Below are 45,402 nucleotides of genomic sequence, written 5' to 3'. Positions count from 1 at the left end.
TATTTGGTCAGGCTAATTTTTACTTAACACTTCAAAACATCACCCGAATAGGCGACCAAGATTGTGAACAGAATTTGCTAAACAACATTCGCTTTTAGCTGCGGCTTCGAAAAATGTCCATTATATAGCGCCCGAAAGATATCCAAGCTACCACTGTTTTACGGGCTATTCGGGATAATCAAACGGTTGATTGGACCTCTCTGGAATTAGTCGGTCAGGCTTATTTTGCAAGTCCAGATGAGATGGCAAGAGAATATACAACGGAATTTGAACAAGAGACAATGCGAGTGGCTGTCGAAATAGCGGAGAGGTGTCACGCGGAAGTCGCGATGAATCAACATCTTTTACCTCGCTTTCCTCTAAAAAAAGAAGAAAATGCGGCAGAGGTTTTACGAGAAGTCGCAAGGCTAGGCCTTAGCCGCCGTGGGCTTGATGGCCGTGCGGAATATGAGGAACGTCTTTTTTATGAGCTAGATACTATTGTACGGATGGGTTTTGCAGATTATTTTCTAATTGTTTGGGATGTGATGAAATATGCGCGAGAACATGACATTTTAACGGGTCCTGGCAGGGGGTCTGCGGCAGGTTCTCTCGTTTCTTATGCCTTGCAGATTACGGATGTTGATCCTATTTTATATCAACTGCTTTTCGAGCGTTTTTTAAATCCCGAACGTGTGACGATGCCGGATATTGACTTGGATTTTCCAGATAATAAGCGAGACGATGTCATTTCCTATGTTGTCCAGAAATACGGAATGAAGCATGTGGCGCAAATAGGAACTTTTGGAACTTTAGCCGCAAAAGCCGCCATCAGAGATACTGCGCGGACATTCGGTTTAAACACTGTTCAATTATCCGAATGGGCGAAATTAATCCCTAACCAATTGGGAATAACGCTCAAAAAAGCGCGAGAATTAAATGACCGACTAGACCGACATATTAAAAGCTCTAAAGAAAATGAAATGATTTGGGAAATCGCTTGTCAGCTAGAGGGACTGCCACGTCATATTTCCACGCATGCGGCAGGAGTCGTTATTTCAGATGAGCCTCTCGTTAATCAAGTTCCACTACAAACGGGAAGTAATGATGCCTTGCTAACGCAATACCCCATGAATGATTTAGAAGCAATCGGTTTGCTTAAAATGGATTTTCTCGGTTTACGAAATTTAAGTTTACTAGACCGTGTTATTCGCGCTGTCAATTATAATCGAAAACTACAACTAACCATACAAGATATTCCGTTAAATGATAAAAGAACGCTTGATTTATTTAAACGCGGGGATACAACTGGCGTATTCCAATTTGAATCTGACGGTATCAGACGTGTGTTGCGGAAATTATGTCCGACTTCCTTTGAAGATATTGTAGCCGTCGATGCGCTTTATCGCCCCGGTCCAATGGAACAAATCGATACCTTTATTGCAAGAAAGCATGGTAAACAAAGTATCCATTATCCGCATCCCGATTTAAAGCCTATTTTAGAAGTTACTTACGGCGTTATTGTTTATCAGGAACAAATTATCCAAGTCGCCAATCAAATGGCTGGCTTTTCGCTAGGAGAAGCTGACTTGTTGCGCCGAGCAGTTAGTAAGAAAAAAGCAGATGTTTTAAATGAACAACGTACAAATTTTGTGAGTGGCTCAATGAAAAAAGGCTATTCCGAATCTAGTGCTAATGATGTATATGACATGATTGTCCGCTTTGCAAATTACGGGTTTAACCGAAGTCATGCGGCTGCTTACTCTAAAATCGCCTTTCAACTTGCGTATCTAAAGGCCCATTTTCCTGCTGAATTTATGTCAGCCCTTCTTAGTTCTGTTTTTGGCAATGATGTGAAAATTAGTCAATATGTTGCGGAAGCTAAAAAATATGGCATTGAAATGCTACCGCCTAGTATTAATAAAAGTCATTATTATTTTCAAGTTGAAGGGGATGCGATTCGTTACAGTTTTCGCGTGATTCGTAAAGTGCCCAATAAATTTATTTTGTCCTTTATTGAGGAACGAAAAACGGGACTTTTCCGCGATTTTTTTGATTTCTGCGAGCGAATGCCAAGTAAAATGCTGACACGAGGTATTTTAGAAGCCCTTATTTATGCTGGCTGTTTTGATGAGTTTGGAAAAGAACGTGCCACACTTATTGCATCGATTGATGGAGCGCTTCAATTTACGAATTTACTCGGAAATGATGAACGCGGAATCAATTTGTTTTCAGATGATGACTTTGTGAAAGCTTTTAAACCACGTTACCGCGAAGTTCCAGAGCTTTCTGAACAAGAGCGCCTAGAATTTGAAAAAGAATATACTGGACAATACGTCTCTGCACATCCAATTTCACGGTACCAAGACAAAATGAAACAACTTGGTATGTTACCACTAAGCGAACTTAAAAAAGGACAAAAAGCAACAATTGGCGCATATATTCTCGAACGAAAAGTGATCCGAACGAAAAAAGGGGAGAATATGTGTTTTTTAACCATCAGTGATGATACTGAGGAAATGAGTGCGGTTTTATTTCCAGAAGCGTATCGAAACTTTACTACCCTTACAGAAAAAGGGCATTTAGTCGCTATACAAGTAAAAATGGACGAACGAAATGGTGAGCTGCAAGCGGTTGTAGAGCAAATGGAAGATTTAGAGACTTTAGATTTACCTAAACGATTATTTATAAAAGTGAAAACAAAAGAAGACGTTCAAAAGATAAAACAGCTCACAAGAGCGCATTCAGGTTCTTCTGTTGTAATTGTTCACATTACAGAGACCCGCGAGACTATCGAACTGCCGAATAAATTCCATGTTTCTTTTTCAAACAAACTGGAGCAAATATTAAAAGAGGAATTTGGAGAGCCTAATGTTGTTTTTAAATAAAGTAATACAATTCATTTCATTTTTTTCATTTCCTAAAAGCTACTAAAATGTGGTATAGTTTAGAGTGGAAAACGATGCTTACAGTCTGCTAATGCATTAGCAGGCTGTTGTTTCTTTAAAAGAAATACTTTTCCAGTTCATAACCAAACTGCTATTTTATATATTTTTTACTTGTTATGAATGACTTAAAAAGCATAGATAGGGGAGGTTTCATCTTTGTTAGGAGATTTATTTACGAAGCCAAAGAAGAAAAAATATGCGGCCATTCCTACTGAGGGAGCAAAACATGATGTTCCAGAGGGAATCATGACCAAATGTCCAAAATGCAAAAAAATCATGTACACCAAAGAACTCGAGAAAAATTTGATGGTGTGCAGTCATTGCGGTTTTCACCATCCTATCGGGGCCAGAAAAAGAATTAATATGCTGGTGGATGAAAATTCTTTCAGCGAGCTAAATCAAGAGCTAACAACAGCGAATCCATTAGGGTTTGAAAATTACATGGAAAAAATTGAGAAAGATAAAGAAAAAACTGGTTTAAATGAAGCCATTTTAACTGGTCATGCACAAATTGATGGTCATCCTCTAGTTGTCGCGGCCATGGATTCACGCTTTCGCATGGCGAGCATGGGGTCTGTTGTCGGCGAAAAAATTCTTCTTGCTGTTGAAGAGGCAGATCGTGCTAAAGTTCCATTTGTTATTTTTACAGCATCTGGAGGAGCGAGGATGCAAGAAGGCATGCTATCTCTTATGCAAATGGCGAAAACTTCTGCGGCATTTAAACGCTTTAGCAATCATCAAGGTCTTGTCATCACAGTGATGACTCACCCTACTACAGGCGGAGTTTCAGCAAGTTTTGCTTCACTTGGAGATTTTAATTTTGCTGAACCAGGTGCATTAATTGGTTTTGCTGGTCGACGCGTTATTGAACAAACGGTTCGCGAGGAATTACCAGAAGACTTTCAAACAGCTGAGTTTTTGTTAAAACATGGACAACTAGATGCTGTTATTTCGCGCCTTGACTTAAAAGATAAATTGCGCTTCTTACTAGAAATTCACCAAAAACCAGATGAGGAGGCGGGCGAATCAAATGGCGAATGAAATGGATTTTGAAAAACCGGTTCTTGAATTACGGACAAAAATTGCTGATTTAAAAGAGTATAACGAAAAATCAGATGTGGACCTTTCAAAAGAAATTGAAAAACTTGAACATCGTTTGAGAAAACTTGAAGATGATATTTATAGCAACATGTCTGCATGGGATAAGTTTCAAGTGGCAAGGCATCCGGAAAGGCCTACGACATTTGACTATATTCAGCTTTTATTTGAGGACTTTTTTGAGTTACATGGTGACCGTTATTTTGGTGACGATCCTGCTATTATTGGAGGCATTGCGACATATCACGGTATGCCGGTTACAGTTATTGGCCACCAGCGAGGTAAAGATACAAAAGATAATTTGTATCGAAACTTCGGTATGCCTCATCCCGAAGGCTTTAGAAAATCACTTCGTTTGATGAAGCAGGCGAATAAATTCGGTCGTCCGATTATCTGTTTTATCGATACTAAAGGAGCCTATCCAGGACGAGCGGCTGAGGAGCGCGGTCAAAGTGAAGCTATCGCCAGAAATTTATATGAAATGAGCGATTTTGAAGTTCCAATTATTTCAATTGTTATTGGCGAAGGTGGAAGTGGCGGTGCCCTTGCACTTGGCTTAGGGAACCAAATTTTCATGCTTGAAAATGCGGTCTTTTCTGTTATCTCTCCAGAAGGTGCTGCTGCTATTTTGTGGAAAGATGCTGGTATGGCTAAAAAAGCAGCTGAATCCATGCGCATTACAGCAAATGACCTATTTGATTTAGAGATAACAGATGGTATTATTCCCGAAGTGCTTGGCGGAGCACATCAAAATGTACAAGAACAAGCACGATTAATCGATGAAACACTAGCGAAATCCATTCGTACGTTAACTTCTTTTACAAAAGAACAACTTATTGAACAGCGCTATACGAAAATTTAAAAAAATAGGTAGTTTTGAACAAATCTAAGACACGCACTTTTTGCGTGTCTTTTTATTGTGAGATAAATAACATGATTTAGTTATCTATACCAATTTTTGTTTTTTGTTGAAAATAAAAACTTTATAACTATGACCAATATGTTTTTATTGAATGAAGAAGGTATATGGCTTGTAAAAATTCTGTACTCATGCTTTTCATTTATACTTTTTTCATGTAAAATAGGAGCGTGTGATGGAAAAATATCATTTTCTGAGGTGGTAGTAAAAGATGAAACGTATAGCAATTTTAACAAGTGGCGGGGACGCGCCAGGTATGAATGCTGCAGCCCGTGCGGTTGTTCGTAAAGCCATTTATGAAGGGTTAGAAGTTTATGGAATCAATTATGGTTTTCTTGGTTTAGTTAACGGTAATATTCATAAACTTGAACTAGGTTCTGTTGGTGATAAAGTACAACGTGGTGGTACATTTTTATATTCAGCTCGTTATCCAGAATTTGCTACTGAAGAAGGGCAATTAAAAGGAATCGAACAATTGAAAAAACATGAAATTGATGGATTAGTGGTGATTGGTGGAGACGGTTCTTATCACGGAGCAGAAGCCCTAACAAAACGTGGTTTCCCAACAATTGGAATTCCAGGAACTATTGATAACGATATTTCAGGCACTGATTTTACAATTGGTTTTGATACAGCACTGAATACGGTATTAGATGCACTCGATAAAATTCGTGATACAGCAACGAGTCATGAACGTACATTTATTATTGAAGTAATGGGTCGTGATGCTGGAGATATCGCGCTTTGGTCTGGCCTTGCTGGCGGTGCGGAAGCGATTATTGTCCCTGAAGAAAAATTCAATATGGATGATATTGTAGGTCGTTTAAACAAAGGTCGCGAACGTGGCAAGAAACATAGCATTATTGTCGTTGCAGAAGGCGTTATGTCTGGGAATGAATTTGCGAGCCGTCTTGCAGAATACGGGGATTATCATGCGCGTGTAACCGTTCTTGGACACGTACAACGTGGCGGAAGCCCAACTGCTTTTGACCGTGTTTTAGCAAGTCGTTTAGGTGCACGCGCTGTGGACTTATTACTTGAAAACCGTGGCGGGTTAGCTGTCGGAATTCGAGAAAATAAAATTGTTGAAAATAATATCACAGAGATTTTAAAAGAAAAACATCATTTGGATGATGATATGTTTAAATTAGCATCTATCCTATCGATTTAATGGAAATTCGGTCACCGGAACGAACTTTGGTGGCCTTTTTCGTGAGTGTTTATGAAAACAATGAATGAAAACACATCTGTCAGGTTGCACAAAAACAAGTTAGGGAAATTAACAACTTGCACAAAAATTCACAAACAACTTGTGTCCTATGGCTGTTACTGGTAAAATGAGTGAGATGTGTTTATAATGAAAAGTATGAATGGCAGTTTCTAGGAGGAATAGGAAAATGAAAAAAACGAAAATTGTTTGTACGATTGGACCTGCTAGTGAATCAGTAGAAACACTAGTAAAATTAATCGAGTCTGGAATGAACGTCGCACGTTTGAATTTCTCACACGGTGACTACGAAGAGCACGGAGCACGTATTGAAAACATTCGTCAAGCAGCGAAACAAACTGGCAAACCAGTTGCTTTATTACTTGATACAAAAGGTCCTGAAATCCGTACAAATGACATGGTCGGAGGAAAAGTAGAATTTACAACTGGAGATGTTGTACGCATTTCTATGACACCTGTAGAAGGTACAAAAGAAAAATTCTCTGTCACTTATGGTGAACTTTTTGATGATGTGGAAATCGGTTCAAGCATCCTTTTAGATGACGGCTTAATTGGCTTAGAAGTAACAGAAAAAGACGCTAGTAACCGCGAATTAGTTACTAAAGTTTTAAACCCAGGAGTTTTAAAAAATAAAAAAGGGGTTAACGTTCCTAACGTTTCCATCAACCTGCCTGGTATTACAGAAAAAGATGCGAACGACATCCGTTTCGGTTTAGAGCAAGGTATTGATTTTATCGCCGCTTCTTTCGTTCGTCGTGCTTCTGACGTTTTAGAAATCACTAAAATTTTAGAAGAAAATAACGCAACACATGTTCAAATCATTCCTAAAATTGAAAACCAAGAAGGTGTCGACAATATCGACGAAATCCTTCAAGTTTCTCAAGGTTTAATGGTTGCACGTGGTGACCTTGGTGTTGAAATTCCGGCTGAGGAAGTGCCAATTGTACAAAAAGAATTAATCCGTAAATGTAATAAATTAGGTAAACCAGTTGTAACAGCTACACAAATGCTTGATTCTATGCAACGTAATCCGCGCCCAACACGTGCAGAAGCATCTGACGTAGCGAATGCAATCTTTGATGGCACAGATGCTATCATGCTTTCAGGTGAAACAGCAGCTGGGGATTATCCCGTTGAAGCTGTACAAATGATGGCGAAAATTGCGCTTCGTACAGAGGAAGCTCTTGTTGCACAAGATAAATTTGCGCTTAAAATGCATGCGAATACAGACATGACAGAAGCGATTGGACAAGCTGTTGGCCATACTGCACGTAATTTAGATGTACAAACTATCGTGGCTGCAACGCAAAGTGGTCATACAGCGCGTATGATTTCGAAATATCGTCCTAAATCTCACATTTTAGCCGTTACTTTTAATGAACATGTTTGTCGTGCACTTGCTCTTTCTTGGGGTGTTTATGCACGCTTAGCTGAACCCGTTAAAAATACAGATGATATGTTTGATTTAGCAGTTAAAGAATCCGTTGCTTCTGGTCTAGCGCAACAAGGTGATTTGATTATCATTACAGCTGGTGTACCTGTAACGGAAAGTGGTACAACAAACTTAATGAAGATCCAATTAATCGGTGAAAAAGTTGTAAAAGGCCACGGAATCGGAAGAAATTCTGTAAGTGGAAAAGCGATTGTAGCGAAAACCAATGAAGAAGCTTTAGCTAAAGCTGAAGAAGGTGGAATCTTGGTTGTAAAAACAACAGATAAAGACATGATGTCTGCATTTGAAAAGAGTGCTGCGGTTATCGTTGAAGAAGGCGGATTAACTAGCCATGCTGCTGTTGTTGGTATTAACTTAGGAATTCCAGTTGTCGTTGGTGCTAAAGACGCAACAAGCTTAATCAATGATGGCGAAACCATTACAGTGGATGCACGTCAAGGAAATGTGTATAACGGTAAAACAGCTACACATTAAAATTAAATTCGTAAAAGGGGTTAGGACAAATTTGTCCTAACCCCTTTTTTGCTTTACGTTTTTGAATCACAGTAAAATGCGTTATAATAGTAGCAAGGCAGTTTAAGTTGGAGTTGATGATTTGAAAAATTTATTTATTTACTGGATACTTTATGGTTTTGTGGAGTTGCTCATTTATATATGGCTGTTTAAGGTAGTGGGCTTTTGGCCACTCCTGCTAATTCAAATTGCCTCTACAGCGCTTGGTGTGTATATGTTTAAAAAGGTAGGGCGTAATATTTTTCGGAATATTAGAGATGGCCGCACAGTAGCCCCTTATTTATTAGATACAATCTGCTTTTTTATTTCAGCTTTGTTACTCACCATACCTGGCGTTTTGACGACACTTGTTGGCTTACTTCTTTTTGTGCCGTTCATACGCAACCTTTTAAAACCAAGACTTACGAAATGGTTGGCAAATAAAACACATAAAACAGATTACTATTTTGATATGTAAGGAGGCGGGCTAAATGAGCTCGCTTCTTTTGAAAAAAAGTTTAATAGCATTTTCTTATACTATTTTTGAAATAAGATAGGTTTATTTTATGCTATTTACACATTTTATGCTATAATATTTTCTATCTTGCATGATTTGCAGGGAGAGGCAAAGGGTGTCAAACATGTTTACAGAGAGTATGTTATTTTTACTTCTATTTTTATTACTTGGGATTATCGCAAAAAATAATTCACTCATTATTGGGGTTGCCGTTGTCATTTTACTAAAGCTTTTTGCTGGGAATACGAAATTAATGGAAATTGTTCAGGCGAAGGGGATCAATTGGGGGGTTACGATTATAACGATTGCCATCTTGATTCCGATTGCCACGGGACAAATTGGCTTTAAAGACTTGATTGAATCGTTTAAGTCCCCAGCTGGTTGGATTGGTCTTTCGGCGGGTATCTTAGTTTCCATTTTATCCAGAAAAGGGGTTAGTTATATGGCGGCTGACCCGCAAATTACGGTTTCACTCGTTTTTGGGACGATTTTAGCTGTAGTTTTGTTTCGAGGTATTGCGGCCGGTCCGGTTATCGCAGCAGGTATAGCGTATATGGCTATGCAGCTCGTGACTTTTTTTACAAAATAACTTTGTAACGTGCTTATACGAGCATGAAGGAGGAGTATTATGACGGTTTCAAAGGGGTTAGAAAATGTTTATGTAGCGGAAACATCCATCAGTTCTATCATTGACGATACATTAAAATATGTGGGTTATTCCATTGATGATTTAGTGACGAATAATGTTAGTTTTGAAGAGGTTGTGTATTTGCTTTGGCATCTAAGGTTACCGAATAAACAAGAGCTTATTAAATTTAAAGATGAAATCAGCGAACATATGGCTGTTTCTGAAACGATTATTACGAGCTTGCGTATGCAAAACCATCAAAAGTTGCATCCGATGAGTGTACTTAGAACAACCGTCTCCATGTTAGGCGTGTTTGATACAGAGTCAGAACTAGATGACGGGGAATCAATTTATAAAAAAAGGCCTTCGTCTTCAAGCGAAAATGCCGACGATTGTGGCGGCCTTTTCTAGAATCAGACGTGGACTAGATCCAATTCCCCCAAAACAAGGTCTCAGTGTTGCGGCCAATTTTCTTTATATGATAACAGGAGAAGAAGCCGATCCACTTTCGGTTGAAGCTATGAATAAAGCGCTTGTTTTACATGCTGACCACGAGTTTAATGCCTCTACCTTTACAGCACGAGTCTGTGTCGCCACTCTTTCAGATGTATATTCTGGTGTTACAGCGGCAATTGGAGCTTTAAAAGGGCCACTTCACGGCGGAGCAAATGAACGCGTTTTTGATATGCTTGTTGAAATTGATGATGCTTCGAGTAATGTACGGGACTATATCCAATATAAAATTGATCAAAAACAAAAAATTATGGCTTTGGCCACCGAGTTTACCGTGGCGGCGATCCACGGGCGAAGCATTTAAAAGAAATGTCTGAACGTTTAACAAAAGAAAAAGATGAAGAAAAATGGTATACCTTATCTTGCCAAGTAGAAGAAGCTGTTTGGGATTTAAAACATTTACGTCCGAATGTTGATTTTTATTCAGCATCTGTCTACCATGCTTTAGGCATTGACGTTGATTTATTTACACTTGTCTTTTCCGTTAGTCGTGTTTCAGGATGGCTTGCGCACATTTTTGAACAATACCGTGATAATCGTCTCATTCGTCCACGCGCTATCTACGTAGGACCGGAATCACGTGAATATCAACCTATTGAAAAAAGAATTTAAGGAGGAAACATCTATGGCTGAAAAAATTACAGTAGAAAACGGTGTGCTACATACACCAAATGAACCTATTATCCCGTTTATCGAAGGAGACGGTACAGGACCAGATATTTGGCGTGCATCAAAACGCGTTTTAGATGCTGCTGTTGAAAAAGCTTACGGAGGCAGTCGTAAAATCGAATGGCTGGAAGTCCTCGCCGGTGAAAAAGCCTACAATCAAACTGGTGAGTGGCTACCAAAAGAAACACTTGAAACAATTCGTGAATATACTATCGCCATTAAAGGGCCTCTTACAACGCCGATTGGTGGCGGGATTCGCTCACTAAACGTGGCACTTCGTCAAGAACTTGATTTATATGTTTGCCTCCGTCCAGTTCGCTACTTTAATGGTGTGCCTTCGCCAGTAAAACGCCCGGAAGATACGGATATGGTTATTTTTCGTGAAAATACAGAAGATATTTATGCTGGTATTGAATTTAAAGAAGGTAGTCAAGAAGCGGAAAAACTTATTTCTTTTTTTAAAAACGGAATTTGGCGTGAATAAAATTCGTTTTCCTGAGACATCTGGTATTGGTGTAAAACCCATTTCTAAAGAGGGAACAGAACGCTTAGTACGGGCGGCGATTCAATATGCGATTAGCGAAAAACGGAAGTCTGTAACGCTTGTTCATAAAGGAAATATTATGAAATTTACTGAGGGTGCCTTTAAAACTTGGGGATATGAGCTAGCTGAGCGTGAGTTTAAAGATCAAGTATTCACATGGAATCAATATGATCGTATTAAAGAAGAACACGGTGCTTCTGAAGCTGATAAAGTACAAAAAGAAGCACTTGAAGCCGGAAAAATTCTTATCAAAGATTCGATTGCGGATATTTTCTTACAACAAATTTTAACGCGTCCTGCGGAGTTTGATGTTGTGGCTACCATGAATTTGAATGGAGACTACATTTCCGATGCGCTTGCTGCACAAGTTGGCGGAATTGGGATTGCTCCTGGAGCCAATATTAATTATGATACAGGGCATGCCATCTTTGAAGCTACACACGGAACAGCTCCTAAATATGCGAATTTAGATAAAGTAAATCCTTCTTCTGTCATTTTATCGGGTTACACTTCTTTTAGATCATATAGGCTTTGGAGAGGCTGCTAAAAAAGTGACAGAAGCTATGGAGAAAACCATTGCAAGCAAAACGGTGACATATGACTTCGCTCGTTTAATGGACGGGGCTACTGAAGTTAAATGTTCGGAATTTGCGGATGAATTGATTAAGAATATGTAAAAAAGTTAAGTTTTACTGGGTTGTAATTTAAATTCGATAGAAAAACATTCGGAAAAGCTGGGGAAGTTCTCCAGCTTTTTCTTTTAGCCCCCATTTATGGTAAAATAGGCATAAGTGAGAACTTGAAAACGAGGAGGTTTTCCTGTGAGTAAATTAGTATTAATCGACGGGAATAGTATTGCATATCGCGCTTTTTATGCGCTCCCTTTACTGACAAATGAGAAGGGTATTTTTACAAACGCTATTTATGGTTTTGCCATGATGATAAACAATGTGATTGAAAATGAAAAACCTGATCATTTATTGGTTGCATTTGATGCAGGAAAAACAACTTTTCGCCATAAAACATTTACGGAATATAAAGGCGGGCGACAAAAAACGCCTAGTGAACTTTCGGAGCAGTTTCCATTTATTCGCGAGCTTTTAAATGTGTATGACATTCCGCAATATGAACTTTCAAATTATGAAGCAGATGATATTATTGGGACGCTTGCGAAAAAAGCGGAACGTGAAGATATGGAAACCATTATTATTACTGGTGACCGAGATTTAACGCAACTAGCAAGCGATAAAATTACGGTTTATATTACGAAAAAAGGCATTACGGAGATGGAAAAAAATACACCGGATACGTTACAAGAAAAATATGGCCTTACGCCAGCACAAATTGTTGATATGAAGGGCTTAATGGGGGATTCTTCGGATAATATTCCAGGAATTCCAGGTGTGGGTGAAAAAACGGCTTTAAAATTACTTCATGAATATGGTGGTACAGTCGAAAGCGTTTTAGACCATGCGGATGAAATTTCGGGTAAAAAATTAAAAGAAAAAGTCATAGATAACAAGGAAATGGCGATTTTAAGTAAGGAACTAGCTACCATTAATACTGATTCCCCAATTGAAACTTCGCTCGCGGATACAAAATATGCGGGCTTTCAAACGGAAAAAGTAGTTCCATTTTTGAAAGAAATGGATTTTAAATCGATATTAAAAAACTTGGATACAGAAGAAAATGTCCAAGTGGAACTTGAAGAAGTTGAAATTGAGACGATTACATCCTTTACAGAGGACCATTATGCTGATAAAACGGCGATTTATATCGAATTAGAAAATGAAAACTATCATACAGCTGGATTTGTTGGTTTTGCAGTTCATTCTTCGAAAGGAACATTTTTCTTTAACGAAGAGACCGCAAAATCAAGTGAAACCTTTAAAAACTGGCTTTCTGATGAAAAATATAAAAAAAATTGTTTATGATGCCAAAAAAACAAAAGTTGCCGCAAGTCGCCTAGGCATCCTATCAGAAGGGCTTACTTTTGATATTATGTTAGCCTCTTATTTACTTAATCCATCTGAAACTATTGATGATTTTGCGAGTGTTGTAACGCGTCATGACTACACTCGTGTTCAAACGGATGAGGCGGTTTATGGGAAGGGCGCTAAACGCTCTATTCCAGATGAAGACGTGGTGGCAAAACACTTGGCATATAAAGCCGTTGCGACTTTTGAACTTGAAAACCCGTTAACGCGAGAGCTCGAAAGTAATGAACAATTGGAACTTATGAATGAGCTTGAATTGCCACTTTCGATTGTACTGGCGGATATGGAGATGCAAGGTGTTCGTGTGGATACGAATCGCTTGCTTGAAATGAAAAGTGAGCTTGCTGAACGAATTGCGACGCTTGAAAAATCGATTCACGCGCTTGCTGGTTATGAATTTAATATTAATTCACCGAAGCAGCTTGGAGTGGTTTTATTTGAAAAGCTAAATTTACCTGTCATTAAGAAAACAAAAACGGGTTATTCGACTGCTGCCGATGTGTTAGAAGCTTTATCAGGGCAACATGACATTATTAATGAAATTTTAGTGTACCGCCAACTTGGGAAAATTCAGTCCACCTATATTGAGGGGCTTCTAAAAGTGACCGATAAAGAAACCCATAAAGTGCACACACGTTTTAACCAGACTTTAGCCCAAACAGGTCGTTTAAGTTCAGTGGATCCGAATCTGCAAAATATTCCGATTAGGCTAGAGGAAGGGCGGAAAATTCGCCAGGCGTTTGTGCCAAGTGAGGAAGGGTGGAAAATATTTTCAGCCGATTATTCGCAGGTGGAATTACGTGTTTTAGCACATATTTCGCATGATGAGAATCTTATTTATGCGTTTCAACATGATTATGATATTCATACGAAAACCGCGATGGATGTTTTTCATGTAAGTGAGGGTGAAGTGGATTCGCTTATGCGTAGACAGGCGAAAGCGGTAAACTTTGGTATTGTGTATGGCATTAGTGATTATGGTTTATCTCAAAACTTAGGAATAACGCGGAAAGAAGCAAAAGATTTTATTGATCGTTACTTCGAGAGTTATCCAGAAGTGCAAGAATATATGCATTCGATTGTTCGTTTTGCGAAAGAAAAGGGCTATGTGGAAACGATTCTACACCGAAGACGTTATATCCCGGAAATTACAAGTCGTAACTTCAATGTCCGTAGCTTTGCTGAGCGGACTGCGATGAATACGCCAATTCAAGGAAGTGCGGCGGATATTATAAAAAAAGCAATGATTTTAATGCAAGAACGTTTAGAAAAAGAAAAATTAGAAGCGCGCTTACTGCTCCAAGTGCATGATGAACTCATTTTTGAAGCTCCGGAACATGAAATTGAGCGTTTGGAGAAAATCGTTCCGGATGTGATGGAAAATGCAGCAGAACTAGATGTTCCGCTTAAAGTGGATACTGCGTTTGGAAATACATGGTATGATGCGAAATAAGGAGATTTAGATGCCTGAATTGCCAGAAGTTGAAAACGTCCGACGTACACTTTCGGACCTTGTGATACAAAAAGAAATTGATCAAGTGGTTGTTTCTGTGCCGAAAATGATTGTTGGGACAGAAGTAGATGAATTTGTTCATTTGCTTATTGGGGAGAAATTTGAAGCCGTCAGACGTCGAGGGAAATTCCTGATTTTTGATTTAACAAATTGCTCTATCTTGGCCCATTTACGAATGGAAGGGAAATTTCGTTTGCATAATGATGCCGACGAAGTTTCTAAACATACGCATATCATTTTTCATTTTACTGATCAAACAGAACTGCGCTTTTTAGATGTTCGTAAGTTTGGTACACTTGAACTGATTGAAAAACACGGGGAAGATAAGACGCGTTCCATTCAAAAATTAGGTCCTGAGCCACTTTCTGAACTTTTCTTAAAAGCCCCGTTTGCAACTCTTTTAAAGAAAACCACCCGCGCGATTAAAACGGTGTTATTAGATCAAAAACTGGTTGCTGGTGTTGGAAATATTTATGCGGATGAAATTTGTTTTAGGGCAAAAGTAATGCCGAATCGGTCGGCTAACACCTTGACGAATGCTGAAATCACTCGAATTTATGAGGCGACTAAATCGATTATGACTGAAGCTGTTAAATTAGGCGGTTCAACCATTCGAACTTACGTCAATTCAGAAGGTAAACTGGGACAATACCAAGAAAAGCTTGTGGTATATGGTCATAACGGTGAGCCTTGTCCTATTTGCGGGACCGAAATTGAAAAAATGAAACTAAACGGACGCGGAACGCATTATTGTCCGAAATGCCAAAAGTAGGTGAACAAAATGGGGATGACGATTGGTCTAACGGGAAGTATTGCAACGGGAAAATCAACGGTAAGTAAAATGTTTATGGAAGCTGGTCTTCCGGTTGTAGATGCTGACATTTCTGCACGTGAAGTAGTTCTACCTGGGTCAATGGGGTTAAGCCAAATTATAACAACTTTTGGTGAATCAGTCCTTCAAGCTGATGGTACACTTGACCGTGCGAAACTAGGCGATCTCATTTTTAATAGCAAAGAAAAACGAACGCAATTAAATGCGATTGTCCACCCACTTGTGCGCGAAGATATGCTTTCTAAAAGGCGTCTTTTGTTTGAAAAAGGAGAACCATTTGTTGTGTTTGATATTCCGCTCCTTTTTGAGAGTCAGTTAACCGATTTAGTGGACGTCATTGTGGTAGTGGCGACAGAAGAAAAGACGCAGCTTGCGCGCTTAATGGCGCGAAACCACTTATCAGAAGAGGCTGCCGGTAAGCGAATTGCGAGCCAAATGCCCATTTCGGAAAAAATAAATTACGCGGATTTTGTGATTCATAATGACGGTACGCTTATGGCTACTCGGGAGCAAGTGAATGAGTTTTTACAGCAACTAAAGTCTCATGGTATAATAAATAAAAAATGAACGACACTAATAGGAGTTGAACGAATGAATGAAATGTCCTACGTGCAAATATAATGGTACGCGTGTTGTAGACTCTAGACCAGCAGATGATGGAAACTCCATTCGTAGGCGACGTGAATGTGAGAAATGCGGTTTTCGTTTTACAACCTTTGAAAAAGTGGAGGAAAGTCCTCTTGTAGTAGTAAAAAAAGACGGGGCACGGGAAGAATTTGCGCGTGAAAAAGTCATGCGTGGTTTAATACGTGCATGTGAAAAACGTCCTGTTAGTATGGAACAACTAGAAGAGATAGTAACTGAAGTGGAACGGGAGCTTCGAAATATTGGGGATAGTGAAGTGCCGAGTGATTTAATTGGCGAAAAAGTCATGAATAAATTGGCCAAATTAGATGAAGTGGCGTATGTACGATTCGCTTCCGTTTACCGCCAGTTTAAGGATATCAATGTATTTGTTGATGAATTAAAAGAATTGATGGACAAAAATAAAAAAGGATGAAATCTGTTGAGTGAATTTTGGATGGAACTACGACCTGTTGATGCCTATCGTGTTAAAATGAACGGTATCGTCACACAATTTGATCAAAAAGTAGCGACAATGCTTTATCAGCCACTTATGGGGGCGGATTGTCTTGCGGTTTACCAAACGCTTTTAACGGAGATTGAAGAAAATCGCTTGTGGAGTGCGGAACATGCTCATACACAGCTTTTAAACTTGCTTTCTTTAAGCTTAAAAGATTTTTTTCAGGCGCGAATAAAATTAGAAGGTCTTGGACTTTTAAAAACCTATTTACAGACAGAAAATGAAGAACGACGCTATATTTATGAAGTCTTGCCACCACTAAGTCCTGCGCAATTTTTTAATGATGGTTTATTAAATATTTATTTGTATAGCAAAATTGGTACAAGACAATACCACCGGCTGCGTCAGTTTTTTGCTGATGATTCATTTAGTGATACTTCCTTTTCTGAAATTACGCGTTCCTTCCAAGATGTATTTGAAGCCTTTCGATTAAGTGATGTGGAACATATATCCTCTCAAGACGAAGAGTTATTTGAAAGGAAAAAAGCCACTAAAATCGAATTAGACGCCAAAAACTTTGATTTTCAGTTATTCTACCAAACCTTATCACCTAATTTAATCCGCCGATCAGCGATTAATCACGAAGTGGAACAAACGATTTTAAACATGAATAGCATTTACGGCGTGAAGGAAAATGAGATGGTAAATTATTTATATCGTGCATTAAATTCGGATGGCTCCATTAACACTGAAATGCTTCGGAAAATTATTCGTGATAGTTATCAAATTGAGCACCGGACACTTCCAACGCTTGAAATGAAACGCGATAAGGATTTAGAAAACGCTGAACCAAAGGAAGAAATAAACGATGAAACCGCCTTACAACTTTATTTAGAACGCGTCACGCCGTTTCAGCTTCTAGTGGATATTTCTGACGGGGCAACACCGGCTGAGACCGACCTTCGCGTGGTGGAGGAAGTGATGGCGAATCAAAATTTGCCGGAGCCTGTTATGAATGTGCTCATTGAATACGTATTATTACGTCTTGACAGAAAGCTTTCTAAAAATTACATGATGACGATTGCAGCTCATTGGAAGCGAAAGAACATTAAAACGGCGAAAGAAGCTATGGATTTAGCCTTTTCGGAGCACGAAAAATATAAACGTCTTAGGGAAGAGCCGGAACCTAAAGCAAAACGAAATAACTCTTTTTCTAAAAATAACAGAAAAGAAGTACTGCCTGATTGGTTCGATAAAGAAGAAACGAAACCAGCGAGTAGCGAGCTTTCTAATAAAGAAAAAGATGCGCTTAATGAACAGGTTCGACAAATTAAAGAGCAATTGAAAAGGTAGGTGAAACAAGTGGATAAAATCGAGCGCACGCTAGGCCAGTTGTTTGAAGGGCGCGACTTTGAAAAAGAATATCAGGAAGTTAAAGAAAAAGTTTTATCATACGAACCGATTCGTCAATTTTTGACGGAAAATAAAGCGGATATTTCTGAACAAATGATAAATCAAAATATCTCCAATTTATATGAATTTATGACGCAAGACCAAAATTTTAAAGAAAAAAAGGAAACGCTCATGCCTGGTTATGCACCAAAACTTGTCTTAAACGGTGAATTTATGACGGTTACTTACTATCCGACGCCTGAAAAAATCGAGCAAGATAAGCGTCGTGCGGTAGAAAGACGCATTCGTTCGCTTTATATGCCAAAACAAGTGGTGGAAGCTTCTCTTGACCAATTTTATACAGATGAAGATGCTCGCCAATATGCCCTTATTGAAGCGTTTAACTTCTTAAAAGTATATGAAGAATCTTCTGCAACTATGGTAAAAGGCTTGTTCATTCACGGTAGTTTTGGAACTGGAAAATCTTATTTACTTGGTGCGATTGCGAGAGAACTTGCTTTGCGTGGCGTGTCGACAACTCTTGTTTATTTACCGGAATTTATGCGAGAAATTAAACAATCGATTTCAGATAACACTGTAGGCGAAAAAATTCAATTTGCGAAGGAAACAGAAATCTTAATGTTAGATGATATTGGCGCAGAAGCCATGACGGCTTGGACGCGTGATGAGGTTCTCGGAGCAATCTTACAGTTCCGTATGCAGGAACAATTACCAACATTCTTTTCATCAAATTATAATATGGCACAGCTTGAAAATCATCTCACTTTTTCACAAAATGGGACGGAGGAGCAGCTAAAAGCACGACGTATTATGGAGCGCATCCGTTTCTTGTCTAAAGAAATCGAATTGAACGGCACCAATCGTCGAAATTTAATTTTTTTAGAAAAAGGCTTGCAAAAAAAAATCTTTGTGCGTATAATGAGTAATAATAAATCACAAGTAATGATAAGGACAACCGCTTAATGGCATGTTTTAGAGAAGGAGGGGTAGCTGAGAACCTCCTAACAGTAAATTAAGTTGGACCACCTTTGAACTTCTATCTGGAACGCGTAGCTAGTAAAGATAGACGAATCGTTCTCGTTAAAGGCGACAAGAGGAAATAAGTTTTATCTTATTTCAAATCTTGGGTGGAACCACGAGTATACAACTCGTCCCTTGTTTATAGGGACGAGTTTTTTTATTGCCTTAAATTAGTCGTTGTCCAAGTTTTATCATTATTTGTAATCTAAATAAAGGAGTAGATCACATGAAAATTTCATTTCCAGATGGTGCAGTAAAAGAATTTGATAAGGGCGTCTCCACTGCTGACATCGCCGAATCCATTAGCCCAAGTTTAAAAAAGAAAGCTTTAGCAGGAAAAATCAATGGCACATTGGTTGACTTAGTGACTCCGATTGAAGAAGATGGTGCCATTGAAATCGTAACACCTGACCATGCAGATGCGCTTGGGATTTTACGCCATAGCTCGGCCCACCTTTTAGCGCAAGCTGTTAAACGTTTATACCCAGACGCCAAATTTGGAGTAGGACCAGCTATTGAAACTGGTTTCTACTATGATATTGATACAGATAACGTAATTAGTGAAGAATCATTCCCGGCTATTGAAAAAGAAATGCAATCGATTATACGCGAAAATTTACCTATTTCTCGTGAAGTTGTTTCTCGTGAAGAAGCTATTAAACGCTTCAAAGCCATCGGAGATCCTTATAAAATTGAATTAATTGATGCCATTCCAGAAGATGAGAATGTCACAATTTATACACAAGGCGAATTTTTCGATTTATGTCGTGGAATTCACGTACCATCTACTGGTAAAATTCAAGTCTTTAAGCTTTTAAGTGTTGCTGGGGCATACTGGCGCGGCGATAGTGATAATAAAATGCTTCAACGTATTTACGGAACTGCCTTTTTCGATAAAAAAGACTTGGCGGAATTTTTAAAAATGCAGGAAGAAGCTCGTGAACGCGATCATCGTAAACTTGGTAAAGAGCTTGACTTATTTGCAAATTCTGCGGAGGTTGGTCAAGGTTTACCGCTCTGGTTACCAAAAGGGGCAACAATTCGCCGCGTTATTGAACGTTATATCGTGGATAAAGAAGAGCGCCTAGGTTATAACCACGTGTATACACCTGTTATGGCCAATGTGGAGCTTTATAAAACAAGTGGTCACTGGGATCATTACCACGAGGATATGTTCCCAACTATGAAAATGGACAATGAAGAGCTTGTGCTTCGTCCAATGAACTGTCCACACCATATGATGATTTATAAAAATGACATCCACAGTTACCGTGAATTACCAATTCGTATTGCGGAACTTGGCCTAATGCATCGCTATGAAATGAGTGGCGCACTCTCGGGCTTACAACGTGTCCGCGGCATGACTTTAAATGATGCTCACGTATTTGTTCGTCCTGATCAAATTAAAGATGAGTTTAAACGCGTGTTAGAGCTTATTTTAGAAGTGTATAAAGACTTTAATATTAATGATTTTAATTTCCGTTTAAGTTATCGTGATCCTGAAAATACAGAGAAATATTTTGATGATGATGCAATGTGGGAAAAAGCACAAAGCATGTTAAAAGAAGCTATGGATGAAATGGGTATGGATTACTTTGAAGCAGAGGGCGAAGCTGCATTTTATGGGCCTAAACTTGATGTCCAAGTGAAAACAGCGATTGGGAAAGAAGAAACACTTTCCACTGTACAACTTGACTTCTTATTACCTGAACGCTTTGATTTAACTTATATTGGCGAAGATGGTGAAAAACATCGCCCAGTTGTTATTCACCGCGGTGTTGTTTCCACAATGGAACGTTTTGTTGCTTATTTGATTGAAGAATATAAAGGCGCTTTTCCAACTTGGCTTGCTCCTGTTCAAATGGAGATTATTCCAGTTAATGCGGATGCTCATCTCGCTTATGCAAAAGATGTGCAAGATAAGTTGCAACGTGCTGGTTTCCGAGTTGAAGTAGACGACCGTAATGAAAAACTAGGCTATAAGATTCGTGAAGCACAAACTCAAAAAATTCCATATGCGCTTGTTCTCGGTGATCAAGAAGCAGAAAGCGGAGAAGTGAACGTCCGTAAGTATGGTTCAAAAGACTCTAAAACAATCAAGTTAGATGAATTTATTCAAACTGTTGCACAAGAAGTAAATAAATATTAAGTGAAGACGCTTTTCCTGCTATTCTTGTTGTAGGAAAGGCGTTTTTCCGTTATACTAGAACGAGATTAGAAAAGAGAGGGCCTTTAATTATGGATGTAAATAACGTAGAACTTGTCATTAGCGCAGTTTGGCAAGAACAATATCCGGCAGACTCCTTACCCGAGTTTGCGCTAGCAGGACGTTCGAATGTTGGAAAATCATCGTTCATCAATAAAATGATTCGTAGAAAAAGCATGGCACGAATTTCGCAAAAACCAGGGAAAACGCAAACACTCAACTTTTATAAAATAGAAGAAACATTGTACTTTGTTGATGTGCCAGGTTACGGTTTCGCTAAAGTATCGAAAAGAGAGCGTGAAAAATGGGGCGAAATGATCGAAACATATATTACTTCACGGGAACAGTTGCGGGCGGTTATTCAAATTATTGATTTAAGACATAAACCAACAAATGATGATGTGATGATGTATGAATTTCTAAAGTATTATCAAATCCCTGTTATCATTGTGGCGACAAAAGCTGATAAAATTCCACGTAGTAAATGGCAAAAACATGCTAAAATTGTTCGTGAAACACTCGATTTTGACAAGGAAGATGATTTTGTTATGTTTTCTTCAGAAACTGGAATGGGTAAAGAAGAAGCATGGGAATTTATTAAGCAAAAAATGAGCTGAAGCTGATGTATTTCGGCTCTTTTTTATTTGCAATCACTATCAAATGATAATTATTTTAATTTTCACAAACGAGCTAATTGAACTTCTATGTAAGAAAGTGATAAAATATACATATCTCATTTTGTAGGGGGACTAGTAGATGTATATATTGTCCGTCGGGCTTAACCATAAAACGGCTCCGATTGAAATCCGTGAAAAACTAGCTTTTAAAGAAGCCGATGAAAAACAAGCGCTAAAAGCATTAAATAAGGAAAAAAGCATCCTTGAAAATGTGATTATTTCAACATGCAATCGTACTGAAATTATCGCGGTTGTAGATCAGTTACATACAGCGCGTTATTATATGAAACGTTTTCTCGCAAATTGGTTCCAAGTAGAGATGGACACACTCAATCATTATCTCTTTTTTTATGAAGAAAAACAGGCAGTAAAACATCTTTTTGAGGTAGCTGCAGGTTTAGATTCACTCGTTTTAGGTGAAACCCAAATTTTAGGACAGGTGAAGCATGCCTTCCTAACTGCTCAGACTGTTGATACAACTGGAACATTACTTAACCATCTATTTAAAGAAGTTATTCACTTTGCTAAAAAAATGCATCACGAGACACGTATTAATGAAAATGCCGTTTCTGTCAGTTATGCTGCTGTTGAAATTGCGAAATCAATTTATACGGATTTGGCTACTCAATCTGTTTTACTCCTTGGTGCAGGAAAAATGAGTGAACTAGCGCTCAAAAATTTAACAGGTAGCGGCGTACAAAATGTAACGATTATAAATCGCACGGAAGCGAATGCAAAGGCTTTAGCAGAACAGTTTCAAGCGACTTTTTCAAGTATCCATGATATTCCCGAAGAAATTAAAAAAGCTGATATTGTTATTGTTTCAACCGGGGCAGATTCCTTCATTGTGTCGGAGAGCATGATGGAAACTGTTATGGCCAAACGGGTAAAACCTCTTTTAATGATTGATATTGCCTTGCCAAGAAATGTTGATCCAAAATGCGCTCAACTGCCTAACCTATACTTGTACGATTTAGATGATTTAGATGGGATTGTTGTGGCCAATACCGAAGAGCGCCAGCAAATTGTTAAGATTTTAGAAGTTGAAATTGAAAAAGAAACGCTGGCCTTTTTTGAGTGGGAAAAACAATTAGGAGTTGTCCCCGTTATTCGTGAACTGAGAGAAAACGCTCTTCAAATTCAGAGTGATACAATGAAAAGCTTAGAAAATAAGCTTCCTGGGCTAACAGAGAGAGAATATGTTTTAATCGGAAAACATATGAAAAGTGTCATCAATCAACTTTTAAAACAACCTATTTCCGAAATAAAAGAAATGTCTACGGATGTGGATGCGCTTTTAAAAATTCAACTTTTTAAAGAAATTTTCGGATTAAATTTAGAAGAAGCGATTCAGCCCAGAGACACAGAAGAAATGAGGGAAATCTTATGAAACGCGAAATAATTGTCGGTTCAAGAAGAAGCAAGCTTGCTCTAACTCAAACCAATCAAGTCATTGACGCTCTAAAAGTAAAATTCCCCGATGTCACATTTAAAGTATATGAAATTGTGACAAAAGGGGACCGAATTTTAGATGTAACTTTAAGTAAAGTTGGTGGTAAAGGATTATTTGTCTCTGAAGTAGAGCAGGCATTAGTTGATAAAAAAATTGATTTTGCCGTACATAGCATGAAAGATGTTCCTTCGCTTCTTGAGGAAAAATTAGTTATTGGAGCCATTCCAAAAAGGGAGTCTCCTTTTGATTGTGTTGTCTTCGCGGAAAGAAACCATTTAGACGATTTACCACAAGGAGCCATCATTGGAACGAGTAGTCTTCGAAGGGCAGCCATGTTAAAACGCTACCGTGAAGATTTTCAAATTAAATCCATTCGTGGAAATATCGATACACGCCTAAAAAAACTTGTTGAAGATGATTTTGATGCCATTGTGCTAGCTGAGGCTGGCCTAGCTCGTATGGGATGGTTAGAAAATCCAGATTTAAAACGCCAACGCCTAAACGAACAAACATGTTTACCTGCTGTAGGTCAAGGTGCTCTTGCCATTGAGTGCCGTGAGGAGGATATAGAAGTTCGGAATATGCTACAAGAAATTCATGATGATGAAACGGCGTTTTGTGTACGAGCTGAACGTACTTTTTTAAAAGATTTAAACGGCGGATGCGAAATCCCGATTGCTGGTTATGCCACTCAATCAAGTAACGGCCTTTCTTTTACAGGTTTTGTAGGAAGTGAAGATGGCAAAATACGCTTGGAAGCCCAAACAAATGGATCTAATCCTGAAAAGGTAGGTGCAGAAGCGGCCAAAATTCTTTTGCAAAAAGGTGCCAAAAAATGGATTGATGCACTTCGACCATTATGAGAAAGGTAGTAGTACTTACACGCGAGGCCGAAAAAAATGAAATGGCACAGAAAAAACTTGAAGCTGAGTCTATTCCAACCATTTCCATTCCACTGATTGAAACAACGCCTCTTAAGGTGGATGAAAAAATTAAACTCAGTGACTATGATTGGCTATTTTTTACTAGTCAAAATGCAGTTCATTATTTCTTTTGGCAGTATAAAACTTGTCCCGCAACAGTCAAAATCGCCGTAATTGGAACAAAAACAGAAGAAGCTTTGATAGAAAAAGGATTTCATGCCGATTTTTTGCCAAGTAAATTTGAAACTGATATTTTTATTTATGAATGGCTGGAACATGTGGAGGGAAAGACGTCCATTCTTTTCCCGCAAAGCCTGAAAGGGCGGAGCGTTATTTCTGATTTACTTAGTCAAAAAGGTTTTTTTATAAAGCGGTTGTTTCTTTATGACACTGTAATGCCCCAAAATGCCCATTTAGCATTAAAAAAAATATTTGCTGAAGAAAGCTACTTTTATATCACATTCGCAAGCCCTTCTGCTTGGAAAAATTTTAAAAAAATTTGTGAAGAAACTGCGTTTAATGGTCATTATCAAATTGTTTCGATTGGTCCAGTTACTAGCGACATCATTCGCCGTGACGGATATCATGTTGCGTTTCAGCCTGAAATCTATACCATGAACGCATTACTTGATTTATTAATAAAGGAGTTTTTGAAAAATGAATTTTGAAAGACATCGCAGACTAAGATCATCGCAAGCTATGCGTGACTTAGTTCGTGAAAATACGATTACGATGAATGATTTTATTTATCCTATTTTTATTAAAGAAGAAGGCGACACAGTAACAGAAGTCTCTTCTATGCCAGGCGTTTATCAATTTCCGTTAAGCGCACTTAAAAAGGAATTAGATTCGATTGTAGCATGTGGTATACAAGCTGTGATTTTATTCGGAATTCCTTCCGAAAAAGACGCAATAGGAACAGGAGCATTTCATACACACGGGATTATTCAAGAAGCTACAAGACTTATAAAAAAAGAATATCCTGATTTACTCGTTGTTGCTGATACCTGTTTATGCGAATTTACTGATCACGGGCACTGTGGAATCGTAGAAGAAGAGAGAATTTTAAATGACGAATCACTTGAAATTCTAGTTAAAACAGCAATCAGCCAAGCAGAGGCTGGTGCAGATATTATTGCTCCATCTAATATGATGGATGGTTTCGTACAAGCAATAAGAGACGGATTAGATCAAGCTAACTTTAAAGAAATTCCGATAATGTCTTATGCGGTTAAATATGCCTCCGCCTTTTACGGACCTTTTCGAGAGGCTGCAGACGGGGCACCTCAATTTGGTGATCGTAAAACATATCAAATGGATCCTGCAAACCGCAAAGAAGCTTTTTTAGAAGCAAAAAGTGATGAGGGTGAGGGCGCAGATTTTATCATTGTAAAACCAGCTATGTCTTACCTAGATATAGTGAGAGATATTCGAAATACGACAAACTTACCTGTTGTTGCTTACAATGTTAGCGGAGAGTATGCCATGGTGAAAGCGGCCAGTCAAAATAATTGGATTGATGAAGAAAAAATTGTCATGGAAATGCTACTGAGTATGAAACGAGCAGGTGCCGATATAATTATTAGCTACTTTGCGAAAGATGTTGCGAATTATTTAAACAAAAATTAGAGGGGGGATACTTTTGGATTTTTCAAAATCAAAAAAAGCTTTTTCAGAAGCACAAAAACTAATGCCAGGGGGCGTTAACAGTCCGGTTCGAGCATTTAAATCAGTTGATGCCTCTCCGGTTTTCATGGATCATGGGAAAGGAGCGTATTTAACTGATGTTGATGGAAATCAATATATTGATTATGTGTTGTCTTGGGGGCCGCTTATTTTAGGTCATGCAAATCCGAAAGTGGTTCAAGCACTCTCTACTGCTGTCCAAAATGGAACGAGTTTCGGAACACCAACAGAAATTGAAAATGAGCTAGCTAAACTTGTTATCTCCAGGGTTCCATCCATTGATATGTTACGTATGGTCTCTTCTGGAACAGAGGCAACTATGAGTGCGATTCGACTTGCCAGAGGCTATACAAATAGAGATAAAATCTTGAAATTTGAAGGAAGTTATCACGGACATGGGGATTCGTTACTGATTAAAGCAGGATCTGGTGTGGCGACACTTGGCTTACCAGATTCTCCAGGTGTAACGAACGGTCTTGCAAAAGATACAATAACAGTTCCTTACAATGACTTAGAAAGTGCTCGCCTAGCTTTCAAACAATACGGAGAAGAGATTGCCGCTGTTATTGTTGAGCCTGTTGCTGGTAATATGGGTGTTGTTCCACCTATTGAAGGCTTTTTAGAAGGATTGCGTTCGCTCACAACACAATATGGTAGCTTACTTATTTTTGATGAAGTGATGACAGGCTTCCGAGTGGATTATTACTCCGCGCAAGGCTATTATGTTGTCACACCTGATTTAACTTGTTTAGGCAAGGTTATTGGCGGTGGTTTACCAGTTGGCGCCTATGGTGGTAAGAAAGAAATTATGGAACATGTTGCTCCTGCTGGCCCTATTTACCAAGCAGGAACCTTATCTGGCAACCCTTTGGCTATGACAGCAGGCTATGAAACCATTAATCAGTTGACCCCTCATCACTATGATGAATTCCGCAGATTAATTAAACGAATGGAAGAAGGACTAAATGGCCTTGCTACACTTTATAATGTTCCTTTATCAATAAATAAAGCGGGATCTATGTTTGGGTTCTTTTTCACGGATAAAAAAGTGACAAATTTTGAAGAAGCTAAGTCAAGTGATTTAGACTTTTTCCGCGTTTATTATCGCGAAATGTTAGCACAAGGTGTCTTTTTACCGCCTTCTCAATTTGAAGGCATCTTTATCTCTACTTCACATACAGAAAAAGAAATTGATTTGACATTAGAAGCGATGGAGAAAGCTTTTAAAGCGGTAAAAGCTAATTGACGAATTTGTTGCATTTTGATAAACTAACCTTACATATTGATAAAAGCTTTGAAAAGGAAGAGTAAATTATTTTTCGTTTTTATAGAGAGAAAGTGGTTGGTGAAAACTTTCAAACGAGATAATTGAAGGTAGCCTTGGAGTTGCTTTTCTGAAATTTGAGTAGGAAAAGCCGGTGAAGTGTCATCGTTATTTGAATGAAGTGCTCAAATTCTATGTTCATTTTGAGTAAAAAGGTGGTACCGCGAATCCAAACTCTTTTCGTCCTTTTAAATAAGGATGAGAAGAGTTTTTTTATTGGTAAAAAAATATAGGAGGTCTAAAGATGGAAAACTTGAATGAAATTGAAATGCCAACAAAATATGAACCTACTAAAGTGGAAGAAGGAAAATACAAATGGTGGCTTGAAAATGACTTTTTTAAAGCAGAAGGTGATTCAAATAAAACTCCTTATAGCGTTGTAATTCCGCCACCCAATGTAACCGGGAAACTACATTTAGGGCATGCTTGGGATACTACTTTGCAAGATATCATCACAAGAATTAAACGTATGCAAGGCTATGATACTTTATATCTTCCTGGAATGGATCATGCCGGAATCGCTACCCAAGCTAAAGTAGAGGCTAAATTAAAAGAGACAAATGTATCCCGCCATGACCTCGGCCGCGAGAAATTTCTTGAAAAATCTTGGGAATGGAAAGAAGAATATGCGACATTTATTCGGGCGCAGTGGGAGAAGCTAGGCTTAGGTTTAGATTACTCAAGAGAACGCTTCACTTTAGATGAAGGTCTATCTGATGCTGTAAAGAAAGTTTTCGTTTCTTTATATGAAAAAGGGTTAATTTATCGAGGCGAATATATTATCAACTGGGATCCTGTTGCCAAAACTGCGCTTTCTGATATTGAAGTAATTCATAAAGAAGTGGAAGGGAATTTCTACCATTTAAAATATCCTTTAGCAGATGGAACTGGTTTTTTAGAAGTGGCGACAACACGACCTGAAACCATCCCTGGAGACACAGCTGTTGCTGTTCATCCGAAAGATGAAAGATATGCGCATCTAGTTGGCAAAACTATTTTATTACCCATCTTAAATCGCGAAATTCCAATTGTTGCTGATGACTATGTTGACCGAGAATTTGGATCTGGAGCTGTTAAAATCACGCCTGCCCATGATCCTAATGATTTCGAAGTAGGTAATCGCCATGATTTACCGCGTATAATCGTCATGCATGAAGATGGCACAATGAACGAAGAGTCAGGTAAGTATGACGGGATGGATCGTTTCGAAGCGAGAAAAGCCATCATTCAAGATTTCAAAGAACTAGGCTTATTCATTAAACAAGAGCCGCACTTACATTCAGTTGGTCATTCTGAACGAACTGATGCAGTTGTAGAACCTTATTTATCCATGCAATGGTTTGTAAAAATGCAACCTCTTGCAAAAGCTGCTCTTGACATTCAAAAAGAGGAAGCTACTAAAGTAAATTTTGTTCCAAACCGATTTGAAAAAACATATTCCACTTGGATGGAAAACATCCATGACTGGTGTGTATCAAGACAATTGTGGTGGGGGCATAGAATTCCTGCTTGGTATCACAAAGAAACAGGGGAAATCTACGTTGGCGAAAAAGCACCTGCAAACCCAAGCGAATGGGAACAAGATGAGGATGTTTTAGATACATGGTTTAGCTCAGCGTTATGGCCTTTTTCAACAATGGGCTGGCCTAATATAGATAGTCCCGATTATAAACATTTCTTCCCTAACCATACACTTGTCACAGGTTACGATATCATTTATTTCTGGGTATCACGCATGATTTTCCAATCTGTTGAATTCACAGGAGAACGACCTTTCAAAGATACGCTCATTCACGGGTTAGTTCGTGATGCTGAGGGACGTAAAATGTCAAAATCTCTAGGGAATGGGGTTGACCCTATTGATGTTATTGATAAATACGGGGCAGATTCCTTACGTTATACCTTATCCACTGGAACAGCTCCTGGCCAAGATTTAAAATTTAGTTATGAAAAAGTAGAAGCATCTTGGAATTTTATTAATAAGATATGGAATGCCTCAAGATTTGCACTCATTAATATGAATGGCTTAAAAGTTCAAGACATTGATTTGTCCAATGTTACTGAAGTGAGTGATAAATGGATTTTAACCCGACTTAACGAGACCATTGAAACCGTAACTTCTCTTTCTGAAAAATATGAGTTTGGCGAAGTAGGACGGACACTTTATAATTTCATTTGGGATGAATTTTGTGATTGGTACATCGAAATCGCTAAAATTTCGCTATATGGTGAAGATGAGGGTGCTAAACACACAACTCGTTCTGTTCTTGCGTTTGTTTTAGATCAAACAATGCGCTTACTTCATCCTTTCATGCCATTTGTTACAGAAGAAATTTGGCAGAATCTGCCTCATGATGGGAAGTCTATTTCAATTGCCAAATGGCCTGTAGTAAATGATAAACAAATGGATAAGGAAGCTTCAGAAGCGATGAAAACACTAGTTGATATTATTCGTGTAGTAAGAAATATTCGCTCCGAAGTAAATACACCACTTAGTAAAAAAGTTGATATCGAGCTAAAACCAGCGGATGAAAAATATAAAGCTATTCTGGAACAAAACATGTCTTATATAGAACGTTTTTGTAATCCTGAGAAACTGACTATTTCATTTGATTTAAAACCATCCGATTCTGCAATGACAGCTGTAATTTCTGGCGTGGAAATTTATTTGCCATTAGAAGGCTTAATTAACATTGAAGAAGAAATCGTTCGTCTTGAAAAAGAACTAGACAAATGGAATAAAGAAGTTTCACGTGTTCAAGGAAAATTAGCTAATGAACGATTTATGGCCAAAGCTCCTGAAAAAGTAATTGAAGAGGAGCGCGCAAAAGAATCCGATTACTTAGCTAAAAAATCCTCTGTTGAAGAACGAATTGCAAATTTGAAAAAGAAATAAAGATTGTAGCAGCCTTGTTTTGATTAAATGAGGCTGCTTCTTCTAAAGGAGGGGATATCGTTGTTTTTTGCCACATACGAAGAAACATTAGAATGGATTCACGGGACCTTACGTTTAGGTATTAAACCTGGCCTATCTCGCATGGAAAAAATGTTAGAATTACTTGGAAATCCTGAAACAAAGACAAAATGGATACATATTGCAGGAACAAATGGAAAGGGCTCTACACTTACCCTTATGCGCTCAATTTTAGAGATAGAAGGCTACCGCATTGGCACTTTTACTTCGCCGTATATCGAGCGGTTCAATGAACGTATTGCCGTCAATAATATTCCCGTTTCCGATGAACGAATTATTGAATTAGCAAATCGAATTTTTCCAATCGTAGAAGAAGTTGCAAAAACTGATCTTGGTCCACCTTCAGAATTTGAAATCATCACAACGATGATGTTTCTAAACTTTGCAGAGTACGATGAAATAGATTTTGGCATAATTGAAGTCGGACTCGGCGGGCGCTTAGATTCCACTAATGTTTTAACACCTTTAATCTCTGTCATTACAACTATTGGCCTTGACCATATGGAATTTTTAGGAAACTCCATTGAAGAAATTGCTTTTGAAAAAGGTGGCATTATAAAAAAAGGAGTTCCTGTCGTCTCTGGCACAACCCAGCCTTCTGTTTGCAAAGTATTAAAAGAAATTGCGGATAAAAACCTCACCACCATTGATTTTTATGGTCAAACTTTTGAATCACAAAAAATTCGCTAAAAATAAATTCACTTTCCGTAACCATGATCAGAATTTCATTGACCTTCAAATTAGTTTGAACGGCGATCATCAAATTCAAAATGCTTCTGTAGCCATACAGGCCTTACTAGTTTTAAGTCAAACTAACATTCTTTCTCTTTCTAGTACATCTATATACAAAGGATTAAGTAAAGCTTTTTGGCCTGGAAGATTCGAAACTATCCAAGGTACCCCTAATTTTATCCTTGATGGCGCCCATAATCCAGAAGGTATCCAAGCGCTAGTTAATAATATTCAGAACGAAAAAAATGTGACTCTTTTAATTAGTATTTTAGGAGATAAAGATTATGAAACAATGCTTCGGTCTCTAAAAGAAATCAAAAACATCCAATTATACTTAACAACATTTGACTATCCAAGAGCCTTAACATTTGAAGAAGTTGAAGAGATAGCCAAACATTTTTCTATCCACGCTGTTCCTAATTGGAAAGAGTTTATTGAACAAAAAAAATCAGAGAAATTGCATCATACACTATATGTCACGGGTTCACTTTATTTCATTTCAGAAGTAAGACAATTTTTACTTGCATATAATTCCTCCTCAGACTGAAGATAAAGCCAAATGGGGGGAAATTCCATTTTTTTATTAGTTTGACTCCTCATAACGGGGAGTCTTTTTACTATATGCGAAATCAAAATACAGGGCAAATGATCAAAATGTTTTTTTGAAACTCCAAACTAAACTAAAAAAGGAAAGCCATATATAAAAAAAGATTTTTTCTTAAACTATTTTCTCCCCAAAAAGCTTTTTTCTAGATGTGCCATTTTTTCTTGAATCTGTTAAAGTCAAGCTGAAATGGAGGTATTTTTACTATGATTTATGTATATATTTTCGTTTATAGTTCCATAATTGGATCCTTTTTACATGTGTTTGCACAAAATTTCCCACAACAAAAACCATTCTTATTTCGTCGGTCACACTGTGATTATTGCGAAAAGTCATTATCTTATCACCAAATGATTCCTATCTTTTTCTTTTTTTTATTCAAAAGGGGAGAACAAAATGTTGCAAAAAAAAGTTAAGTCCGCTTTATATCATTCAAGAAATCAGCTTACCTTTTCTAATACTTTTGTTCTACGGATTATTTAAATTTGAATTTATGACCAGCATTCACTTTATCATTTTTCTCTTTTTTATATTTTTTTCTTCTTACAGATTTATATTTTTTGCATGTACCTAATCTTATGATTCTCTTATTTTTAATCATAGTTTGTTTTTATCGCTTTTTATATTATTCAATGATATTAATCATCATTCAATTTATCGCGAGCCTATTTGTGTATAGCCTTTTTTTATTTTTTTGTAAGGAAGGGGTTTGGCTTAGGAGATATAAAGATTTTGATTATTTTAGGAACAGCGCTCGGTTTTGTAAACAGTTATAAAATTTTCTTTATTTCACTAATACTTGCCCTGCTTGCAATTGGTTTAGCTGTCTTACTACAAAAGTTTCCTAGAACTAAAATGATTCCTTTTGTGCCATTTCTCTTTTTAGGATATGTTTGCTATTTGTTTTTGGAAGCTGGTATTGTCTAATGAGTTTAAAACTTGAAGAGAAACCACGTGAAAAATTGGTACAGCACGGAGCAGAATCTCTGACGCTATCAGAGTTGATGGCTTTAATTATAGAAACAGGAACTAAAAATGAATCCGTTATTTCTGTAGCAAATCGAATCGTTATGCGGTTTAGAGAACTAGATAGCGTGGAACAAGCCACAATCAAAGAACTGAACAAAAAATAAACGGCATTGGTCTTGCGAAATCAGCTAAAATTGTAGCTGCACTTGAGTTTGGAAAACGACTTAATCAACAGACGGAAAGTGAAAAATACATGGTGAAGTCTCCGTCTGATGCCGTATCTATTGTGAAGCCTGAACTTAGGTTTTTATATCAAGAACATTTCCATTGTGTGTTTTTAAATATTAAAAACCAAATTATCCACAGAGAAACTGTATTTATTGGAAGTTTAAATATGAGTGTTGTCCATCCGCGCGAAGTTTTCCGAATCGCTTTAAGAGTGTCAGCAGCATCGTTAATTTGTTTTCATAACCATCCTTCCGGTGATCCTACACCATCAAAAGAAGATATTAAGGTAACCAAACGTCTGGCAGCATCCGGTGAACTTTTAGGTGTTCGCTTACTCGATCATATTATTATTGCCCAAAATAAGCATTTGAGCATGCGTGAAAAAAGTTATTTCTAAAGAAATTTATAATTTTATTTCTCTATATTAAAAATTAATGCCTCTTAGTAACAGTTATGTTATAATGTAATGGTTGTATATGTGTTAGATAGAAACAGTGACACGCGAGGGATAAGGTAGACTTAACTTATGAACTGTACAAATGTGTCAGATTCATTATGACTTATACAAAGTTAACTATTGAAAGAAAAGGAGAATACAGATGTTTGGATTTGGAAACAAAGATATCGGCATTGATTTAGGAACTGCAAACACACTTGTGTACATGAAAGGAAAGAGTATTGTTCTTAGAGAACCTTCAGTTGTTGCTATGAAGAAAGACACACAGGAAATTGTGGCGGTTGGTAGTGAAGCTAAAAATATGATTGGGAGAACACCTGGGAATATTGTGGCTATTCGTCCAATGAAAGATGGCGTTATCGCCGACTATGATACGACAGCAGCAATGATGAAGTATTATATTCAAAAAGCTAGCAAAGGAATGAGCGCAAGTAAACCTTTTGTGATGATTTGTGTACCATCTGGTATTACAGGTGTTGAAAAACGTGCTGTAATTGATGCTACAAGACAAGCAGGGGCAAAAGATGCTTATACAATCGAAGAGCCTTTTGCAGCTGCAATCGGCGCTGGTCTACCTGTTTGGGATCCAACAGGAAGTATGGTAGTTGATATTGGTGGGGGGACTACTGAAGTTGCTGTCATTTCTCTTGGCGGGATTGTAACAAGCCGTTCTGTGCGTACAGCAGGGGATGATCTTGATGAATCTATTATTAACTATATTCGAAAAAAATATAATTTACTTATCGGTGATCGTACAGCTGAGTCGATTAAAATGGAAATTGGGTCTGCTGATGCAACAAATCTAAATTTAGAACCATTTAGCATTCGTGGACGTGATTTAGTAACAGGATTACCAAAGACAATTGAGGTAACACCTGAAGAGGTTAGTGAAGCTTTAGCGGATACGATTTCTGCAATTATTGATGCTGTTAAGAGCACTTTAGAAAATACACCGCCCGAATTGTCAGCTGATATTATGGATAAAGGTATTGTACTTACAGGAGGCGGAGCTTTATTACGTAATTTAGACTCTGTTATTTCGGAAGAAACCAAAATGCCTGTTATTATTGCGGATGAGCCACTTGACTGTGTAGCTATCGGAACAGGAAAAGCACTTGAAAACATGGATTTATACAAAAAGAAAAAAATGAATTAAATGGAACACTCATTTATTTCAACTAGAAAGTGTTAGCTTCAAATTGAAAAAAGAGGATTAACGAGATGAGGTGTTCGTTATGCCACAATTTTTTCTTAATAAACGTTTAATTGTTATGTTGATCGCAATCATTGTGCTTGTGGCCCTTGTCGGTTTTTCTCTCAGAGACAGAGAAAATGCATCTTGGCCGGAACAATTTGTAAAAGATGTTGTTGGTTTTGGTGAAAATTTAGTGGCAAAACCTGCAAGCTTTGTTTCTGATGTTATAAGTGGCAGCAAAAATTTAAAAAACACTTATACGGAGAACGAGCATTTAAAAAAACGTTTAGAAGAATTGGCGCAATTAGAAAGTAATGTAGCAGATTTAAAGAAAGAAAATAAAGAATTAAAAGAATCACTAGGTATCCAGTCTAGTTTGAGTGATTATGATCCGATTAATGGCTCTGTTATTTCACGAAATCCAACAAATTGGAATGAACAAGTTGAAATCGATAAAGGGTCGCGTGATGGTGTGAAACCTGATATGGCTGTAGTGACTCCTTCTGGTTTAGTAGGGCGAATTACAACAACAGGGGCAAAATCCTCCACTGTGGAGCTTTTAACATCTTCAGATACGCGTAATCGTGTCTCAGCAATGGTTCAAGGTAGTGACTCGGCATATGGAATTATTAACGGCTATAGTACAGATGAAAAACTTTTAGAATTAAAACAATTACCTTATGATATGAAATTTAAAAAAGGGCAAAAAATTGTTACTTCTGGTTTAGGTGGGAAATTTCCTTCTGGTATCTTTATTGGAACGATTGAGAAGGTAGAAACTGATAAAATGGGATTATCGCAAACAGCATATGTTAAACCAGGTGCTGACCTTTACGATTTAAACCATATTATTATTTTAAAACGTACTGCTGAAACTCCTTCTGACTCGACTGATTCGGAAACTAGTGATTCATCGTCGACTGGAGGCAATTAATCATGAATGTGAAGAAAACCATTTGGCTTCCCGTTATCATGATAGGCACCTTCATACTTGAAGGTGTCGTAAGTCTTCAGTTTGGACAATCATTGTTTGGTGAAAGTAGGCTATTTATTCCTCATTTTCTCCTCATTATGCTTGTCATTATGACCGCTTTTTATAAACGAAATGTAGCGCTCATTTATGCTTTTATTTTAGGAATATTATTTGATATTTATTACACTGGTGTGATGGGGATTTATTTTGCTATTTTCCCATTCGTTGTATATATAACCGAAAAATTCCTAAAAGTATTGCATAATAATATTGTATTAGTAGGATTAATTGCTATTTTCAATGTTATTTTAAGTGAGACTCTTGTTTATGCTTTTTATTATTTAATCGGGACAACAACAATAAGCTTTGCTGATTTTATTGATTATCGTTTATGGACAACCATCTTATTTAACTTGGCTTTTTATTTAGTTGTCTTCTTCCCGTTCCGTTTGTTTTTACTCAAACTAAAAAAATCTGAATCGTAATGAAAACAGCTTAAATCGTGTGTGAAAAATCAACTAACGCCGTAATAGTTACTTGATAATCATGATTAAGCTGTTTTTTATGTTCATGAAGTTAAAGTTCTGCTATAATAAAACAAGCAATGCGTTTTGAGAAATGAGTTTAGTGGGGTGATTAGAGGCATGAAGAAAAATGTTCAAATGAAAGGCACAAAAGACGGTATTCAAATTTTTTTAAGTGATACTGCAAGCATCCAAGAATTAAAGACAGAATTGATTAGTCTTTTAGAAGAACAAAAACCAGCACCTTATTCTGGAGAGAAGCTTGCTGTACAAGTTCAAATTGGGAATCGCCTTTTTAGTGAAGAAGAAGAGGCTGAAATTGCTAATATCATTATACAAAATAGCCAGATGAAAATCGGGGCCTTTTATAGTAATGTAATGACAAAAGCAGATGCAAAAAAGTGGAAAGAAGCCGATCAAATTTATTCGCTTGCTACGATAATTCGTTCAGGACAGATTGTTCAGGTAAAAGGTGATGTCCTTTTAATTGGCGATATAAACCCAGGCGGACAAATTCGTTCCTCGGGCAATATTTTTGTGTTGGGGCATATTAAAGGGATTGTCCATGCAGGTTTTGAAGGGAATAAAGAAGCCGTTGTAGCTGGCAAATTTTTATATCCGTCACAAGTTCGAATTGCTGATAAATTTTTTTGGTTTTGATAGCGAAGACTATAAAGAAGTGGCTGATACGGAGCTTTTTTTCCGCTTTTATCAACCAAGACGAAATCGTAATTGACGATATACATAAAATCAGAAAGATTAGACCAGAAATTTCAAATTATGAGGGAGGACGATAAACATGGGTGAGGCTATAGTCATTACTTCTGGGAAAGGCGGCGTTGGGAAAACTACTTCAACTGCCAATCTAGGAACAGCGCTTGCACTTCAAGGCAAAAAAGTTTGCTTGGTTGATATGGATATTGGCCTTCGAAACTTAGATGTTGTCCTTGGACTTGAAAATAGAATTATTTATGATTTAGTAGATGTTATTGAAGGAAGATGTAAAATTCATCAAGCACTTATTAAAGATAAACGCTTTGATGATTTATTGTTCCTTTTACCAGCAGCTCAAACTACTGATAAAACTGCGGTTAGCGCCGAGCAAATGAAAACATTAATTGAAGAGTTAAAACCGGATTATGATTATATTTTAATTGATTCGCCTGCTGGTATTGAAACAGGTTATAAAAACGCTGTCGCAGGTGCTGATAAAGCTATCGTGGTCACAACACCAGAAATTTCTGCTGTACGTGATGCAGACCGAATTATAGGATTGCTAGAAAAAGAAGAGATTGAACCACCAAAATTGATTATTAACCGAATTCGAACACAAATGATGCAAAATGGGGATGTGATGGATATTGATGAAATCACAACTCATTTATCCATTGAATTAATAGGTATTATTATTGATGACGATGAGGTCATTCGTTCATCGAATAGCGGTGATCCGGTGGCTATGTTACCTAATAATCGTGCGTCACAAGGGTATAGAAATATCGTACGCCGCCTTTTAGGAGAATCTATTCCACTTATGTCTATCGAAACTCGGAAAGAAGGCTTTTTTGCACGATTAAAAAAATTATTTACTGGTAAATAAAAAAAACCCTCTACTATAGAGGGTTTCAACTTGTAGAAAAACTCAAAGTTTACGCAAAACAAAACGATTCTCACCAAAATCAGACTGCTGACAAATGGTGAGATTCTAGCAAAGCCGAGCACCGGAACGGAGGGTTTAACAACGAAGATTGCTGTTTGTCAGCAGTCTGGAACCCTCTTCTTATAGAGGGTTTCTGACTGAAGTCAAATAGTAACGTTTGCTAATTAGAAATGGTTTTAGAGAAGGTGGGGATTAGATTGCCGCAGCTTATTGTAAATGCTAAAAATACAGAAAAACGAATTGCCGTTATAGAAAATAAACAGTTAATTGATTTTGAACTCTTTCGTCCAAGTGAAAAGGCACAAGTTGGACATATTTACCTAGCACAAATCGAAAAAATAGATAAAAAAATTGATGCTGCTTTTGTTAATCTTGGGCAAGAAAAAGGGTTTTTGCATTTAAAGGACCTACCCGCTTCGTTTGTCAATACGCAAGGCGCTCGTTTGCTTGTGCAGGTTAATCGAATGGGTACAAAAACGAAATTACCACTTGTTACAGGTATTATTGAATTATCGAATGCGTATTTTGTTTATATGAAGGGCAAATCCTATATTTCTGTTTCAAAACGCATAGAAGAGCAAGAAAAAATAAAATTAACTGAAATAATGTCTGGATTTCTAGAACCCGAAGAATCAATCATTATTCGTTCTGAAGCAATTAATCTTGATAAAGAGGCACTTTTGCATCACTTTAAAGAACTACAACAACAGTTTTCAAATTTAGTTCAATTATCTCTAAATAAAAAACAACCAGGACTTATTTATGCTTCTGAAGATTTGTTTTTTGAAAAAGTAAATCGCTTCATACATGACTATCAAACGGATGATGTTGTTTCAGATGTTTCTTTTCCTTTTGCTACAAAAATTTTAAGAGATGATGATATATTTGAGACATTTCAAATAAATACTAACATAACTAAATTATTTCAGCCTGTTGTTCATTTGAAAAATGGTTCTTCCTTGTATATCGAAAAGACCGAAGCGATGTGGGTAATAGATGTCAATTCTGGGCGTTTTCGGGAGATTTCGAAAAAGAAAGGACGGTTGCAAAAATTAATTTAGAAGCCGTTCCGGAAATTTTACGTCAAATTCGCTTGCGTCAAATTAGTGGTTTTATTGTTATTGATTTTATTGGCGGTATGTCAGATAAAAATCATGATAAACTTCTTTTAGAAATGGAAAATGGTGTACGGGCTGAACGAATTACGACGCAAGTGGCAGGATTTTCAAAAACTGGATTGATGCAGTTAACAAGGCGTAAAAAAGAAGCTTCATTACTTGAAGTTACCTCAGAAACTTGTCCAAGTTGTAACGGTAGAGGGCATGTCAATTCTTCTTTAACACTTGCCTATGAACTGGAAAGGGAACTAAGGACGCATGATTTGTCGTCGCTGAACTTCATTTTAATCATTACAACAGAAAGTGTTTTATCTGCCTTTCTTGATTTAGGTGTTTTAGATGAGGCTCCGATTGATTGGGAGATTGCGGAAGAGGCCATTCCGTTTTATCAAATTGCACGTGTGGAATAATGATTGACACTAAGGGGTTCATATGATATCATTTTACTGTTATGTTTGTAGCGCACCACGCTACAACCGCACAGAATTGGGTTAAGTGCTTTTTGCCCCCAACGATGGCGAGTCTGAGTATGAGGAGGTGCAAGTATGTACGCAATTATTGAAACTGGTGGTAAACAAGTCAAAGTTGAAGCTGGCCAAGAAATCTACGTTGAAAAATTAGACGGAGAAGTTGGTGATGTTGTCACTTTTGATAAAGTTCTTTTCGTAGGCGGCGATGCTTCCAAGGTGGGAGCTCCTTTTGTTGAAGGTGCTACTGTTACGGCTAAGCTTACTAAGCAAGGTCGCGCTAAGAAACTTACGGTTTATAAATATAAACCTAAGAAGAACTACCACAAAAAACAAGGTCATCGTCAACCTTACACAAAATTAACAATTGATGCTATCAATGCTTAATTTGAAAGGACGAAACCATGATTCAAGTCAATATTAAATGGAAAAATGAACAAATTGCCGCTTTTACAATGAGTGGACATGCTGATTTTGCAGAAAATGGGAGAGATCTTGTTTGTGCAGGGGCATCGTCTATTGTATTTGGAATGATAGGTGCTTTAGAAGATATGGAAGGTGTTCCTCCAATCTTTGAAGAGGAACCTGGTTATCTTTTTTACACTGTTCCAGAAGAATTTGTTACGAATGGCAATGTTCAAATCCTTTTAAATGGAATGGTGAATCAACTTAGGTCGTTAGCGTACAGCTATCCTGATCATATTAAAATAAACTCCAAATAGGAGGTGTATTTCATGTTAAAATTTGATATTCAACATTTTGCCCACAAAAAAGGCGGTGGTTCCACTTCCAATGGTCGTGATTCCGAGTCTAAACGTCTAGGAGCGAAACGTGCAGACGGTCAATTCGTTACTGGCGGTTCAATCCTTTATCGTCAACGTGGAACAAAAATTTATCCAGGAACTAACGTAGGTCGTGGAGGCGATGATACTCTTTTCGCTAAAACAGATGGCGTTGTTCGTTTCGAACGTATGGGTCGTGACAAGAAGAAAGTAAGTGTCTACCCTGCAGCACAAGAAGCATAAAATAGAAGTCGAGGTCATATGCGCCTCGACTTTTTTATGTGAAAAAATAAAAAGAAAATACTCTATACCTTATAATTCAATAGGTTAAACTTATCTGTTTTGTGAAATAAATAGCAAGTTCATTGATTGACAGCGTTTTCTTAGTGTGATTTAATAGAACCAAGTTAATCAATTTGTCAGGAGAAGAGATGACAATCAAAACGGCAATCATTGCGATTTGCCTATGTTTTGATTGTCATTCTTTTTTTGAAATAAAAGTAAGTTTGGCAAGTTTGTGAAGGGGAATAAAGGAAAGACAGACCAAACTAAAATCAAAAGGAGATGTTCTAGATGATTGACACAAGTTTAGGGACGCAGTTTTTGGGAGAATTACTTGGGACTGCTGTTCTTGTACTATTTGGGGGAGGCGTTGTTGCTGGCGTATCACTTAAATGGTCTAAGGCTGAAAATGCTGGATGGGTGGTAGTTGCAATAGCATGGGGGCTCGCTGTTACGATGGGCGTTTATGTTTCCGGTTACATGAGTATGGCACATTTAAATCCAGCCGTCACAATTGGTATGGCGCTTGCAGGAGCGTTCCCGTGGGATTATGTATTCCCGTATATTGCGGCTCAATTTATTGGAGCGTTTATCGGCGCAACCTTAGTGTGGCTGCATTATTATCCGCACTGGAAACAAACGGAAGATAAAGCTACAAAATTAGGCGTATTTTCAACGGCACCGGCTATTCGCCATTATACCTCGAACGTTTTTGGTGAAGCACTTGGTACATTCATTTTAGTATTTGGATTATTATCTTTAGGTGCAGGAAAATTTGCTGATGGATTAAACCCACTTGTTGTTGGTGGTTTGATTGTGGTAATCGGGATGAGTCTTGGTGGTACAACAGGATATGCAATTAATCCAGCTCGTGACTTAGGTCCACGTATTGCACATTTTATCTGGCCAATTTCTGGAAAAGGTGGCTCTGATTGGGCATATTCTTGGGTTCCAGTTATCGGTCCGGTTCTAGGCGGAGGACTTGGTGCACTTTCTTATAACGCCATTATTAATAAAGATATGGGAATATGGTTCTGGGTGTTCGCTGTATTGTTTGTACTTGTACTCATTCTTTCTATGACATTAGACAAGAAAAAAGAGTTAGTTTAATACACATAAGAAGAACAGGGGGGATTTTCCCCTAAATACTTAAAAGGAGGAAATTTTTGTGGAAAAAAAATACATTTTAGCACTCGATCAAGGAACAACAAGTTCGCGTGCGATGATAATCGATAGCGACGGGGAAGTTATAGGGGTAGAACAAGAAGAATTTGAACAAATTTTTCCAAAACCAGGTTGGGTGGAACATAATGCGAATGAAATTTGGGCGTCCATTCTAGCCGTAATTGCAGGCGTATTACTTAAAACGAATATTTCTTCTAAACAAATTGCAGGAATCGGAATTACAAACCAACGTGAAACAGCAGTTGTATGGGACAAAGAAACCGGAAACCCGATTTATAATGCCATTGTATGGCAATCTCGTCAAACTGCTGATATTTGTAAAGAACTAAAAGAAGCTGGTAAAGAAGAAATGGTTCGTGAAAAAACAGGACTTTTAATTGATGCCTACTTCTCAGGAACTAAAGTACGTTGGATTTTAGATAATGTTGACGGCGCACAAGAGCGTGCTGAGGCTGGAGAGTTATTATTCGGCACAATTGATAGCTGGCTTGTTTGGAAACTTACGGGTGGTAAAGCGCATGTCACCGACTATTCTAACGCTTCTCGTACACTTCTTTATAATATTTATGATTTAAAATGGGATGATGATTTACTAGAAATGTTAAACATTCCAAAATCCATGCTTCCAGAAGTTCGTCAGTCCTCTGAGGTTTATGAAACAACCGTACCTTACCATTTCTTTGGCGAGGAAGTTCCAGTGGCAGGCATTGCCGGTGACCAACAATCTGCTTTATTCGGACAAGGTTGTTTTGAAAGTGGGATGGCCAAAAATACGTATGGAACAGGTTGCTTCCTACTTATGAACACAGGTGAAAAGGCAGTTCGCTCAGAAAATGGACTTTTAACAACGCTTGCTTGGGGCATTGATGGAAAAGTAGAATATGCCTTAGAAGGTAGTATTTTCGTGGCAGGATCTGCTATTCAGTGGTTACGTGATGGCTTAAGAATGTTACGTCAATCAAGTGACTCAGAAGGTTATGCGGAAAAAATTGAGTCATCAGACGGTGTTTATGTAGTGCCAGCATTTGTAGGTTTAGGTGCACCATACTGGGATTCTGATGTACGTGGAGCTGTTTTTGGTTTAACACGCGGAACGGAGAAAGAACAATTTGTACGGGCGACACTGGAGTCTCTGGCCTATCAAACGCGTGATGTGTTACATGCTATGGAAGAAGACTCTAAAATCAAATTAAAAGCACTTCGGGTTGATGGGGGCGCATCTGCGAATGATTTCCTTATGCAGTTCCAGGCGGATATTTTAAATGTACCCGTGGAACGACCAGATAATTTAGAAACCACCGTTTTAGGCGCTGCTTATTTAGCAGGACTTGCGGTTGGAGTCTGGGAAGATAAAACGAAATTGTTAAGCGCTGGAAACTTGATAAGAAATTTGATGTGAAAATGAAAGAGGATGAACGCGAAACGCTTTACGACGGCTGGCATAAAGCTGTCAAAGCCGCACAATCCTTTAAATAAGAAAAAGGTGTCAGAAACAAAGAGTTGTTTTTGGCACCTTTTTTATGCGACAATAGTTTTTTAGGAGGTGCGTTCTAAATGGCTGTTTTAGGTGTATGGTTTCGAAAAGATTTACGACTTATGGACAATACGGCGCTTTTTCATGCGCTTTTAGATAAACGGGAAGAGGATAAAATCATATTATTCTTTCATCTTAATCGCAGGCAGTTTAAGATGGGCACGAAAAATCATGATTACTTTTTTTGTACCGTATGGAGCTTTTTGCAAGAGGCGCGTCAAAAGGGGATTTCCATTTTAATTTTAGATGGTCCACTTGATGAAGCTTTCCGTAGATTGAAACGAGATTTTCCAGATTTATCCACGGTTTATTTCAATCATGATGAGACTGGTTTTGGCTTTTCACGTGATCAAAACGCACAGGAGATTTTGAAAGATTTAGGGGTTGCGGCCCGTTTTTATCAAGATGGTTATTTACACGGGGAAGAAGAGAATAAAAAGGCAGACGGGACTTCATATAAAGTTTTTACGCCATATTATCATACTTGGAAAAATTTACATAAGAAAGAACCACTAGGCTATTCATTTAATCAAAAGGATTTTATAGAGGTAGGAAACCACGAAAATGTCATTTTAGACCTTATCCAAGATCAAACTTTTATGGAGCTATCGGGAGAGAAACAAGCTTTAAAACGGCTTGACATATTTATCAAGAATCATTTAAATTCGTATGAAAAAAACAGGGATTTCCCAGCGCTTGACGCGACAAGTCGCCTCTCGCCTTATATCCGAACGGGTGCCATCTCCATTCGTACTGTTTATGATGCGGCGATGCAAGCTCCTTATTCCGAGGGACGAGAAACATTTATGAAGGAGCTTGCTTGGCGCGATTTTTACCATATGATTTATAAAGAAAATCCAAATCAAAAAAATTTAGAGATTAAAGAGCATTATCAGGGCTTAAATTGGAATACGAATCAGGCGCATTTTGATAAGTGGAAGAAAGGGCAAACAGGATTTCCGATTGTAGACGCCGCAATGAGACAGCTTAATGAAACAGGATGGATGCATAATCGTTTACGCATGATTGTCGCTTCTTTTTTAACAAAAGATTTACTAACGGATTGGCGTTTAGGCGAGAGGTATTTTGAGGAGATGCTCATCGATTATGATTCAGCGTCCAATATTGGAGGCTGGCAGTGGGCCGCTTCAACAGGAACCGATGCAGTTCCTTATTTTCGGATTTTTAATCCTACGACACAGGGGAAGCGGTTTGATCCGCACGGTCATTTCATTCGGCAATTTGTGCCGGAGTTAGAATTTGTTCCTGATTATTTTATCCATGACCCACAAAAAATGTCCGTCTCAGAACAACAAAAAGCAAAATGTATCATTGGCGACGTTTATCCAGAAAAAAATAGTAGATCATCAAAAAATGAGAGAGCAAGCTATTCTACTTTATAAAGAAAAATAATCTTGTGTGATGGGCTATTTTATTGATATAATGATAGATAAGACTTTTAAAGAACGGGAGATTAAAACGATATGTTTGTAGATCAGGTCAAGATAAATGTGAAAGCTGGTAACGGCGGAGACGGAATGGTTGCTTTTCGCCGGGAAAAATTTGTTCCAAATGGTGGTCCTGCTGGTGGTGATGGCGGAAAAGGAGCAAATGTTGTTTTTGAAGTAGATGAGGGTCTACGTACTTTAGTCGATTTTCGTTTCAAACGTAAATTTAAAGCAGAGCACGGCGAAAATGGGATGAGTAAAAGTATGCACGGACGAGGTGCAAGTGATTTAGTGATTCCTGTTCCGCCTGGTACGCTTGTTAAAGATCTTGAAACCGGCGAAACAATTGCAGATTTAGTTGCACACGGACAACGAGCGATTATTGCAAAAGGTGGTCGTGGTGGTCGTGGCAATAAACGTTTTGCAACACCTGCTAATCCTGCTCCTGAGCTATCTGAAAACGGTGAGCCAGGACAAGAGCGTTCGATTCAGCTTGAACTTAAAGTACTGGCAGACGTGGGTCTTGTTGGCTTTCCAAGTGTTGGAAAATCGACATTATTATCCATCGTATCTGCTGCACGCCCTAAAATAGCGGCTTATCATTTTACAACCCTTGTTCCTAACTTAGGAATGGTCGATACAGGTGATGGTCGAAGTTTTGTAATGGCAGATTTACCAGGACTTATTGAAGGGGCTAGCCAAGGTGTTGGTTTAGGTCACCAATTTTTACGCCATATCGAGCGAACACGAGTGATTGTTCATGTGATTGATATGTCCGGAGCAGAGGGGCGAGACCCTTATGAGGACTTCATGACAATCAATAAGGAACTGGAAGATTACAACTTACGCCTTTTAGAACGGCCACAAATTGTCGTAGCCAATAAAATGGATATGCCAGAAGCAGAAGAGAATTTACAGCAATTTAAAGAAAAACTAGACGAAGCGATTCCTGTTTTTCCAATCTCTGCTTTGACTAAAACAGGATTAAACGCACTTCTTCTTGCTATCGCAGATGAACTGGAAGTAGCGCCTGAATTCCCACTTGATGAACTACTTGAAAAAGAAGAAGAAAATACAGTACTTTATAAATTACGAGAGAACCTGATTTGTTGTTACACGTGTATTCCAGACGGCGCAATTTGTCCATAAGCGGC

Annotated in this window: 28 protein-coding genes, 12 pseudogenes and 3 other annotated features; all 40 genes and pseudogenes read left to right on the top strand. The window is 37.9% G+C overall.

Going from position 1 to position 45,402, the window contains the following annotated elements; translation table 11 throughout:
* Positions 1–73 precede the first annotated feature (73 nt).
* Positions 74–2,867 (top strand): annotated as a pseudogene (dnaE, locus tag LFLEISCH_RS07780) (DNA polymerase III subunit alpha); the annotation flags it as partial.
* Positions 2,868–3,083: 216 nt separating this feature from the next.
* Positions 3,084–3,968 carry an acetyl-CoA carboxylase, carboxyltransferase subunit beta gene (accD, locus tag LFLEISCH_RS07775; RefSeq protein ID WP_007475200.1) on the top strand — a complete coding sequence of 295 codons (885 nt, stop codon included), beginning with the start codon at positions 3,084–3,086 and terminating at the stop codon, positions 3,966–3,968.
* Positions 3,958–4,915, top strand: a pseudogene (gene accA / locus LFLEISCH_RS07770) (acetyl-CoA carboxylase carboxyl transferase subunit alpha). The gene accD and the pseudogene accA overlap by 11 nt, the downstream one beginning before the upstream one ends.
* 240 nt (positions 4,916–5,155) lie before the next feature.
* The gene (pfkA, locus tag LFLEISCH_RS07765; RefSeq protein WP_007475187.1) at positions 5,156–6,115 is read left to right on the top strand and encodes a 6-phosphofructokinase; all 960 of its coding nucleotides are present in this window, start codon (positions 5,156–5,158) and stop codon (positions 6,113–6,115) included.
* Between the two features lie 226 nt (positions 6,116–6,341).
* Positions 6,342–8,099 carry a pyruvate kinase gene (gene pyk / locus LFLEISCH_RS07760; protein ID WP_007475186.1) on the top strand — a complete coding sequence of 586 codons (1,758 nt, stop codon included), beginning with the start codon at positions 6,342–6,344 and terminating at the stop codon, positions 8,097–8,099.
* 121 nt (positions 8,100–8,220) lie between these two features.
* Positions 8,221–8,595, top strand: coding sequence for an FxsA family protein (locus tag LFLEISCH_RS07755; RefSeq protein WP_007475185.1), 375 nt, complete (start codon positions 8,221–8,223; stop codon positions 8,593–8,595).
* Positions 8,596–8,758: 163 nt separating this feature from the next.
* On the top strand, positions 8,759–9,223 hold the full coding sequence (locus LFLEISCH_RS07750) for a DUF441 domain-containing protein (RefSeq protein WP_007475184.1): 465 nt from the start codon (positions 8,759–8,761) through the stop codon (positions 9,221–9,223).
* A 39-nt stretch (positions 9,224–9,262) separates the two neighbouring features.
* Positions 9,263–10,387: pseudogene (citZ, locus tag LFLEISCH_RS07745) on the top strand (citrate synthase).
* 13 nt (positions 10,388–10,400) lie between these two features.
* A pseudogene (icd, locus tag LFLEISCH_RS07740) lies at positions 10,401–11,665 on the top strand (NADP-dependent isocitrate dehydrogenase).
* Positions 11,666–11,809: 144 nt separating this feature from the next.
* Positions 11,810–14,438: pseudogene (gene polA / locus LFLEISCH_RS07735) on the top strand (DNA polymerase I).
* Positions 14,439–14,448: 10 nt separating this feature from the next.
* The gene (gene mutM / locus LFLEISCH_RS07730; RefSeq protein ID WP_007475173.1) at positions 14,449–15,270 is read left to right on the top strand and encodes a DNA-formamidopyrimidine glycosylase; all 822 of its coding nucleotides are present in this window, start codon (positions 14,449–14,451) and stop codon (positions 15,268–15,270) included.
* Positions 15,271–15,279: 9 nt separating this feature from the next.
* On the top strand, positions 15,280–15,897 hold the full coding sequence (gene coaE / locus LFLEISCH_RS07725; RefSeq protein WP_007475168.1) for a dephospho-CoA kinase: 618 nt from the start codon (positions 15,280–15,282) through the stop codon (positions 15,895–15,897).
* A gap of 28 nt (positions 15,898–15,925) precedes the next feature.
* Entirely contained in the window at positions 15,926–16,390 is a 465-nt protein-coding gene (gene nrdR, locus LFLEISCH_RS07720; RefSeq protein ID WP_007475167.1) for a transcriptional regulator NrdR, read from the top strand.
* A gap of 6 nt (positions 16,391–16,396) precedes the next feature.
* Positions 16,397–17,767 carry a replication initiation and membrane attachment family protein gene (locus LFLEISCH_RS07715; RefSeq protein ID WP_007475166.1) on the top strand — a complete coding sequence of 457 codons (1,371 nt, stop codon included), beginning with the start codon at positions 16,397–16,399 and terminating at the stop codon, positions 17,765–17,767.
* A 9-nt stretch (positions 17,768–17,776) separates the two neighbouring features.
* Positions 17,777–18,694: pseudogene (gene dnaI, locus LFLEISCH_RS07710) on the top strand (primosomal protein DnaI); the annotation flags it as partial.
* A gap of 66 nt (positions 18,695–18,760) precedes the next feature.
* Positions 18,761–18,986 (top strand) — a binding site (T-box leader).
* 87 nt (positions 18,987–19,073) lie between these two features.
* Complete coding sequence (gene thrS / locus LFLEISCH_RS07705) at positions 19,074–20,996, top strand: threonine--tRNA ligase (RefSeq protein ID WP_007475164.1); 1,923 nt, start codon at positions 19,074–19,076, stop codon at positions 20,994–20,996.
* An 89-nt stretch (positions 20,997–21,085) separates the two neighbouring features.
* On the top strand, positions 21,086–21,670 hold the full coding sequence (gene yihA / locus LFLEISCH_RS07700) for a ribosome biogenesis GTP-binding protein YihA/YsxC (RefSeq protein WP_007475162.1): 585 nt from the start codon (positions 21,086–21,088) through the stop codon (positions 21,668–21,670).
* A 139-nt stretch (positions 21,671–21,809) separates the two neighbouring features.
* On the top strand, positions 21,810–23,120 hold the full coding sequence (gene hemA, locus LFLEISCH_RS07695) for a glutamyl-tRNA reductase (protein ID WP_007475157.1): 1,311 nt from the start codon (positions 21,810–21,812) through the stop codon (positions 23,118–23,120).
* Entirely contained in the window at positions 23,117–24,046 is a 930-nt protein-coding gene (gene hemC / locus LFLEISCH_RS07690; protein ID WP_007475155.1) for a hydroxymethylbilane synthase, read from the top strand. The genes hemA and hemC overlap by 4 nt, the downstream gene beginning before the upstream one ends.
* A gap of 41 nt (positions 24,047–24,087) precedes the next feature.
* A complete protein-coding gene (locus tag LFLEISCH_RS07685) occupies positions 24,088–24,774 on the top strand; it encodes a uroporphyrinogen-III synthase (protein ID WP_223196422.1) in 687 nt (228 codons plus the stop codon).
* Positions 24,764–25,735 (top strand): porphobilinogen synthase, encoded by a 972-nt coding sequence (gene hemB, locus LFLEISCH_RS07680; protein ID WP_007475151.1) that lies wholly within the window; start codon positions 24,764–24,766, stop codon positions 25,733–25,735. Before LFLEISCH_RS07685 ends, hemB begins: the two co-directional genes overlap by 11 nt.
* A 13-nt stretch (positions 25,736–25,748) precedes the next feature.
* Positions 25,749–27,038, top strand: coding sequence for a glutamate-1-semialdehyde 2,1-aminomutase (hemL, locus tag LFLEISCH_RS07675; RefSeq protein ID WP_007475148.1), 1,290 nt, complete (start codon positions 25,749–25,751; stop codon positions 27,036–27,038).
* Positions 27,039–27,077: 39 nt separating this feature from the next.
* Positions 27,078–27,307 (top strand) — a binding site (T-box leader).
* A gap of 53 nt (positions 27,308–27,360) precedes the next feature.
* Complete coding sequence (locus LFLEISCH_RS07670) at positions 27,361–30,012, top strand: valine--tRNA ligase (protein WP_040504803.1); 2,652 nt, start codon at positions 27,361–27,363, stop codon at positions 30,010–30,012.
* 60 nt (positions 30,013–30,072) lie between these two features.
* Positions 30,073–31,369: pseudogene (locus tag LFLEISCH_RS07665) on the top strand (bifunctional folylpolyglutamate synthase/dihydrofolate synthase).
* A gap of 263 nt (positions 31,370–31,632) precedes the next feature.
* A complete protein-coding gene (locus LFLEISCH_RS16490; RefSeq protein ID WP_007475139.1) occupies positions 31,633–31,842 on the top strand; it encodes a prepilin peptidase in 210 nt (69 codons plus the stop codon).
* Between the two features lie 253 nt (positions 31,843–32,095).
* The gene (locus LFLEISCH_RS14660; protein WP_338151544.1) at positions 32,096–32,353 is read left to right on the top strand and encodes a prepilin peptidase; all 258 of its coding nucleotides are present in this window, start codon (positions 32,096–32,098) and stop codon (positions 32,351–32,353) included.
* A pseudogene (gene radC / locus LFLEISCH_RS07655) lies at positions 32,353–33,020 on the top strand (RadC family protein). The gene LFLEISCH_RS14660 and the pseudogene radC overlap by 1 nt, the downstream one beginning before the upstream one ends.
* Before the next feature lie 202 nt (positions 33,021–33,222).
* Positions 33,223–34,236, top strand: coding sequence for a rod shape-determining protein (locus LFLEISCH_RS07650; RefSeq protein WP_007475135.1), 1,014 nt, complete (start codon positions 33,223–33,225; stop codon positions 34,234–34,236).
* Positions 34,237–34,315: 79 nt separating this feature from the next.
* Positions 34,316–35,209 (top strand): rod shape-determining protein MreC, encoded by an 894-nt coding sequence (mreC, locus tag LFLEISCH_RS07645; protein ID WP_007475133.1) that lies wholly within the window; start codon positions 34,316–34,318, stop codon positions 35,207–35,209.
* A gap of 2 nt (positions 35,210–35,211) precedes the next feature.
* Positions 35,212–35,733 carry a rod shape-determining protein MreD gene (gene mreD, locus LFLEISCH_RS07640; RefSeq protein WP_007475131.1) on the top strand — a complete coding sequence of 174 codons (522 nt, stop codon included), beginning with the start codon at positions 35,212–35,214 and terminating at the stop codon, positions 35,731–35,733.
* Between the two features lie 159 nt (positions 35,734–35,892).
* A pseudogene (gene minC, locus LFLEISCH_RS07635) lies at positions 35,893–36,569 on the top strand (septum site-determining protein MinC).
* A 2-nt stretch (positions 36,570–36,571) separates the two neighbouring features.
* Complete coding sequence (gene minD / locus LFLEISCH_RS07630; RefSeq protein WP_007475129.1) at positions 36,572–37,372, top strand: septum site-determining protein MinD; 801 nt, start codon at positions 36,572–36,574, stop codon at positions 37,370–37,372.
* Positions 37,373–37,629: 257 nt separating this feature from the next.
* Positions 37,630–38,960 (top strand): annotated as a pseudogene (locus tag LFLEISCH_RS16370) (ribonuclease E/G).
* 54 nt (positions 38,961–39,014) lie between these two features.
* Positions 39,015–39,085, top strand: a sequence feature (ribosomal protein L21 leader region).
* A gap of 10 nt (positions 39,086–39,095) precedes the next feature.
* Positions 39,096–39,404: a 50S ribosomal protein L21 gene (gene rplU / locus LFLEISCH_RS07620; protein WP_007475128.1), complete on the top strand. Its 309-nt coding sequence runs from the start codon at positions 39,096–39,098 to the stop codon at positions 39,402–39,404.
* 17 nt (positions 39,405–39,421) lie between these two features.
* A complete protein-coding gene (locus tag LFLEISCH_RS07615; protein WP_007475127.1) occupies positions 39,422–39,739 on the top strand; it encodes a ribosomal-processing cysteine protease Prp in 318 nt (105 codons plus the stop codon).
* Positions 39,740–39,751: 12 nt separating this feature from the next.
* On the top strand, positions 39,752–40,042 hold the full coding sequence (gene rpmA / locus LFLEISCH_RS07610) for a 50S ribosomal protein L27 (protein WP_007475125.1): 291 nt from the start codon (positions 39,752–39,754) through the stop codon (positions 40,040–40,042).
* A 330-nt stretch (positions 40,043–40,372) separates the two neighbouring features.
* Positions 40,373–41,191, top strand: a complete 819-nt coding sequence (locus LFLEISCH_RS07605; protein ID WP_007475122.1) for an MIP/aquaporin family protein — start codon at positions 40,373–40,375, stop codon at positions 41,189–41,191.
* Positions 41,192–41,249: 58 nt separating this feature from the next.
* Positions 41,250–42,742: pseudogene (gene glpK, locus LFLEISCH_RS07600) on the top strand (glycerol kinase GlpK).
* A gap of 78 nt (positions 42,743–42,820) precedes the next feature.
* A pseudogene (locus LFLEISCH_RS07595) lies at positions 42,821–44,213 on the top strand (cryptochrome/photolyase family protein).
* Positions 44,214–44,284: 71 nt separating this feature from the next.
* Positions 44,285–45,397 (top strand): GTPase ObgE, encoded by a 1,113-nt coding sequence (gene obgE / locus LFLEISCH_RS07590; RefSeq protein WP_007475113.1) that lies wholly within the window; start codon positions 44,285–44,287, stop codon positions 45,395–45,397.
* The last annotated feature ends 5 nt before the right edge of the window (positions 45,398–45,402 follow it).

It is taken from the genome of Listeria fleischmannii subsp. fleischmannii LU2006-1, from assembly GCF_000344175.1.
GTDB lineage: Bacteria > Bacillota > Bacilli > Lactobacillales > Listeriaceae > Listeria > Listeria fleischmannii.
Note: the sequence above shows the minus strand (reverse complement) of the source record. Positions and strands in the feature narration are given on the sequence as shown.

Bases quoted from the DNA above. Each gene is read 5' to 3' on its own strand.
- LFLEISCH_RS07750 (WP_007475184.1), top strand. From the start codon at position 8,759: ATGTTTACAGAGAGTATGTTATTTTTACTTCTATTTTTATTACTTGGG.
- hemC (WP_007475155.1), top strand. From the start codon at position 23,117: ATGAAACGCGAAATAATTGTCGGTTCAAGAAGAAGCAAGCTTGCTCTA.
- mreC (WP_007475133.1), top strand. From the start codon at position 34,316: ATGCCACAATTTTTTCTTAATAAACGTTTAATTGTTATGTTGATCGCA.
- rplU (WP_007475128.1), top strand. From the start codon at position 39,096: ATGTACGCAATTATTGAAACTGGTGGTAAACAAGTCAAAGTTGAAGCT.
- yihA (WP_007475162.1), top strand. From the start codon at position 21,086: ATGGATGTAAATAACGTAGAACTTGTCATTAGCGCAGTTTGGCAAGAA.
- minD (WP_007475129.1), top strand. From the start codon at position 36,572: ATGGGTGAGGCTATAGTCATTACTTCTGGGAAAGGCGGCGTTGGGAAA.
- thrS (WP_007475164.1), top strand. From the start codon at position 19,074: ATGAAAATTTCATTTCCAGATGGTGCAGTAAAAGAATTTGATAAGGGC.
- mutM (WP_007475173.1), top strand. From the start codon at position 14,449: ATGCCTGAATTGCCAGAAGTTGAAAACGTCCGACGTACACTTTCGGAC.
- LFLEISCH_RS16490 (WP_007475139.1), top strand. From the start codon at position 31,633: ATGATTTATGTATATATTTTCGTTTATAGTTCCATAATTGGATCCTTT.
- LFLEISCH_RS07605 (WP_007475122.1), top strand. From the start codon at position 40,373: ATGATTGACACAAGTTTAGGGACGCAGTTTTTGGGAGAATTACTTGGG.
- hemB (WP_007475151.1), top strand. From the start codon at position 24,764: ATGAATTTTGAAAGACATCGCAGACTAAGATCATCGCAAGCTATGCGT.
- coaE (WP_007475168.1), top strand. From the start codon at position 15,280: ATGGGGATGACGATTGGTCTAACGGGAAGTATTGCAACGGGAAAATCA.
- hemA (WP_007475157.1), top strand. From the start codon at position 21,810: ATGTATATATTGTCCGTCGGGCTTAACCATAAAACGGCTCCGATTGAA.
- obgE (WP_007475113.1), top strand. From the start codon at position 44,285: ATGTTTGTAGATCAGGTCAAGATAAATGTGAAAGCTGGTAACGGCGGA.
- mreD (WP_007475131.1), top strand. From the start codon at position 35,212: ATGAATGTGAAGAAAACCATTTGGCTTCCCGTTATCATGATAGGCACC.
- LFLEISCH_RS07650 (WP_007475135.1), top strand. From the start codon at position 33,223: ATGTTTGGATTTGGAAACAAAGATATCGGCATTGATTTAGGAACTGCA.
- pyk (WP_007475186.1), top strand. From the start codon at position 6,342: ATGAAAAAAACGAAAATTGTTTGTACGATTGGACCTGCTAGTGAATCA.
- nrdR (WP_007475167.1), top strand. From the start codon at position 15,926: ATGAAATGTCCTACGTGCAAATATAATGGTACGCGTGTTGTAGACTCT.
- LFLEISCH_RS07685 (WP_223196422.1), top strand. From the start codon at position 24,088: ATGGCACAGAAAAAACTTGAAGCTGAGTCTATTCCAACCATTTCCATT.
- pfkA (WP_007475187.1), top strand. From the start codon at position 5,156: ATGAAACGTATAGCAATTTTAACAAGTGGCGGGGACGCGCCAGGTATG.
- LFLEISCH_RS07615 (WP_007475127.1), top strand. From the start codon at position 39,422: ATGATTCAAGTCAATATTAAATGGAAAAATGAACAAATTGCCGCTTTT.
- LFLEISCH_RS07670 (WP_040504803.1), top strand. From the start codon at position 27,361: ATGGAAAACTTGAATGAAATTGAAATGCCAACAAAATATGAACCTACT.
- rpmA (WP_007475125.1), top strand. From the start codon at position 39,752: ATGTTAAAATTTGATATTCAACATTTTGCCCACAAAAAAGGCGGTGGT.